Source organism: Paenibacillus sp. YN15 (assembly GCF_003285005.1).
Lineage (GTDB): Bacteria > Bacillota > Bacilli > Paenibacillales > NBRC-103111 > Paenibacillus_AR.
Window position 1 is genome coordinate 1 of record NZ_QMFA01000050.1, and the last position, 50,703, is coordinate 50,703.

Consider the following 50,703-nt stretch of genomic DNA (forward strand, 5'->3'; position numbering starts at 1 on the left):
ATATTTGGTCTATTTGGTTCGGCTATTGAGAACGCCTCTCATGGGACGGTAGATGCAACGCTAGTGATCGTAGGATCGCTATTTGTCCGAATGTGCGCCGAAATGCGTTCAAATAGGCGAATAACGCGATATAGATTCGTTAGATTTTTTATCATGCCCGTTTTCGCGAAATAGCGTGAGAGAGATTCGTTAGCAGATTCTGCTTGTCCTCAGACGTTTGCTTCCGAAGTCCGCTCAGGAATNAGATTCTGCTTGTCCTCAGACGTTTGCTTCCGAAGTCCGCTCAGGAATGTCAGCAGCATCGGCAATAGCAGAGCCGGCTTCAGGCGCATTGGCATAACCGGCGCCTGCTTTGAATCAGCGTTTTTTTGTCCCCACCAGGAGGATGTAGCACAGAACCGCCCCCGACTCGGCCAAGGCGATAATGATGCCCATGGGCATGGCAGTTGTATTTCCGCCCAAGCCCACCAGCGGGCTGACAATGCCGCCGGCGATGAAGGAGATCAGGCCCAGCAGGGCGGAGGCGCTGCCCGCAGCGTGGCCGTATGACTCCATGGCCAGAGAGGTGCCGGAGGTGGAGGCGATGCCGATGCTGGATACGACCAGGAAGAGGCACGGAAGAATCGCCGGGAGTCCGGCCTCCGCCAGAAGCGCCGCCGGAAGTCCGAGACCGCCGGCCAAGCCGATTAAGATGCCGCAGCGGAACAGCGTCTGTTCCTTAACCCGGCCCGCCAGCTTGCCGGCTGTCTGCCCGGCCAGGATGATGCCCAGGCCGTTGGCGGCGAAGACGACGCTGAACATTTGGGGCGACACGCCATACAGCTCCTGGAGCGCGAAGGGGGAGCCGGCGATATAGGCGAACATGGCCGCATACATGAAGCCTTGGGCAAGGGCCAGGCCGATAAAGCGGCGGTCCCGCAGCAGGCTCCGAAAGGCGGCCAGCGTGTGTCCCAGCCCTCCCCGGGCGCGGCGGTCAGGAGGCAGTGTTTCTGGGAGCCACAGCCACACCGAGGCCAGCATAATCCCTCCGATGGCGGCAAGAATCACGAAGACTCCCCGCCAGGAGGTCCATTGGAGCAGCTGTCCGCCCAGAATCGGAGCAAGAATAGGGGCTGCGCCGTTGACCAGCATCAGCATAGCGAAGAAACGGGTGAGCTCGGTGCCGGTGTACATGTCCCGGACCACCGCCCGGCTCAGGACAATGCCCGCTGCTCCGGCCAGGCCCTGAACCAGGCGCAGACCGCAGAAGATCCAGATGTTCGGGCTGTAGGCGCACAGCAGGGAAGCGGTGGCGTACACCGCCAGGCTTGCCAATAGCGGCATACGGCGTCCGCGGACATCGCTTAGGGGGCCGGCCAGCATCTGGCCCAGAGCCAGGCCCAACAGACAGAAGGTCAGGCTGAGCTGCGCCTGGGACGCTCCGGTCCCCAACTCCCCGGCCAAAGCGGGGAGCGAAGGAAGGTACATGTCCAAGGACAAGGGGCCAAAGGCGGACAAGGACCCCAAAATAAGAATCAGCCGGAGCCGGTTTCCCTCAGCCGAAGAGGAAGCGGCCCGGTCCCGCGAAATTGCGCGAGTGTCGTTCATAAGTATAAACCTGCCTTTCTGTTCCTCTCAGGATACATCAGATGAAGGCGGGTGAATAGTGATTTTTGAGAGCAGCCCCCTTGCAATCTGCTCAAAACTCCACACCCCGCACTTTGCTGAAAATCAATGAAGCTATTCCCCCCAGGATACACCAAAGCAGGAAGATTGAACAGAATGGATGTGCGGCGCTCTCTATGGGATAAATCCCCCCCCCTTGACAGCTCCGCAAACCAGTCATACAATTTGGATAACAGTGTTATGTTAAATAATATCGTTATGAAAACCCGCGGGAGAGATGACAGTTGGCAAGAGACGAGCAGAAGCAACGCAGCGACAAGGTCCGCCAAGCCATTCTGGAGACAGCGCTCGGCATGGGCATCCGGGAGGGCTTCGAGGCGCTTTCCGTACGGAAAATCATCCAGGAGATGAACTATTCCACAGGTGTGCTGTACCACCATTTTAAGGATAAGCAGGAGATTATCGACGCCATTGAGGAGCAGGAGACGGTATGGCTTCATGGGGAAATCCGCGGTTTATTGGATGAAAGCCGGGATTTCCTCTGGAACATGCAGCGGGTGTTCGGCAGAATACTGCGGCTGGCCTGGGAAGAGGCGGAGAAATACAATCTCATCGTGCTGCACAAGTACAGCAGACATCAGAGCGACAGCCAGCCGGAGTGGATTGGCTATATTGCAGAGAGGCTGGAGGAGGGGATGCAGAAGGGGCTGATCCGGCAGATGAACCCTGCCCGGACGGCCTTTGCCCTGTGGAGCTCCTTTCTTGGCTTCAATCTGATGATCTCCCGGCGGCAAGGCAGCATGAGCTTCGCGGAAGCGGAGAAGCTGTTCACCGTCCAGATGGACATGGTGCTGAAGGGAATTTTGGCCCGTCCCGGGGAAGCGGGCGGAGAAGAGGAGGAGCCATGATCACACTGCTTGCGGATGAGGGAAAGCACGGCGTGGGCCAAAAGCTTCATAAGGAGCTGCTGGCGAACGGGGCGGACTGCAGGTATATTTCCTTGGATCAGGTGAGGGTAGAGCCATGCCGGAATTGCGGGGGCTGCACCTATCAAAGCTATAACCGCTGCGTGGTGCGGGATGACGGGGACTGGATTTTTCCCCAGGTGCTTCAAGCCGGGCTGCTTATTCTGGTTACGCCGCTGGTGTTCGGCGGTTATTCCTTCAAGGTGAAGCGGGTGCTGGACAAATTCGGGCTGATCATGGACCGGCATTATTTTGTGGAAAAAGGGGAGCTGGTGAAGGGCGGCTTGCCGGACCGACCGTTCCGGCTTATGGCCGTGGGCGTCCGGGAGGGGGGCAGCGGGGCGGAGGCTTCGGCGTTCTCCCGGCTGATCCGGGAGCTGTTGATCATTACCAGAGGCGCAGGCAAGCCTTTCATTGTTGATCCGGGGAAGCCGGCGGAGCTTGAAACGCTGGAGCTTATTGCCAAGGAGGCGCTGGGCGCATGAGGAACATTCTGCTGCTGAACGCAAGTCCCCGGCCCAAAGGAACCAGTGCGCGGCTGGCCGGAATGGCCCAGGAATATTTGGCTCTAAGGGGGCACCATGCCCAGGTCTGGCATCTTTATGCCCACCTGAGCCGCCCCGATAAGCTGCTTGAGGCCGTCCGGCAGGCGGATGCTCTCATCATCTGCGGGCCATGCTACATCAATACGTATCCGGCCGATACAGTGGCATTTCTGGAAATGCTGGCGGAGCGTCCGGAGCTCCTGCATGGGCAGGAGCTCTACGGCATCATCCAGGGCGGCATGCCATACCCCCACACCCATGATTGCGGACTGCGGCTTCTGGAGCTGTTCGGCGCAAGCTGCCGGGTCGCCTACAAGGGCGGCTTCGTCATGGGAATGGGAGCGATTCTCGACGGGAAGCCCGTCAGCACCTTGCCTAACGGGAAAAAGGTGCTCCGCCAGCTGGAGCGGTTCTTCGGCCATGTGGACAAAGGGGAAGCGGCGCCGGCAAGTGTATATGAGGCGGCCCAATTCCGGCTCCCTGGTGTGGTTTGGCGGTTGATGGCCTGGCGGATGAACCGCTCCATCGACAAGGAGCTGCGCGGACGCGGCATTGATCCCCGCCAGCCAAGCCCCTACCTCCGGCCGCCCCTCCAGCTGCCGCCGGACAGGCGCGATGCCTGATAATAAGGATTCCATGTAAAAAAGTTTGCCATAATCCTGTCTCGCCTGTAGACAGGTTTTTCTTTTGGAATTATAATGACTGTATAGTCACTGATTAAGGAGTCGTCCAATGAAAAAGACAACGCGCCAATTGCAGAAGGAACAAACCCGAACGGCTCTGGTGAAGGCCGCCTACGATGTATTCTCCGTCCAGGGCATTCAGGCAACCCGGATGGCCGATATTGCCAAGGCCGCCGGCGTTTCCCACGGGACGGTGTTCCTCCACTTTTCCACTCAGGAAGAGCTGGTTGCGGAGGTGATAGAGACTTATTGCGGGGAGATTGCCCGGCAAACCCATCAGGAAGGGGCAGACTGCCTTACTCTCCGGGAATTTCTTGACGCCCATCTTGCAGGCATCGCCAAGCATGAGCCCTTTTATACCCGGCTGGTTATCGAAAACCGGCTGCTTCCCCAGGAGGCCAGGGATGCCTGGATCGGGCTTCAGTCAGCGGTGTCCCTCCACTTCAGCCAGGCTCTGGAGCGCGGCGGGGAAGGAACGGGCGCGGCGGTTCCATTGAGCATCATGTTCAACATGTGGCTGGGGCTGGTCCATTATTATTTGGGCAACGGGGATTTGTTTGCTCCGGAGGGAAGTGTTCTCCAACGCCATGGGCAGACTTTGGCGGAGAATTATATGAAGCTGATTCAAGAAAGGAGCTGATCCGCCATGCCTGTCCAAAAGCCTCCGGCCATTCCGGCGGTGGCCCACACGCCGCTTAAAGCCAAACCCTGCTACCGGCATCTGGGCGGCGCGTTGGGAGAGCGGCTGTTCGAGGGGATGCTGGAGCTGGGATGGCTTCGGCCGGATGAGGAGAACCCCAGACATTTTTGCCTGACGGAGCTGGGAGTGGAAGGGTTTAAGGAACTTGGTGTTAATCCATATGAGGGGAAGCGGTAACCCATATGGCCTGATTCCATAAGCGTATAAGAGAGGTGGAGGGAATATGAAAACATGCATTGCCTGCGGCATGCCCATGACGAAGCCTGCGGATTATCCCGGAGAAGACGAAACCAGGGACTATTGCAAATTTTGCGCCAGACCTGACGGCACCATGCAGTCCTATTCCGAGCGGCTGGAGGGGATGACGGGCTTTCTCATCCGCACCCAGGGCCTGGACGGGCGGGCCGCCCGTGATGTTGCCGCCCGCACCATGGCCAGGCTTCCGGCCTGGAAAGACGCTGCGCCCGGTTGAAGCCCGACGCGCCCAAAACACAACAAACCCCCGCTCTCCCAAACAGGAGAACGGGGGTTTTTCCACATCCGCAAGGCGCTTACGCTTCCATCTTCTGCGCGGAATACAAGCGGTAATACAGGCCACGGCGGGCGATAAGCTCGTCATGGGAGCCGGCTTCGGCCACACCCTTGTCGGCCACATACATGATCCGGTCGCAGTTCTTCACCGTGGACAGCCGGTGGGCAATAATGAAGGAGGTTCTGCCCTTCAAGAGCTCATTCAGCCCTTCCTGCAGAAGACGCTCGGTTTTGGCGTCAATGGAGGAGGTGGCTTCGTCCAGGATCAGGATGCGCGGGTTGGCCAGCAGGGTCCGGGCAAAGGAGATCAGCTGGCGCTGGCCCTGGGACAGCTTGGAGCCGCGCTCATTCACCTCGGTTTGATAACCAAGCTCAAACTCCTGGATGAAATCATGGGCCCGGACAGCCTTGGCCGCGGCGATAATTTCTTCCTCGGTGGCGTCCAGCCTGCCGTACCGGATATTGTCCATGATGGTCCCCGAGAAAATGAAGCTGTCCTGCAGCATAATGCCCATCTGGCTGCGCAGGGACCGGAGTGTGACCTGGTTGATGTCGTAGCCGTCCACGAGAATCTTCCCGCCGGTAATGTTGTAGAACCGGGAGATCAGGTTTACCACCGTGGTTTTGCCTGCCCCCGTGGGACCCACCAGAGCAATGCTCTCCCCGGCCTTCACCTGAAAGGAGAGATTCTCCAGGATGTTGCGTCCCGGCTCGTAGGCAAAGGTCACGTTGTTAAAGGTGACATCCCCCTTGATAGGCGGCAGCTCCAGGGCGTCGGGAATATCGCTTACCGTCACCGGTTCGTCCAGAGTCTCGAAAATCCGCTCCAGATAGGCCACGGCGTTGATGAAGGCGTTATACAGGTTAGACAGGTTCAATATCGGCTGCCAGAACCGGGCGGCATAGCTGGTCATGGCGATAATGACGCCGAAGGTGACTTCCTCCGGCCCCAGCACCAGAAGGCCCACCAGGTAGATGGAGGTGGCGACGATGGTGGCCAGATTGTCTACCGCAAACGGAACAAAACCGTTGTACAATTGGGCGTGCATCCATGCCTTGCGGAAGTTGCCCGCCAGCCGGGTGAAGGTGCCTTCATTATACTGCTCCCGCGTGAAAATCTGGGTGACGCGGATGCCGCTGATGCTCTCCTGCAGGTAGGCGTTCACGTTGGAGCTTTTGTTGGAGACAGCCTGCCAGGCCCGGCGCTGGCCGTTTTTGATCAGGACCATAATCGCCAGGAAAACCGGAAGTCCCGCCAGAATCAAAAGCGAGAGCTTGGCATTGACCACAAACATAAAAATGGCGATAAACAGCAGGTTCACAATTTCCAGCACAAAGTTAATGATGCCGTTGGACAGCACATCCGAGACCGAGTTGACGTAGTTGACCACGCGGATCAGAATTTTGCCCTGGGGCCGGTCGTCATAATATTGGAACGGCAGCTCCTGCAGATGCTTGAACAGATCTGTACGGATATCGAAGATAATATCCTGGCCCACCCGGGTCATAATCCGGGAGCGGTAGGTAGCCATAATGACGCTGGTCACGATGGTGCAGAGAATCAGGGCCGACCAGCCGACCAAGGGCCATACGGCTTTTTCGGGAATGGTCACATCCACGATATGCTGCATGATCAGCGGAGCGGAAAGGCCGATGGCGGCGGACAGGGCGCTTAACGTAAAGGCCAGAATCATGGGCTTCTTTTGCTTCCGGATATAGATCATGGCCCGCCTGAAGTGATTGATGTCAAACGGCGATTCCAGGTTTTCGTCAATATCGAACTTATTCCTTGCCATTGGCTTTCACCTGCCTTCCAATGCCTTCATTTTGCAGCATAAAGACTTCGTAATAATACCCGCGCTTGGCCAGAAGCTCGGCATGGGTTCCTTCCTCGATAATCCTGCCGTTGTCCAGAATGTAAATCCGGTCGGCGGTGGCGGTGGTGGAGACCCGCTGGGCGATGATGATCTTGGTGCAGGAGAAATCGAGCTCCCGCAGGCTCTTCTGGATATGCTCCTCAGTCTCCAGATCCACGGCGGAGGTGGTATCGTCCAGAATCAGGATGGGGGGCCGCACAGCCAAAGCCCGGGCCAGAGCGATCCGCTGCTTCTGCCCGCCGGACAGTCCGACGCCGCGTTCACCCACAATCGTGTCGTAGCCTTCAGGCATTTTGCTGATAAAATCATGGGCTGCCGCCAGCTCCGCCATCCGCACCACCTCTTCCTCCGGAAGATCGGGGTTGCCGTAGGCGATGTTTCCGTCGATGGTATCGGAGAACAGCAGTACGTCCTGAGTGGCGATGCCCACATTCCAGCGAAGCTCGTCAAGCTCCAGCTTGCGCACATCCCTGCCGTCCACCAGCACCTGCCCCTTGGACACATCGTAAAAGCGGGGGATCAGGTTGATCAGGGAGGTTTTGCCCGAGCCGGTGGAGCCCATGATGGCAATGGTTTCCCCGGGGTCCACCTTCAGGCTGATGTCATCCAGAACGGTAACATTGTCATATTTAAACGTGACATGGTTAAATTCGATACGTCCTTCGTACCGGCGCTTCACCACAGCATTATGTTCGTTTACAATGCGGGGGCTGGCGTAGAAGATGTCGACAATCTTATTGAGGCTGGCGATAAAACGCTGGATGTCGTTGATAATGATGCCGATATTCCGCATCGGGTTGGACAGCCCCCATAAGAGCGAAGAGAAGGCGGCAAACTCGCCGAAGGTAATCCGGCCGTTCATGACGAATATCCCGCCGGCCAGCATCAGAATCACGCTGAAGCCCTGGGCGAAGGTTTCCAGAAACGGGAAGTAGTCCAGCCAAACCAGCGCGGCGGCTTTGTTGGCCTTGGAATAGTTGACGTTCTTCTCGGTGAATTTCTCCACCTCGAATTCCTCCCGGGCGAAGGCCTTTACCACCCGGTTGCCGGCAATATTTTCCTGGGTGGTCGTATTCAGCTGGGAGAGCTTCTCCCGCAGATCCACATACATGGGACGGACTCTTCTGGCAAACAGGAAGGCCGTCATAAAAATTGCCGGAGACAAAATCAGGAGCCACAGGGTCAGTTGGACATCGATGCTGAAAAAATAGATCAGCGCTGCGACAAAGACGGTCAGCGATTCGACGATCATCTTGATAATCCACGACATGGAGTGGCGCACCATTTCCAGATCGCCTGTCATCTTGGTCATCAGGTCTCCGGTTCGGTTGTGGTCGTAGTAGTGCATGTCCTGGCCTTGAATCTTGTTATACAGGAAAATGCGCACCCGGTACATCATGTTCTGGGACGAGCGTTCGTACTGCATATAGGTCAGATAAGCAAGACCTGTGCGCAGAAGCGAAAATCCGATCATGGACAGACACAGCGTAATAAGCAGCGTTTTTTGGGTGCTGAGGTTTTCCAACGCGTCGCTTCCCGAGACGAAGGTGTCCACAATCTGCTGGCCGATGTAAGGGTTTACTACAGTGAGCGAGGCTGTCAGCACGGACAGGCAGAGCGCAATTACATATCTGGCCCGGTCCCCCTTCAAGTTCTGCCACAACCACTTAATTTGAAACATGTCATCACCAGATTTCTTTGTTTTTAAAAGCACCTGTCGATTATACCTAAGATTATACGGCAGGTGGTAGAGAAAGTTTTTATTTATTCTTTTATCTGTCTATAAGAATATGCTATCGGCAATTTTGGACGGCATAGTCCAAGCTGCAGAGGGACAAGGTTCCGGCAATCGCAAGTTTGACAAAGTCAAATGGAGGGGATATGTTTCCAAGTAGCCAGGGTTTTTTTGAATATATTAGGAAAGGAAGTTGAAAATGTGGAGAACGCGGGAATTATCGTAGTCACCGGAATTATGGCGTCCGGCAAGTCCACAGTGTCGCAGCTGCTGGCGGAGCGTTTTGCGAGAGGCGTTCATGTGCGCGGCGATATATACCGGAGGATGGTGGTCTCGGGAAGAGCGGAGATGACCCCTGAGCCCTCGGAGGAGGCCCTGCGCCAGCTTCATCTGCGGTACCGGCTGGCGGCTGCGGCCGCCGAAGCTTATTGCGGGGCCGGGTTTCGGGTGGTGGTGCAGGATAATTACATCGGGAAAGCCTTGATGGATTTTGTCAGCATGATCCGCCACCGTCCGCTTTATGTTGTTGCCCTGTGTCCCCGGGCGGAGGTTGTTGCCGAAAGGGAAGCCAAACGGGGCAAAACCGGCTACGGCGCTTTTTGTGTGGAGGACTTTCACCGGCTGTTTTGGGAGGAGACGCCACAAATCGGATTATGGCTGGACAATTCGGAGCAAACGCCGGAGGAAACGGTCAACGAAATTCTGGCCAGAGTGGAGGCCGAAGGCAGGATTTGACGAATGCTCGCAAGAACCGGAGGCTGGGGGCATTCCCGCGGTCATTACCCGGGAAATACTGACAAAAAGGCCGGAGTCACCGTCATGCGACAGCAATAGCTGTTTACCGGAATAACACGACAGGAAAGCGCTGCCGAAGTTGTGCGGTGCCGAAGTTTTTGTGTATGGAATGATTTGGACAGGGGTATCCTTATCTTACCGCATCAGAATGTTCAAGTTCTTTACAGCGCTAAAGCGCGTAAAGCAAACATTGGGATTGGCGATAAAAACTTCCGCTAAACGCGGTCGCTCATCCTCGAAATACTCCGATAGGAGTTTTTCTCATACGTTGATGAAGGAGAGCTTTGCCATGACGAAATTGTTGCTTTGGGCGGGATTGATTGTCCCCTGGTTTTCGCTGTTTTTTATGAAAAGACAGGATGTCAAACGGTTTATGCCGGCCACCCTTCTGGCCATGCTGATCATGGCTATGATTTCCGAGGCCGCATATACCTTTAACTGGTGGGTGATCCAGGAATATATCGTTCCCTGGGGATATATCACTCTTACTTCCTTGTTGTTCGGCCCGTTTCTCGTCGGCTCCCTCTGGATTTTTCGGCTAAGCTACCACAAGTGGTGGTTGTTTTTCCTGACTAATCTGATTATCGACAGCATCTTCGCCTTTGGACTGAGCCCATGGTTTCTCGACGGGTGGCTGTACACGATGCGCCGTATAAACAATGCAGGCGCCTTTCTGCTGATGTTCGGAACCGCAATTGTGATTTATCTGTACCAGCGTTGGCAGGATGAGGTGATGGTGGGGGCTTCATCGGAAAACCGCGGTTTGGAGTTTACTGTGGGCAACCCGTTCCGCTCCAGGGAAAAAGGGAAATCCTAAGGCTTCGCCCTTGGCGAAGCCCGGAAGAACAGTCCCCGCTTATTGAGGTCCAGACTGCGGGAGCGCAGATGCAGGACAAGCTCCTCAATTGCGGAGAGGACGGACAGAATGCAAACGGGCCATAACCAGCCCAGTCTTTCGGAGGCAATGATGAACGGGGCGAGAAAAAACAGGCCTCCTGTCAGCTTGTTTCCCCATGTATGCACAATGGCGAAGGTACGGTACTTCCACGCGGCAATGAGCAGATTCAGGCCCCGTATGGCGGCGGTGAGAATAATCCAGGGCAAAAAAGGCCCGATATCCGGTCCGATCTCGAGCCAGCACCAGATAAACACCGCAGCAAACATGCATAAGTCGGCTGCGCTGTCGAGCCTGGCCCCCAACTGGCTGTGGGTGCCGGTTCTGCGGGCGATCCAGCCGTCCGCCATATCTGTCGCTCCGCAAATCAGATAAAGCACACAGAACAGCCACACATTTCCGTAGGCAAGGGCCAAAAATGGAAGCAGGGCGATTCTGGACAGGGTGATGGCATTGGCGGCATGTTTGCGCAGCATGGCTTTCCTTCCTTTCAAGGCTGTTCCTGTTTAATTCGCCAATGGGTGGACATGCTCCTTTTGGACCCAGGAACAATGTGGTATAATGGCTTGAATAAAATCAATTTCTACATGGAACAGGATGCGATCAATTGGCAAAGCGTAGCGAAAAAACACCCCTGCCGGAGGGTTATGAAGAGCTGAAGGCGGCTGCAAGCCGCACCTCCAGCTGGAAGGACCGTTTGGATGCGGTCAAGAAGCTGGGACAGCTGAAGCACGAGCAGGTTGTCGATATTTTGAAGCACAGATTGGCGAATGACCCGGTTTATGCTGTGCAGGAGGCGGCTTACCGCTCCTTGAAGCAGCTGGGAGAGAATGTCCAGCTGCCGCCGCGGCGCAAGGGCGAGGTAATCAAGGGAGCGGGCAAGGCCCTGGTCCGCATCAAGAAGAGCCTTCCCGAGGGCCATGCCTACGAGGAGTTCAAGGAGAAGCTGCGGAAAATGCGGCTGGATCTTTATGATGCCTTCGAAGGCGACAAAGGGGATGAATTCGACGCCTGGCTGGAAAGCCAGTGGTCCGGAATTTCTACCCGACGGGATCAATAGAACATGGACAAGACCCCAGGCGGATATGCTTCCATCGATGCGTATATTGCGGACTATCCTCCCGGCATTCAGGAAAAGCTGGAGGCCATGCGCCGGACCATCCGGGAGGCTGCACCGGAGGCCAAGGAAATCATCAGCTACCAAATGCCCACCTTTTATTTGAACGGGAATCTGGTTCACTTCGCCGCGTTTAAGCAGCATATCGGCTTTTATCCTGCGCCCAGCGGAATTGAAGCGTTCCGGGAGGAGCTGGCGGCTTATAAGGGAGCGAAGGGGTCCGTGCAATTCCCGCTGGACCAGCCGCTGCCTTTGGAGCTGGTGCGCCGGATTGTGGCATTCCGCGCAGAAGAAAACCTGGCGAAGGGAAAGAAGAAGACCGCCGCCAAAAATCGGGAGCAGCAGTAAGGCGCAATACATCAACCCAAACAGGACCAGCCAAGCGGCATGGTCCTGTTTGTTGAAGAGGCGAAACGGATAATGATATGATGCCTGTAGAGTCAAATTCAGCCAATTGAGGCAGGAGGGATAACCGATGAAATACCGCAGGCTGGGCAAGACGGAGCTGAAGGTGCCCGTAATCGGAATCGGAACCTGGCAGTACGGCGGGGAATGGGGCAAGGAGTTTACCGTCCGGGAGGTGCAGGAGATTCTGGGCAGAGGTCTGGAGCTGGGCTGCAACCTGATCGACACGGCGGAATGCTACGGAGACCATCTTTCCGAATCGCTGATCGGGGAGGCTACCCGGGGCAACCGTTCGGAATGGATCATCGCCACCAAATTCGGACATCATTTTCACGGCCATCTCAAACGCCAGGATGATTGGAGTCCGGCAGGCGTTGTGAAGCAGCTGGAGGCTTCGCTTGCGGCCCTTCGCACGGATTATGTGGATCTGTACCAGTTCCATTCCGGAAGCGATGCGGCCCTTCTGAACGACGAGCTGTGGGATATGCTCCACAGGCAGCAGGAGGCCGGCAAAATCCGGCATCTGGGCATCTCCATCGGAAGCAATGAAAATGTGGGGCAGGTGGAAGCTGCGCCCCGCCTCAAGGCGGAAGCCATTCAGGTGGTCTACAACCGTCTGGACCGCGCCCCGGAAAAGGAAGTCTTCGCCAGCTGCCTCCGGCATGATCTGGGTGTTCTGGCCCGGGTTCCCTTGGCCAGCGGCTTCTTAAGCGGCAATTACAAGCCAGGGGCCGTATTCGGGCAGGATGACGTGCGCGCCAGCCGTGACCGGGAACTGACAGACCGGCGGCTCCGGGAGGTAGCGGAAATCCGGGAGCGGGAGGTTCCCGAAGGGCTGGATATGGCCCAATGGGCCATTGCCTGGTGCCTTCAGCATGAAGCTGTCAGCACTTGCATTCCCGGGTTCAAAAGCGTCGCCCAGCTGGAGGCCGCTCTGAAGGCCGCCGAGCTGGACATGGTGTCCGACGATCATCCCGCCGCCTGGCGGAAATGAGCTTTCCCTGCAGCGAAGCCCCGCGCGGGTTATGATTGCTATTTTAGAGAAACAGGAAGGAACCTCCAATGGACATTCTATTTATCGGCGGAACAGGCGTAATCAGCTCTGCAGTTTCGGAGCGGGTATTGGCTCAAGGCCATACCCTTTATTTGTTAAATCGCGGTAACCGTACGGATTTCATTCCGGCAGGAGCAAAGCTGCTGCAGGGGGATATCCGGGATGAGGCCGCCATCCGGAAGCTTCTGTCCGGCCGCAAATTTGATGCGGTGGTGAACTGGATCAGCTATGTGCCGGAGCATGTGGAGGCGGATATCCGTCTGTTCTCGGGTATAACCGGCCAATACGTGTTTATCAGCTCCGCATCCGCTTACCAGAAGCCCCCCGCCAGTCCGTTTATTACTGAGGAAACACCCCTTTCCAATCCCTTTTGGGAGTATTCGCGGAACAAAATCGCCTGTGAGGAAATCCTGCTGCGGGAGCATGCCGCAAAAGGCTTCCCGGTGACCATTGTCCGTCCCTCCCACACCTACGGGGTAGACAAGCTCCCTACGGCCTTTAACAGCCGCAAGTACCAGTGGAGCATTCTGGAGCGGATGCGCCTTGGCAAAAAAATCATTGTGCCGGGGGACGGCACCTCCCTGTGGGTGCTGACCCACAACACGGACTTTGCCGTTGCCTTCGCCGGGCTGCTGGGCCGGCCGGAGGCTGTGGGTGAGGCCTACCAGATCACCTCCGACGAGGTGCTGACCTGGGATCAGGTTACCCGCTATTTGGGGGCCGCGGCAGGCTATGAGCCGGATTTGCTGCATCTGTCGGCGGATTTTATCACCGGCTGTCTGCCCGAGCTGTACAGTGAGCTGGTAGGCGACAAGCTGAACAGCGTGTGCTTCGACAATACCAAGATTAAGGCGCTGGTACCGGAATACCGGGCGGTGAAGCTGTTTAAGGACGGCATCCGGGAGTCGGTGGAATGGTACAAGCGTCATCCCGAGCTGCTGCAGCTGGACGGGGAGTGGGATGCCCTCTGCGATCGGCTGGTCAGCGCCCATGAGGCAGGTCTGGCCGCTTTTAGACAATCGGCGCAATAGTTGCCGGAGTACCCCCTTCCCGATGAGGAGGGGGTTTTTCTGTGGGAGAGGTTTTTTGACGCGGGGAAAAGGTTGGAGTTTTACGTGTTGACTTTCTCTCTTGGCAGCAGTATTCTTACTTTATGGAAATAACTTATTAAATGTAAGTAAAAATCGACAATGAGAAAGGTTGGATGAACGATGAGCGAGCTGCTGGAGATTGTACAGGCCAGAAGATCGGCTATGAATTTTGAGGAGGGAGTGAAGATTTCGCCTGCGGAGCTGGAGGAGATCTTCACGCTGACGCGCCTTGCCCCCTCCGCGTATAATTTGCAGCATGCCCATTATGTGGTTGTCAGCAACCCTGAGCTGAAGGAGCAGGTCCGCGCGGCGGCTTATAACCAGTATAAGGTCCATACCGCCTCGGCGGCGATTGTGGTGCTGGGCGATAAGCTGGCGTATGAGAAGGCGCCGGAGATTTATGGCGGCCTGCGCGCCCTTGGCGTTATGTCCCAGCAGGACTACGACGGGCTGATTGGCACCATTACCGGGGCTTACGCGAATAATGAAGCATACCAGCGGGAGGAGGCTATCCGCAACGCCTCCTTGTCCGCTATGCAATTTATGCTGATTGCCAAGGAGAAGGGCTGGGACACCTGCCCCATGATCGGCTTCAATCAGGAAGAAATGATGCGGGTGCTGGACATTCCGGACCGCTACGTTCCGGTGCTGCTCATTACCATCGGCAAATCCGTCAAGGATAATATCCGCCCCCGCGGCTACCGCAAGCCGGTAGGGGAGTTCGTCACCTTCCGCTAAGAGAGCTTAGGGCGCGTATGCAGCCCGCTTGAGGGCAGCTTTTACCGTCTTTTCGCCCCGAGCTATCGTTACTTTCGCTTGACGTACCCCCGGCACGCCTGCCCAAAAGTGCCTTGCCCGGAACGAAAATTTGGGTTTTATCTGCTCCCCTCGGAGTTGGCACACATACCCTAGGCGCGCCAGCCAGCAGGCAGCCCCCCGGTTTTTTGCAACCGGGGGTTTGCTGTGTTGTGAGGGGCAGGAGGGCTGAGGGCGGAGGCTTTAGCGTGTGAAGGGCGGCAAGGGGAAGAGGACAGGCAGGCTGCCCGGGAATGTAAGCGCCATAAAATGTATGCTAAGGCGCAGAATTTTCCGGAACAGCGTCATTAGCATACATAAAATGTTCGCTAACGCCTCCATTTGGCCATCAAACGGGCAGTTTTCGGGGAATAAGGTACATTTCGTGTACGTTATTTCCCGGATTGGCGGCTTTTTTCTCTAATAGCGAACATTTGCTGAGCGCTATCATGCCACACATACGCATCCACAGAGCGTCATTGCTGCCGCACCTCCTTTCCTGTACGACCCGGGAGGAGAGAGATTGACTGCAAACCCCAGTTTGTGGTATAAAAAATAGAGGATTAGCACTCATTGTTAATGAGTGCTAACACAACCTAACGACCGGCATGGAAGGGAGATTTATTCATGGCCAAGAAGCAATTTAAGGCTGAGTCCAAGCGTCTGCTGGAAATGATGATCAACTCCATTTACACGCAAAAGGAAATTTTCCTGAGGGAGCTTATTTCCAACGCCAGCGACGCCATTGACAAAATGTATTACAAGGCGCTCAGCGACGACAAGCTGGAGTTCAACCGGGAAGATTACTATATCAAGATCACCGCCGATAAGGCCGCCCGCACGCTGACCATCACCGACACGGGCATCGGCATGACCAAGGAGGAGCTGGACAATAACCTGGGCGTCATCGCCAAAAGCGGCTCCCTGTCCTTCAAAGCCGAAAACGAAGCCAAGGACGGCCACGAGATTATCGGCCAGTTCGGCGTCGGCTTCTATTCCGCCTTTATGGTGGCGGACGTGGTTACCGTAACCAGCCGCGCATTCGGCAGTGACGAGGCCCACCGCTGGCAGTCCACCGGAGCGGAAGGTTACACCATCGAACCCGCTGAAAAAGCAACCCCCGGCACTGAAATTGTCCTGAAAATCAAGGAAAGCACCGAAGAAGAAAAATACGACGAGTTCCTTGAGGAATACCGCCTGAAGGCCATCGTCAAGAAATATTCCGATTTTATCCGCTATCCCATCAAGATGGAGGTTACCACCCACAAGCCCAAGGAAGGGGAAGACGGGGAGTTCGAGGAGGTCCGCGAGGAGCAGACGGTGAACAGTATGGTTCCCATCTGGCGCAAGAACCGGAGCGAGCTTACGGATGAGGATTACGAGAATTTCTACCGGGACAAGCGCTACGGCTTCGACAAGCCTCTGAAGCATATCCATCTGAGTGTGGACGGGGCGGTGAACTACAATTCCATCCTGTTCATTCCCAGCAGCACTCCCTTCGATTATTACACCAAGGAGTATGAGAAGGGGCTGGAGCTGTATTCCAACGGCGTGCTGATCATGGAAAAATGCGGCGATCTGCTGCCCGATTATTTCAGCTTTGTGAAAGGCATGGTGGATTCCGCCGATCTGTCGCTGAATATCTCCCGGGAGCTGCTCCAACACGACCGCCAGCTGAAGCTCATTGCCAAGAACATCAAAAACCGCATCAAGAGCCAGCTGCAGAAGCTGCAGAAGGACGAGCGGGACAAATACGAAACCTTCTATAAGGCCTTTGGCCGCCAACTCAAGTTCGGCGTATACAGCGACTACGGCATGAACAAGGAGGACCTCCAGGACCTTCTGATGTTCTACTCCTCCAAGGAGAAAAAGCCGGTTACTCTGGACGAATATGTGTCCCGTATGCCGGAAGACCAGAAGTACATCTACTACGCCGCAGGCGAGTCCGTGGAGCGCATCGAAAAGCTGCCGCAAACGGAGCTGGTTGCCGACAAGGGCTATGAGATCCTGTACTTCACCGACGATATCGACGAGTTCGCCGTGAAGATGCTGATGAATTACAAGGAGAAGGAATTCCGCAATGTGTCCGGCGGTGACCTGGGTATTGAGGCGGATGCTAAGGATGAGGCGGAGGAGAACAGCCATAAGGAGCTGTTCGACGCCATGAAGGATGTGCTGGGCGACAAGGTGAAGCTGGTCCGTGCTTCCAAGCGGTTGAAGAGCCATCCGGTCTGCCTGTCCTCCGAGGGCGAGGTTACCATCGAGATGGAAAAAACGCTGAAGGCCATGCCCGGCGGCCAGGATGTAAAGGCGGACAAGGTGCTGGAGATTAACGTCAACCATGACATCTTCAAATCCCTGAACGACGCCTTGTCCCAGGATAAGGAAAAGCTCAGCCTGTACACCAAGCTGCTCTACAACCAGGCGCTGCTTATTGAAGGGCTGCCTGTGGCCGATCCGGTGGATTTCGCCAACGATTTGTGCAAGGTTATGGTGTGATAAAACCAAGAAGCTTCTCCCGTTTCGGGGGAAGCTTCTTTTGTACATATCAGGGCAGAATGTAAATATATTTCGGAGGAAGGAGAGCCCTTCTCATCTTGTTGCGTGTTGCGGAACTCAGCGACTCTTATGGCGGTGAAAGCGGGAGTTTAAATGATTAGCGGAACTAAGAAATCGTTACATCCCTGATACGGCGAAAATAGGGAGGAAATCAGGCTGCGGCGGGGAATAAGGGCTTCTTAGTTCCGTTTCAGGCGGGAATAAGCGGCAAAAGCCGCTATAAGAGTCGCTCAGTTCCGCTACGCTCTTCCGGGTGCAGCGAGCAGGTGGGAGTTCTTGGAAGGCATAATAAGCTTCCGCCGCCTGTCTACAAATAGTCCTCTCCCTCTCCGGTATCCCGATGGACGGCGATCAGCACCAGCGCCGTATCTTCCCCGATATTCTTCACCATGTGCGGCACACAGGCGCTCCAGGCAAAGGAGTCGCCTTCTTCGAATTCCGCGGCATCTTCTCCTTGCTGGGCCCAAATTCGCCCCTTCACCACCAAATGGATCTCTTCTCCCGGATGGGCATGGACTTCTGAGCCGGTAGAGCCTCCGGGCGGAACCTCCACCATCATCATCCGCATGTGGCGGGTGAGCGCCAGATGCTCCACCCGCAGATGCTCCGAGCCGCTGGCGGTCACCTTTCGCTCTTGCTTGCGGATCACGGTCATGCGCTCCTCCTTTTGCAGCAGAAGGTAAGGCAACGGTACGCCCAGAGCCCGGGCGATGCTCTCCAGCGTGGCAATGGAGGGGGAGGTCCGGCCTGTTTCCACCTGGCTCAGGAAGCCCTGGGACAATCCTGTGTCTTCGCATATCCGGGCGATGGTGATGCCTTTTCTTTTGCGGATGGCCCGTATGGAAGCGCCGATATCCATAAATAATTCCCCTTTGACAAAATATTTGCAATACAAAAGTTATATTTATATTAGCAAAGTTTCGTTTGACACGCCAGTTGGGGGAGGAGTAGAATTAATACAAATAAATATTTTATATTGCTAATATTTTTAAAGGGCGATAAACACAATTTTAATGAAGGAGTGAAACAGCTATGATGCCCTCCTACTTTTTTGCCCATGGAGCGCCCACTATTGTTCTGGAGAACCATGCATATAATGAGTTTCTGAAAGGTTTTGCCGCCAGCCATCCGCGACCCAAGGGAATCGTGGTCTTCTCCGCCCACTGGGAGGAGCCGGTCCAGACGGTCAGCGCCGTCGAGGGGAAATATGAGACTATCTATGACTTCGGCGGGTTTCAAAAGGAACTGTATGAAATGACCTATCCGGCCCCGGGGGACCCGGCCTTGAGCCGGAAGGTGTCCGCGTTGTTTGCAGAGCGGGGAATTGTCAGCGTCAAGAATGAAACCCGCGGGCTGGACCACGGCGCATGGGCCGTGCTTAAGCTGCTTTACCCGGAGGCGGATATTCCGGTTGTGGCCCTGTCCGTCAACAGGCATCTGTCCAACGAGCAGCAGTATGAAATCGGGCGGGCGCTGGCGGAGCTGCGGCAGGACGATATTCTGATTATGGGAAGCGGCGGAACGGTCCATAATCTGCGGCAGGTGAACTGGAGAGCGGCGGGAGTGGACAACTGGGCCGCGGAGTTTGATCAGTGGCTGGAGGAGAAGCTGGCGAGCTGGGATTTGCCCGCCCTGTTCCGCTACCGGGAGCTGGCGCCTCAGGCTCAAACGGCGGTGCCCACCAGCGAGCACTTTATCCCGCTTTTGCTGGCTATGGGAGCGGGAGACGTTTCCCGGCAGGCGAAGCTCCTGCACCGGAGCTACCAGTACGGCAATCTCAGCCTGAGCGCCTGGGAGTTTAAGTAATCCCCCAAAAGTGACGCGATGCTCCGAAGCCTATTCCGGGTACTTTTGGGGGAGCCCCCGTAATAATCCCCCAAAAGTGACGTGATGCTCCGAAGCGAAGTCCGGGTACTTTTGACAGTCCCCCCAAAAAAACGAACCCCAAATCCGAAAGATTTAGGGTTCGTTTAGCTGTGCTTATTTTCCTTGTAATCGACGATCGGTTTGATAACCTGGGAGATCAGCCGGATTTTCTCGGCGGAGCATCCCTCCAGCATGGCGATAATTTCATTGCGCATATAATCGCGGGTGCCGTTATTGGCGCCGCTTAGAATATATTCCGGAGTTTCTTCCAGCGTAATGCACAACTCCGAAAGACGGTCCAGATTGATGGGTGTCCGTCCGCGTTCGATTTTGCTGATGTAAGCGTTGGAGACATCCAGCTTTTCGGCCAGCTGTTCCTGCGTCAGTCCCTTGCTTTCCCGGGCCTGGCGTATTCTTTTGCCGATTACAGAGTAGTCAAATGCCATATGATCACCTATCCAAACTATAGCAATCCAGGAAAAAAGGAAACATACATGCAAATTCAACTTGAACCCCTAAGTTCATTGGTATATAATGGTGGGAGGAAAAAATTTCATAACCTGTGTTCCTTAGACAAGAAAGGGTGGCTAATGGATGGCCCTTATTATCGTTATGTTCGGCCTCGGCTTCACGGGAGTTGCGATCATCACAATCCTGGAGGTCTCTTATAGGAAAAGAGTGAAGAAAGAATCCATGAAAGAGTAAGTGTTTTTGCCGGGTGGAACAAGCCAATCGGGCAGGCGGGAGATTTTTGCTTCCGGTTCAAATATGGTATGATGGAGAGGGATTTCACCGCAAACCATATTTTTGGAAAGTTAAGAAATCAGGAGGATTTCACTGTATTATGAAGGAAATATGAAGGAAATGGGGCTCCATTCCGGCGAGGCCTCATTTTTTGTCATTTTTCTTGATAATGTGTGGCCTTTTCTGTATAATCGTGCTTGTTGATTTTCAAACTGCGAATTGGGGGTCAGTGAGTTGGGAAAAGCTCTGATTATTGGCGCCGGCGGCGTTGCAAGTGTTGTTGTGCACAAGTGTTGCCAGAATCCGGACGTTTTCGAGGAAATTTGCATTGCCAGCCGCACGAAAGAGAAGTGCGACGCGCTAAAGGCCAAGCTTGACGGAGGCAAAACAAAGATTCAGACTGCCAAGCTTGATGCTGATAATACGGATGAGGTGATTGCCCTCATCAAGAGCTTTGGCCCGGACGTGGTTATCAACGTGGCTCTCCCCTACCAGGATTTGACCATAATGGACGCATGTCTGGCTACCGGAGTTCACTATGTGGATACGGCCAACTATGAGCCGCCGGAAGTGCCGAAGTTTGAATATAAATGGCAATGGGCCTACCGGGAAAGATTCGAGAAGGCCGGCATTACCGCCCTTTTGGGCAGCGGCTTTGACCCGGGGGTAACCGGCGTATTCTGCGCCTATGCCCAAAAGCATCATTTTGACGAGATTCATACCATCGATATTGTCGATGCCAACGCAGGGGATCACGGCTATCCCTTCGCCACCAATTTCAACCCGGAGATCAATATCCGGGAGATTACCGCCAATGGCCGGTACTGGGAAAATGGCGAATGGATCGAAACGCCGCCTTTGTCCGAGAAGAAAACCTATGACCTGCCGGAGATCGGACCGAAGAACATCTACCTCCTGTACCATGAGGAGCTGGAATCTCTGGCCGTGAACATCAAGGGGCTGAAAAAAATCCGCTTCTGGATGACCTTCTCCGATAATTACCTGAACCATTTGAAGGTGCTGGAGAATGTAGGCATGACCTCCATCGAGCCGATTATGTTTGAAGGCCGGGAGATTATTCCGCTGCACTTCCTGAAGGCGATTCTGCCGGACCCGGCGTCTCTTGGCCCGCGGACCAAGGGCAAGACCAACATCGGCTGCATTATCCAAGGCGTGAAGGACGGCCAGCCGAAGACCTATTATGTCTACAACGTGTGTGTGCATGAGGAATGTTATGCGGAGGTTGGCTCCCAGGCTATCTCATACACCACCGGCGTGCCGGCGATGATCGGCGCCATGATGATCCTGAAGGGCATATGGAAGAAGCCCGGCGTATACAATATTGAAGAATTCGATCCGGACCCGTTCATGGAGGAACTGAACAAGCAAGGTTTGCCGTGGCAGGAGGATTTCTCCCCCACGCTTCTGGACTAAGGGTGTGATAAAAACAATGGATATTGATTTTGGGGCCTTGCCCTCTCCCTGTTATATCGTGGACGAACGGCTTCTGGTGAAGAATCTGGAGATTCTGGACTCGGTGCAGAAGCGGACGGACTGCAATATTCTCCTGGCTTTGAAGGGGTTTGCCATGCATGAGGTGTTCCCGCTGGTGGGGCAATACCTGAAGGGCATCACCGCCAGCTCCCTTCATGAAGCCAGACTGGGCCGCGAAAAGATGGGCAAGGAGGTTCACGCCTACGCCCCCGCTTATGTGGACCGGGAGTTTGACGAGCTGCTTGGTTATGTGGACCACATTGTCTTCAACTCCTTCCACCAATGGAAGAAGTTCAAGAGCAAGGTGCAATCCGTTCCCGGCAAAAAAATCGAGGTGGGCATCCGCATCAATCCGCAATATTCGGAGGGACGCACACCCATTTATGATCCCTGCTACCAATTTTCCCGCCTTGGCGTTACCCTGGACCAGTTCCGGGGAGATGAGCTGGACGGGATAGACGGACTGCACTTCCATACCATGTGCCAGCAAAACTCCGATACCCTGGAGCGCACCGTGGCGGTGGTGGAGGAAAAGTTCGGCGAGCATCTGAAGAAGCTCAAGTGGCTGAACATGGGCGGCGGACACCACATCACCCGTGAGGATTACGATGTGGACCGGCTGGTCCGGGTGATCAACCGCTTGAAGGAAACCTACGGCTTCCAGGTATACCTGGAGCCGGGGGAAGCGGTGGCGCTGAACACCGGATTTATGGTGGCGACGGTGCTGGATATTGTCCACAATGGCATGGATATCGCCATTCTCGACACCTCCGCGGCATGCCATATGCCCGATGTGCTGGAGATGCCGTACCGGCCGGAGATTATCGGGGCCGGTGAAGCCCAGCAATACCCGCATACGTACCGTTTGGGCGGGCTGACCTGCCTGGCCGGAGACGTTATCGGCGATTATTCCTTCCCGAAGCCCCTGGAGCCGGGGGATAAGCTGGTGTTCACGGACATGGCCATCTATTCCATGGTCAAGACCAATATGTTCAACGGCGTGAACCTGCCCGCCATTGCCACCTTCAGCGAAGCCGGCGGCATTAAAGTGGTGCGGGAGTTCGGTTACCAGGACTACGCCTCGCGGCTGTCCTGAGGCTTGGACGGTTGGCGTTGAAGTTGCAGTACGGCTATCGGCCCTTCCGGGATATTCCCGGAGGGGCTTTTGTGCAAGTCTTGCGAAAACTATATATCGGGGAAGCGGCACGTGAATGAAATAAGGGAACGGAATCAACGGATCATTGCGGGAGCAACTACCAAATGGACTCACGATTCGTTATTTCGAGGAAAATCAGTGTTTTTGTATCTGGGCGGACTAAGAATCCGTTATCGGCCTGAATATTGGCGAAATCGGCGCCTGTAGGAGCAAATAGGGTACTGTGTGTCCGCGAAAATGGGGAAAGAGGCAAAACTGGCCAATTAGCGGATGCTCAGTCCGGATAGATTACTGGTTTCACGTCGCTGATTTGACAATGTACCAGATTCATGTGGGCAGCCTTTATGGTGATTCTATTTTTCTATCAGCATGAATTGTGTTAATTATCCCCTTTTATAGGAGCGAAACCAGCATTTTATCCAGCCTGTCTCTTGGCCGCAGTCCGGCAGTACTCCGCAAGAATCGCTGCCAAGCCGCATAACGCTTCTGATTATGGGCCGCTACGCCTCTCATGCGGTGGCAGGTCATGTCCACATACTCCTTGGCGAGAGAGTGAACTTGATTGGGGGAGTTTAATAATTCCTGGAATGCAATAGATCTGGGAGGATTGTTCACTGGTATAGGGATTTGATCCAATGATGTTTCAAACGAGGCAACCCATTGGCGGGCAACATGATCATGTTCGCTGATGTATAACCGGAGGAACTCGTCACAAGTACCGACAAAAGCCTGCTTTCTGCGGTCAATGGCCATAATAACCACCGGAGGAGAAACGGGGCCGGGGGTGTTGCTTGTTTTTCTGGATTGTCCCTTGCGGGTAGGGAGAGGAGTGTATTGATGAACCTCAATAATGCCTTCGAGATTTTCCGAGGGCATTTCCATCAGCTTGTCCAGTATTTTGTGCCGCCAGGCAGTGGATGTGGTTGGACTGATCCCTACTTTGCGCGCACACTCCCGAATGGAGAGGCCTTCCAGCATAAAGCCAAGATAGGCGGGCCACTTCTCGGGAAGATGGCTTCCGTGATGGACACTTCCTGTCCGGTCATTAAAGGTGTGCTTGCATTGCTTGCAGTAGTAACGCCTGCGCTTGTTTCCCGCCATGCTGCCGTAGCAAACGATCTGGTCATGCGGGGCGCAGCAATGAGGACAGTTCGGGCCCCTGTGAAATTTTCTCATCCGTAATTTTTCTTCGTTAAACCCCATCCAGGCGGCAAACTGTTGGATAATCCGGTCTTTTCTTTCTGCGGGCAAGCCTTTTATATGGTTTAAATAGTCCTTGTAGCGGTCCATCTCCATTCCCTGTACCCTCCGTCCCGGTGCAAATTCCTGTTTGTGTTCATCATACACGAACGTACATTTGCCATCAACAGGTATTTGTTACAAAGCAAGCTCGAAGCCTGCCGAAGATTGATGGTTCTGGCAATTCCAATTATAGTAGAAGTCAAAATGTGCTGAAAGGAGCGGGAGAGCCGTGTCGGAGAAACCCGCTATCAGCAGCCATGCGCTGCGCAGCGTCCCGGAGCTTAAGTATGCCAACGCGGACAATGTAGCCCGTTACCGGGCGATCATGCGTTTTTTCTATCAGGAGTATAAGAGATTGCGTTATTGGCTCAGGCCGGAAGAGGTCTATGAAGGTGTGATGGAATGGGGAGTGCTGGAAGGCTACACTCTTGAGCAATGCCTGTCCGACCTGGAGCAGCTTTCCAATTGGCAAAATCTTGCCTCGCGGCATGATGGCGGCCGGGCGGCGACGCTGGAGGAATATATGCGCAAGAAGATGCAGTATCTGTTGCGCCCTTACTCCATCGAGATCGAGCGGCTGCTTGAGAATCTGGAGAAGGTTACCGGGTACGGAGGCTCATTGGAGTCTACCCTGTTCGATACCATTGCCGAGAAAATCTATAAGGTCCGGCTGAAGGCCTTGAATATCGAGCCGCTGGAGCCCGGCGAGGCCCTGGCGCTATGGACAGAGCTGTATAGCTCCTTCGTTCAGCTCCATGAGAATGCAGCCGACTATATTGCCAGCCTGCAGACAGCCAAAGCGGAAGAGATGATGATGACTGAATCGTTCTTGATCTTCAAGGAGAAGCTGACCGGATACCTGCAGAATTTTGTCCAGGCTCTGCAGAAGAGCGCGTACAAAATTGAGGGCAATCTGGTTCAGATCAGCGACCATGTGCGGGATATGTTCCTGGACAGAGTTATAGAAGACGAGGCAGCCAAGCCTCGGCTGGAAGAGGGACCAAGCCGGGAGGACTTGCTCATTGAGCTTACCCAGGGCTGGGATAATTTGCGGAGATGGTTTCTTGGCGACAGCCGGATGGTCAGCGAATTGACCTTGCTTGAACGGGCTACGAAGGATGCTATTGCCCGTATCGTCCGCTGCGTGATTCGCATTCAGGAGCGCAAGCGGTCCGGACTCAGCCGGAAGAAGGAGCTTGAGTATTTGGCCAAATGGTTCGAAGAGCTGGAATCCTTGGAGGAAGCCCATTGTCTTGCAGGATACGCTTACGGGCTGTTCTCCACCCGGCATTTGCAGGGGGAAGACCTGCGCAGCTCGGACCGGGCGGATATGTCCATGTGGAGTGAAACGCCTACGCCCCGGATGCTGCGCTCACGCAGCCGCAAACGCTCGGACAAGTCGGAGACGGAGCCGGTGAAGCGGGAGCAGACGGACAAGATCAATCATGCCCGGGAGGCTTATCTCAAGCAGCAGGAGGAAGAGCGTCAGATGCTGGAAGCTATGCTTGCTGCCGGCCAGATTGCCATGTCGGGACTGGCCATCCCCGTATCCGCCCGTTGGCGCAGACAGCTCCTGTATTGGGTCGGGCGCTGTATTTCCGCCGGCCAGTATCAGTTTCGTACTCCGGAAGGTGTTGTGATCAGACTGCTTAATCCGCGGACGGAAGAGCGGGCAGAGATCGAATGCGAGGACGGAAGCTTGAATTTGCCGAATTACCGCCTGGAGTTCACGCAAACCGGTTTGGGGGCCATTCGCGAGGCTGCTGCCGCTTCTATGCCAAAGGGAGAGGTGACCCATGAATCAACTAACCAAAAATAGACGGTCGCCTGTTGGCAGAACCGGCAAATCGGTGGATCAGGCCGGGGTAGCCGAGCGCCGCAAAGCCTGTGCGGAGGCATTGCTGAACCGGCCGTGGATATTAAAGGAAACAGACTCCGAGATTTATCATGCGATCAAGGACCAGCACCAGGAACTGCGGGAGTGGTTTATGCGGTTTGCGGGAATGTCGCTGGTGGTTACTCGGACCATGGCCAAGCTGGAGAAGGTTCCGGTCACGGCCCATCCGTGGATGGGGTTTGGCGAATTTCGGGAGAAGCGGGATTATGTATTTTTTACGTATGGGTTGTGGTTTCTGGAGGGCAAGACGGAGCTGGACCAGTTCTTACTGACCGACCTGACGGAGCAGGTGCGGGAGCACATGCTTGCTGAAGGGATGGAGGCAGACTGGACCAATTATTATCACCGATTGTCCATGGCCAGAGCCTTGAAACGGTTGAAGACGTTGGGCGCATTGCTGAATGTGGACGGGGATGAGACGGATTGGGCCCAGGATGCGGGGCGGAATGTGCTGTACGAATGCTCTCCCGTCTCCCGTTATATTCTCAGGCGCTTCCCCCAGGATCTGACCGCCTACGATCGCCCGGAGCAGCTGGCTGATCCGGTTGTATATGCGGATACGCCGGACGGGATTGCGGATAAACGGAGGCATCGGGTATACCGCCGGTTTCTGCTGGAACCGGTGGTGTTGGACCGGCAATGGGATGAGGATGATCTCTATTATGTCATCACCCAACGGCGCTCCTTGATCGATCAGCTGGAGAAGATGCTGGGCTGGGAGGGAAGGCGCTACCGGGAGGGGCTGCTGTTTTTCCATCCGGAGCTGACGGGAGAGCCCGAGCTGTTTCCCACTCTGTCGGCCATTTCTGATCTGGCGCTGCTGGTGGCAGGCGAATTGCGCAGAGAATTGAATCTGCCGGATAGCGCAAGCGGACTGTATACGGAGGATGATGGCTCCATCCGGATACGAAGACTTGATCTGGAACGGTTGTTGCTTAAGCTGCGGGAGAGACATAAGGAATATTGGAGCAAGGAACACCGGGAGGCCACCTCGACGGAGCTTGCCGACCAATTGTTCTCGCATTTGGCCCAATGGTCCTTAGGGGAGTGGGCGGACGAAGCGAACGGGATCTTCGTGCTTTATCCCGTGCTTGGCCGGTGGACGGCGGAATATGCTTCGCGGGAATTTGACTTGTAGCTCGGGTTGATACCTGGCTCTAATTGGGAGGGGGAAGGCTGTTATGGCGGAAAACGAACAGCAGCGCTGGAGGATGAACCGCGTCGGAATCTTTAACTTCTGGTATTATCTGGACCAGGAGATTCAACTGGAGGATGGGCGTCTGATTCTGCGCGGAGCCAACGGCTCCGGCAAATCGGTGACGATGCAAAGCTTCCTGCCGCTGGTGCTGGATGGGGACAAGCGGCCCCACCGATTGGACCCTTTTGGCTCCAAGGATCGAAGAATCGAATATTATTTGCTGGGGGAGAACGACAGCGGCAAGCAGGATGTGACGGGGTATCTGTGGATGGAATTCTTCCATCCGGGCAAACAATTGTTCAAGACCATCGGCATCGGATTACGGGCCCGGAGGGGAGCGGCTCAGGTCAGCTTCTGGGGCTTCGTTATCGAGGATGGCCGGCGGATCAACCAAGACTTCTGGCTGTACAACCGTCCCGAATGGGTGGAGATTGGAGCGAAGGTCCCGCTTGGGCGCCGGGAATTAGCCGAGAAGATCGCTTCGGGCGGTCAAGTTGTTCAGGAGCAGGCTGCATACCGGGATATGGTTAATAAAACCCTGTTTGGGTTTGCCGATACGGACGGGTATCAGGATCTGCTGCAGCTGCTTGTGCGGCTGCGCAGCCCCAAGCTGTCCAAGGAATTCAAGCCTACCTCCATGTACGAAATTCTTGCTTCGGCCTTGCCGCCGCTGCAGGATGATGACCTGCGGCCCCTGTCCGAGGTGTTGGAGGATATGGATCAGATCACCGACCGTTTGGAGGAGCTGCGGATTCACCGCAGGGATATGGCCAGGCTTCAGGAGCAATATGACCGCTATAACCAGTTTCAGCTGTATACCGCTTCCGGGCGCGTGCTGGAGAGGGAAGGGATATGTGAGCGGCAGGCAGCCGAGGTTGGCAAGGTGGAGCGGGAGCATCAAGCGGCATGCAGCTCCAAGGCGGAGGCGGAGCAGGCTCTTGCAGCCGTCAAGCAGCGGCAATCCGATGTGGAGACGGAGCTTGGCATTCTGGAGAAGCACGAGGCCATTGAGAAGCAGCGGGAGTACGAGACATCGAGAGGAACGCTGCGGGACAAGGAGAAGCAATTGGAATTCGCTCAAGCCCAAACCCGGCAGACAGGGTCACGGCTGGACCGGGTAAGGCAGGAGGAGGCCGCTTCAGCCACAAAGGCGCAAAAGCAGCTTCAGGAGCAAACCGGTCTGCTGGATGAGCTGGAAGGGCTGGCGCAGGATATGGAGTTTGTCCAGCACGCTGTGTACCACCGCAACTGGAGCGGAGGGGTACCTATGGAGGACCAATGGCGGGAGCCATGGAAGAGGGACATCCGCAGCCATAGGGAGGCGTTGAATCAGGCCCTTGCATTGGCCCGCAAGGAGCGGGAGGCATACCGTCAGGTGCAGGAGATCGAACGGCAGCTGGGGGAAGCGGCCAAGGAGCGGGAAGGGGCCGAGGTGGAACGGGGGAAGATGGAAGCCCGCCTGGAGGATGGCAAGGATGAATACCGGGACCGGATCGTACAATGGCGCTCCGGCCTTGCTCTGCTTCCCTTATCGGATGAGGGAGTGCGCCGGGCTCTGGCCGCCGTCCGTGAATTTGGGCCTGCCTTGCGGGATACGGAGGCTTTCCGGAGACCGGTGCTGGAGGCATGGGAGATGCGCAAGGATGAATTGCTCCGCCAGCGCGGCGAGTGGCTGCAGCGGGAGAAGGCCTGGAAGGAGCAGCAGGAGAAAATAAGCGAAGAGAAACGCTCCTGGGAAACGAACCGGGACCCGGAGCCGGTCCGCACACAAGCGCGGGCCCGGTCACGCGCCGGAAGAGGAGCCGGGCAGGGAGCGCCGTTATATACCGTGTGCGACTTCCAATCCCATCTGTCAGAGGAGGAGAAGGCCCGGCTGGAGGATGCTTTGGAGCAGGCCGGACTGCTGGATGCCTGGATTTATCCGGACGGGCGTATGGGCAAGCGGGGAGAAGCGGAGGAAGAGGCCTGGATCATTCCCGCGCCCCATGAAATCGGGTATACGCTGGCTGATCTGCTGGAGCCGGTTGTCCCCGAGGACAGCGGCCTTAAGCGGTCCATGATCGATGCGGTACTCCGTACCTTTTTGTGGGAAGAGGATGGAGCAGAATTGGCGGGTTTTGCTCTTGCCGGAATCGGCGCCGGAGGCCATTACCGGTTGGGGCCGTTGGCGGGCAAAGCGGCCGGGAAAACGCGCGCGGCCTATATTGGACACGAGACCCGCAAGCGGACCCGTCAATTGGAGATTGCCCGGCTTGAGGCGGAGCTTGAAGCGATTGCGCAAGAGCTGCGCGTATGCGCGGACCAATTGGAGGAGACGGACCGCCGGCTTGCGCAGGTCAAGCAGGAGGCGGCCAGCTTTCCGGATTCCGCCGCGCTGCAGGCTGCATTGGACGGGCTGATCAACGCCGAGGCCTTGCTTAGTCAATTGCTGAAGGTGGAAGAGCGGATGGAGGAGCGGGTTAAAGCCAAAACCTCCGAGTGGCGGCAGCTTCAATTGCAGCTTCATGAGGCTACATCGGAATGGTCCGGATTAAAGCGGGAGGAGCAGCTGCAGCAAGGCTTGTCCTCCGTCGCCGATTATGAGCAGGCGTTGTCCGAATTGCACACCGCCTGGATTCAGCATCGGGAGGCCATGCGCCAGCAGGCTCAGCTGCAGGAACAAGCGGCCGAGCTTCAGGATACGCTGGAAGCCTATCAGGAGATGCAGGATGAATTGAGCGATGATTGCCGTAGGCTGTCTGTGCAGGTGGACAAGCTTCGGCAGCTGATTGAGGAGCTGGGGCTTGCGGAGATTGCCTATCAATTAGAAAGCTTGAAGCAGGAAAAGCTTGGCCTGCAAGAGAAGGAAAAAGGCTTGTATGAGGAACGAAGCCGGGCTGACCGTCAGGAGGCAGCGCTGGAGGAGCGGCTTAAGAGCAGCCGGATAAGCCTGACTCATTATGAGCAGGAGAAGCTGGAGGCCTGGAGTCAGTGGCACAGTGAAATGAAGAGGGGGCTGCTGCGGGACTGGGCTGACAGCTACGGCGAGGCTTCGGCTCCGGCTCAGCTGCGCAAGCTTTGCCGGGAGATTCAGGATCAGTATGCGCCATCCTGCGAGAGCAAGAATCCGGACCGGATGGCAAACTCCCTTCTGGAGGAGTACAACCAGGTGCGGCTTACTCTGGCCGATTATGTGCTGGAGGCGGAGGTTGAGGATACAACCGGCAGGATTGTGCTCTTGTCCATGCGCAACCGCAATCAGCCTCACGCTCCCCGGGTGGTATTGGAGGAGCTGCTCCAGGCTGAGGAGGAACAGTCACAGCTTCTTAGCGAAAGGGACAAGGAGCTGTATGAGGAGATCATTCTGAGAAGCGTCGGCAAGGCGATCCGGCAGAAGATTCACCGGGCGGAGCAATGGGTGAAGCAGATGAACAGGCTGATGGAGGAACGAAATACATCAAGCGGCCTTCGCCTGAAGCTGGAATGGATACCGCGGCCTGCGCAGAACGAGAGCCAATTGGATACGGAACGGCTGGTGGAGCTTATGAAACGGGATTCCCACCGCCTGCATGAGGTGGAGATTGAACAGATCATTACCCATTTCCGCTCCCATATCGGATACGCCAAACACCGGGCGGGAGAAGAACAGGAGTCGCTCCGCAAGCATCTGTATGAGGTGCTGGATTACAGGAACTGGTTTGTCTTCGAATTGAAATATGCCAAAGGAGAACAGACCGCTTACCGTCCATTGACCGATTCCCGCTTCAACGTGCTAAGCGGCGGCGAGAAGGCGATGGCCATGTACATTCCGCTGTTTGCCGCCACCTATTCCCGCTATTCCGACGGCAGGCCTGATGCCCCGCGGATCATTTCGCTGGACGAAGCCTTCGCCGGGGTAGATGAGGAGAACATGAAGGACATGTTCCAGCTGCTGACGGAGATGGATTTTGATTATATGATGACGTCCCAGGTGCTCTGGGGCTGCTATGACACCGTTCCGAAGCTGAGCATCTATGAGGTGCATCGCCCGAAGGATGCGGATTGGGTTACCCTGTTCCACTATAGATGGAACGGCCGGTACAAGGAGTTTGTGCAGGAAGAGGCTGGTTCCGAGGTGGGGGCTTAGAAATGGATATGCAACCGGAAGCAGGCTTCTGTGCGGAAAAGGCCAGGGAATATTTCCGGAGGCCCGGCTTTGAGCGAATCCTTGCGGAAATCTGGAAAAGATACAGTGCGCTGGGCCGGACAGGCGGACATGTAAAAATCTGTGAATTAACGGAAGCCGAATGCGATTGTCTGAACGGATTCTTCGGTTGGAACGAGCAGGTGGGGAACGACAGGGCGATATTCCTGAAGGATTTTGAGGCGGAGCTGGGAAGATGCCCGTTTCCTCCCACTATTGCGCAATTGTACGAAGCTTTGCTGGGACAGCCGCTTCGCACCAAAGAAGAACTGCAGGAGCTCCAAAGCCGGAATTGGAACAGCCTGTTCGAACCCGCTCTGGCATTGTTGCGTGACGCTGCTCCATCTCCCAATGGAGAGGCGTTGCAGGAATGGCTGCGGCAGGTTCAGGAAGGTCGAACCCGGGGATACCGGACGGTGCGGGAACAGTTTCGGACTTCCGCAGTTCAGGCAGAAGCAGCGCTTCTCCAGGCTTGCCGCGGACTAATTCATGTGCTGTCATCTGCCCGGGAACCCATGGAACGGATACGGCTTCCTGTTCTGGCGGGAAGCCTTACCGGAGATTCTCACGCCTTCGATTTGAAGACGACCGCTGGTCGGTTGTTATGGTTTGGTCTGCACGCTGTACGAAGTGAAACGAGTCAGGGATCTGACGTTGCCGATGACCCGGAGCCTGAGCTTGCTTATGCGGAAACGGAGGCAGCGGACTCACTTCTGCTTCCGGACTCCTTGCAGATTCGGGAGGTCTACCGGGCCTGGGGGATTGCCGATGACGATATTTCTTCCTGGGTGCACGTGTACGCCGGAATTCCGGGAAAAGCTGCGATCCCTCAAATGTTTACGCTGCGGCAGGTGGAGGCTGGCAAACTGGAGGCAATACTCCCGGTTCGCCGAATTTATGCTGTAGAGAATCCCTCAGTCTTCTCTACCTTAATGGATATTACGGAGAGGATGGCGCCGCTCAGCGGACTTGAAGCGGAGGAGGCGCCTCCCTTGCTGATTTGTACAAGCGGGCAGCCCAGTCTGGCTTGTCTGCAGCTGATCCACCGGATATTAGGGATGCCTGATAGTGGGTGCAGGCTCTATTATTCTGGTGATTTTGACTTGAAGGGACTGGAGATGGGACAGCAGTTTGCCAGGCGATTCCCTGATTTTTTTGTTCCCTGGAGATTCGATTCCCGAACTTACCTCACCGCCACTCCCAAAGGGCCGTCATTCACAGCGCAGGAGCTTGCCCGACTATCAACCCTACAAATCAGCTGGGATAGCGGGTTAATAGAGCGGCTTCAAATGTCAGGGACAAAGTGCTTCCAGGAAACATTTGTTTCCGGATTGGCGGAAGACTGGATTCAATATATAAGAAGGGGGGATGTGCATGGCAAACATAAGCAAGAAGGAACAGCTATGGAAGGAAGCCAAGGCGAGATGCCGATTAAATGATCAGGAAGTCAAAATGGCAAAGGAAATGGGGCTAAATCCATTAAGCCTGATCAAGAACATTCCCAATAAAAATGAACGCTGAAAAGCTCCTGTTGCGGATTGGGTCCGCGATATATACGAAGAAAGGCAAGAAAGAAGCAAAAACAAAAAAACCACCCGTGAGGGTAGTGAATTGGCCGAAGAGTCACGCCTCCGGATGAAGGAGACAGCAGAACGGTCGTGAAGCATGAGTCACGTTGAAATGAGAATATTTTTTGATGAAAGCGGCAAAAGGCGCTTTTAAGAGAACCCGTAGGAGGGATGGGCTTTAAATAAGCGTTTCTGCGGGTTCTGCATAGGGAAGGAGGAAGAGGAAGGATGAACAATCTGCCGCCGGCCAGAAGCAGACGCTGGCTGGTCTGGTTCGTATGGTACGGGTTTATGATGGCAGGGGTGATGTGGCTGACCCGCTTCGTCATTTGGAAGAATGAATTTGATCCGGGATTGGCCTTGAGGCTGCTGCTGTTCAGCTTGGTGGCCGCCGTCGTTGTGAACGGGCTGGGATGGCTGGGGCTGCGCTGGTTTTGGCTTTTGTCCACCATCGGTCTTGCCCTCGGCCTCGTCGCCATGATCCGGAGCGCTTATCTGGGGATGGACGGCTTCAGGGATCTGGCCGGGTTTCTTTATTTCCTGCTTTTGTCCGCGGCAGGGATTGCATTGGGGCTTTTGGCGGAAATTGTCCGTTATATCCGTATCCGGCTCCGGGAAAAAGGCTGAGCCAACTCCCTCAAACAAAAACAACTCCCGGTTGCCGCCGACATGCGGCAGACGGGAGTTGTTCTTTTCAGAGCAGTCAGGGGGCAAGCCGATCCGCCGGAACAAACCCGCAGATGGTTTGGCTGGTGCCGGCCAGCTTGAATTTAATCATGTACCCGGCAGCGCCTGACTGGTATTGGGACATGTTTTCCAACACCGACTGGATCTTCTGGTTATCCGTAATGGCAATAGGCGTGTTGATCTCGGAGTGGAGGCGGAATTCCTGTTCGGTCGGCCGGCCGTACCGGGTAGCTGCAAGCTCCGTATCGATGAGGACGGCTTGCATATCCGCCACATTCTCCAGGGTGAGCTTGACCTTGGCAGCATAACCCTTGGCTGTCATCCAGGCATCCAATTCCTTGAAGGATTTGCTCCATGCATAGTTGGTCTGGTCGTTTTTGCCGGAGGGAAGCACCTTGACGCTCGCCCAGCTTAACAACCCGCTGGTCATATCCTCATAGCTCATATTCAGAATTTCTTTCTTCAGAAGGTCCTGGAATTCCTTGATTTCCTGCGGGTTGGTAATCACGGCGGCTTTGGGATGCTGCTCAGGTTTGCTGCCCTCCGCGTAATAATTCCCCTCCAGGGTGATCCGGTCAATGCTCCGGTCAAGCAGGTCCAAATCAAAGATGGATTTTTTGTAGCTCTCGTATTCCATCAGCGGCTTCAATTGCTCCTCGATCAGGGGCACCGGGATGGTATTGTACAGCCGGGAAAGAAACGAGCCGTCCTCCAGCCAATAAGCAATGGACACATTCATGGTTTGGATGGGGGTAGGGCTTTCAGGCAAAGGACCTTTGGCGCGGGTGCTCACCAGCTTCTTGTGCAGCTCCCGGATTAAGTTGATGTAGGTTTCGTCTCTCGGGGCGTAAGCTTGGCCGTACACGAAATGAACCCGGCCTTCCAGACTAATGGTGGTTTTCCCCACCTGGGCGGTTTCCGGAACCCGGGTGACAAAACCGCTGATATTGGTTACCGGCACATACAAGATCAAGGCGCATAACACAGTAAAGCCCCCAAACCGGATCAGCGCGGCCCGGTTGAAGATCTGCCAGGATTTTTGCAGCAGCATCTCCACTGCCGCAAATCCGATCACCGCTCCGACAATATACCCGAACCAGGTCCAGCCGGGGTTATTGTTGGACTGGTGAAAGTAGGCTCCCGCCACCATCATGGCGCAGACCATCACCCCGCCGCGGAACAGCGGATTGAAATAGCTGAAGGCGATGGCCTGGGTGGCGGCCTCCGTTTTGCGCCTGCGGTACAGGAAAAAGGCGGCAGCGCCGAAAGCAATGGACAATCCCGCATAGATGAGGATTGCATAGTAGTTGAAATATCCCAAATTTTGCTCGAGAAATTGCACAAGCGGCGACCAATTCGCCCAGTTCATGCTGCCGTTTGCGGTATAGCTGGAATAGCCGTACAGATAGGTCCGAAAATGAAACTGCCACAGCTCGCCCAGAACGGCAGGCAGAAGCAGCAGGATAAAAACCACGGCCGTCTGCAGAATGGACTGCCCGGTGCAAATGCCCACAAATATGGTGAATACGTACAAAAAAACTGTCAGAACCAGCAAGGTGGCCAGCCATTTCAAAAAAATAGGCCAACTGAACGCGTAGGCAAGGCCGGGCATCATCTTCAGAATGGCCACAACGCAAGCATTGATCAGCACAGGCACTGCCAGAAGAAGCAAGCTGCTGGCCAGGTGGGAGAGAAACAGCCGTCCCCGGGGCAAAGGCAGGCTATGCTGGAAGTCTGCAGAGCCTTTTGCCTGCAGATACCGGAATACGAAGATGCCGGCAACCACAGGAAACATCAGAATCAGAAGAGATTGAATATCTCCGCCCCCCTGGGAAAACAGATTATCCAGAACGATTTTGGGAGCGCGCGGTGACCGCTCGGTCATCATGAGCTGAAGAGGAAGAGAAAATAGCAGTCCGATCAGATATAAAATGCCGATCCAGCCATGCTGGCGGAGGTCCTGGCGGATGATGCCCGCATTAAAGAAGAACCGGTTGGACTTCATAGCCCGCATCCCCCATTTCATAAAAGAATATTTCTTCCAGTGTAAGCGGCAGGAGATCCAGCACCAGCGGATTCAGGCGGCGGAAGGACTCCTCAATTTCTCCGCGCCCGCCCTTGACAATGTAAACCCGGACGCTGCCCCGGGATTCCGAATGAAGAATCCGGAGATGGCCGGGAAGCTCCGGCTCCACGTCCCCGTTGCAGAAGGCCGTCTGGACCTTGTGGGTATCCGCCTTCATCACATCCAGGTCCTTGTCGATGATCAGCCTGCCTTGGTGCATCATGCCTACATGATCGCATAAATCCTCGATTTCCCGCAGGTTATGGGAGGAAATGACGGTGGTCATACCCCGTTCGGCGGATTCCTGGAACAGCAGGTTTTTGATCTGGCGGCGCATGATGGGGTCCAAACCGTCAATGGGCTCATCCAGAATGAGCACCTCCGGCATACAGCTTAAGGCCAGCCAAAAGGAGGCTTGCCGCTGCATCCCTTTGGAGAAGCGGTGCAGCTTGCGCTTTTCATCCAATTGGAACACTTGGCCAAGCTGCTTGTACCGCTCCTCGCTCCAGCCGGGATAAACCGACCGGTAATAGTCCGCCATCTGCCGCATGCTGGTTTGGGGAAAAAAGTAGGGGGTGTCGGGAACAAACAGCAAACGTCCCTTGTTCACCGGATTCTCGTAAACCGGCTCCCCCTCCAAAAGAACAATGCCTTCATCGGGCTTCATGATGCCCGCCATCAGCTTCAGCAAGGTGGTTTTGCCTGCGCCGTTGGAGCCCAAAAGGCCAAAAACAGAAGCTTTATGTATGGTCAGGCTAAGCTCCCTGACTGCTTGCTCCCGCAGGAAGCTTTTGCTGATTCCGCTGATCTCGATCATGTGTGGTCACTCCTTACTTTGAGAGAAGTTGCTTGCAGCTTGAACCTTCTGGTACAAGGAAAGAATTTCGTCCTGGGTCATTCCCAGCCGGGCGGCTTCCTCCATCAGCTTGGCAAGCTCCTGGCGAACCTCCGCCAGTCTGCTCAAATCGGCATGGGCCTTGCCGGGGGAGACGAAGCTGCCTTTGCCCGGAAGCGAGTAAATGTAGCCCTCCCGCTCCAGCTCCCGGTATGCCTTCTGCACCGTATTGGGGTTGACAGTGAGCTGGGTGGAGAGGGTCCGGACAGACGGAAGCTGCTCATCCTGCTTCAGCACTCCATACAGGACGGCTTCCTTGATCTTGTCCATCAGTTGTTCATAGATGGGCCTGCGGCTGCGTAAATCCAATTCAAACATGGCCTCGCCCCTTTCTGCCGGTAACGCCCGCGCTGCAGTATGTGAACTAACTGTATTAATAGTAATAGTACAGATACAAAGTGTCAAGGGGGAAAACGACAAACAAGACTGCCGGGATTATCCCGACAGTCTTGTGTTGGCTGGCGCTGCCCTACCGCTCCAGCGCTCCCGGCGGCTTTTCCAGCCATTCGAACTCCACCAGGGTTTTGGTCATGCTTTCCGCCAGCATCCCCACTTGTCCAATCTGCTTCAAGTACAGGCCCGCCAGATCATTGCGCATGGTATAGCCCAAAGCGTTGCCATAAGCCTGGATCAGCGTGCCGTTTAAGCCTGCGGCATGGCAAAGCATCAGCCGCTCCGAAAAAGGGGCTTTAGTGGAGTTGGTCACCTCGGCCGAGCAGGAAACGGGAGCGGGCAAATCGTCCTTTTTCAGGATTTTTTCCATGGCTTCCTTATGATCGGTGGCCAGCTCCTTCATCCGCAGGAACTGCTCCCTGACCTTCTGGTCGGTGGACACCTGGGCGAAGCCGGTGCTGATGGCCTCCATTAACAGCACAAGCTCCATGGAGCTGTACAATCCGCTGATCTCCATGCCGGTCAACGGCCGTTTATCGCCGAAGAAGCCGTTTAAGAAGCTGGTCTTCTGGATGAACTCGGGATGGTCCGGTGTGGTCAATATAGGCGGCCGGAAACACTCTCCCCGGTTCTGCATCAGGGTGAGCACCGAATTTTGCAGCCGTTCTGTGGCTTGCAGACTGTCCGATGCAAAGAAGCGGACATCCTCCCGGCAGGCAACGCCCAGTGCCTGGGAGTAAAAAAGCAGCCCCAGCCGGCTGGCGACAAGCAGGTAGGTGAGATACAGCCGGTCGGAAAAAAGCCTCGGCGCCGACATGAACACATCCTCCTCCGGAATGAAGCCTTTGGGCAAGGGCATTCCCTCCTTGCTCAATATCCGGCTTCTCCGGTTCACCTGCTCCTGCCCAAATTCCGCGGCGGTCTTCATCAGGTCCTTGACCTGGTTGTTTGTGGTCTGGCTGCCGAAGCCGCCCAGGATGGACACCGACATGCTGTCCACCGCATAACCCGCCCACAAATAGCTGATTTCCAATGCACACAACCCGGTATGGGTTTGATTCAAGGTAAGCTCTCCTTTCGTTATACCAGTGATTTTATGCCAAGCCAGGGTCTAAGCAGATAAGAAGCGGCGCGCAGCACATCCATATGCTTCACCGTGAACAGCTTGCGGCCGATGGGCGTTCCCAGCCACTTCACAATGGTATCCAGCTGCTCATTGCCGATTTGCTCCATTGCCTTGCGGAGGACAAGGGAATTGGCATAGCTCCTCCGCAGCGGGCGGGTCAGCTGTTCGTAATCTCCGAGGCCGCAGATATCCCGGGCCGCATATACGCCGGTGCTTAGAGAAACGAATTGCCCGAAGCCCAGAAAAGGCGTAATGCTGCCAAAGTTATTGCCCGTAAAAAAGGTATTCCCGATCCGGGAGTTCCGGGAAATTCCGATGGGATAATGGTTAATCTCGAAGGTGTCAATGACGGACAGAGTCTGCTGGAGATCGGAGCATACCCTGGGGAAGAAGCGGTCCCAGAGTGTATGGATATCCGGATGCCGGAACTGGGGATAGTCCGGGTAAGCGATCACCATGCTGGCTTCCTTCTGGGACATGGGGATCAGATAGCCGTACCCCTTGGGGCAATAATCCTCGTTCAGCCAGGTATATACCGTGTTCAGATCGAAATCGCCTGTCACCGTGCAGCCCTTCATGGATACGCTCAGCGACAGATCATAATTCTTCAGCCGGCGGGCAATGGTTGTCTCCCCCGTAGCCAGCACCACATGGGTATAGTTCTCCAGCAGCTCCTCATACGTAGCCTGGGAGCCGAAGCGGATAGGGGAGCGGAGCTGCTTGTGGAGCTGCTGCTCCAGGGATTTTTCATGCCGTCCCCGGATATTGGAATGCCCCAGCCTGCCTTCCATCACGGCAGTTTCCTGCGGCCCGTGAATGGACATGGCGCGAATCATATAGACGGGATGAAGATAGATGCCCAGCTCGTTGGACAGGTAGGTTACACAATCCTCGGCCGGTTTGGCCGTCAGCCCCAAGAAAATCTCTCCGTTGACAAACCGATCCCCCACCTGGGAACGGGACTCGTAAATATCCGGCGTAATGCCGTGTTTTTCCAGGGTAAGCGCACAAGCCAATCCGGACAGGCCCGCCCCCATAATCGCCACTTTCATGACAACACCACCTTATACTTATAAATTTGGTATATTCAGTAATTTCTATTCATGGGAGCAAAAAGAAAACCACCCGAAAAGGGTGGTTCCGTAAAATGCGTATATCCGGTACCCCCATCGTACGAGGAAGTGCTAGTCCCCACCGGCCTGCCGGCGGAACTCTCCCGGCGTGGAGCCGATCACCCGTTTGAAGACGCGGATGAAGGAGAAGGAGTGAACATACCCCACCGCCAGGGCCACATCCTGCACGGACAGGCTGGTGGTTTCCAACAGCAGCTTGGCTTTTTCCATGCGGATGCGGATCAGGTAATCCACGAATTTTTCCCCCTGAAGCTCCTTGAAGACAGCGCTGAAATGCTGGGGAGTCAGGTGAAAATGCTCGCTGATCTGGTTCAGGGACAGATTGGGGTCCCCTAATCCGGCGTCAATATATGCCTTGAACAGGTCCAGATTGGTATACTGGGGATTCTTCTCCCGCTGTCTGGCCAGCTCGTTGAACATCCGGGACAATCCGGCGAACAGCTTTTCCTCCAGCTCATTCACATTGGAATAACGGACGGTCCATTCCTTCAGCTCGGCATAAAGCGGCGTCCAGGCGGCAACCGCCTCCTCCGACAATTCGCCGATCTCCCCGTGGCAATGAAGAAGCAGATAGTCGGCCAGGTCGGTGATGGTTTTGCGCGGCGGCAGCCCGGTGCGGACTGTGGCAAAAATGCCCCGAAACACGGCTTCCCATTCCTTGCTGCCGGTCCGGAACAAATGGGCCATGGAGTGGATGGCGGGCAGCTGCTCCATCAGGGCAAAGGCAGGTTTGGCGGCCAGGGTTTCATGGGTAATGACTTGGTTGGACCCGGCGGAGGCCTTCACCTCCAGCATTTGCGCGGCGGCCTCGTAGGACTGGGGGATGGAGGCCAGATTTTGCACCGCATCGCCGAATCCGATGGTTACCGTAAATTTCAGGTACTGCTCCACCCAGGCGCGCAGCTCCTCGCACATCCGGAGAGTATCGGGAAGGGCGTCGTAGTTGGCTTCATCGAGAAATACCAGGCTGCCGATCCGGTCCCCGGACAGCCAGTCGATCCAGACGGAGAAGCGGTAAGAGTCGGCCATTTCCTGGACCACGGAGCGCAGGGCAAATTTCAGGAGGAGCCGGTCATGCTCCGAATAGGCGGCTTCAAAGGCGGCATACTCATCCATCTCCACCAGAATCACCAGATAGGAATGGCAGTTTTGGGGAAGCCCCAGCTTTTTCAATTCCTCCTGCCAATCGTTCTGGCTGATATATTGGGTGCCTGTCACCAGATCCCGGAACAGATAGCGTTTCTTTAAGCCCGAATCCCGGGCCGCCTGCTCCTCATGCAGCTGGGAATCATGGATCAGCCGCTCCACCGCCGCTTCGATAAAAGCAAACTGGTCCCCGTCCATGGCAAACTGGTCCTTGCGGATAAAATGGGCAATCCGGTTGGAGATGGCGTCAATGGGCTTGTAATTGCGCCGGAAGACAAGAAACAGCAGAATCAGGGCGGCCAGCACGGTGCCTCCCACAGCCAGCAGCCAAGAATTGCTGAACAGGGAAAGCAGGCTCCCCACCTTGGCATCCTTGACCCCGGAATGAAGCGCCCAGCCTGTTTTCTCCGAAACCAGAACAGCCGCATCCCGGCGGCTGTCTTTTTCCGTTTTGTCGAAGGGAAGGCCGCCGGAGGAGGCGAGATAGGCGTAATGGATATCCGATTGGGCGATGCTCTGCAGCATATCCTGTATGGAATACAAGGGAATATTAAGCACAATCAGCCCCTGTGCGGCGGTATTGAAGGGAATGCCCATGACCAAAGAAACCACGGTCTGTGCAGCGCTGCTGGAGCCGGCTTTATAATTGCGGGGCGCAAACCAGGAAACTTGGCCCGGGTTATCCGTCATATAGGAATTGATGAAGGCGCTGTCGGGAAATTCGTTTAGGCTCATCATATGGGAATCCGACAGAATGCGGAGGTCGGAGGTCCGGTACAAATAGAAGGAATCGATGCTGTTGACCGTGGACAGCAGCTCCCGCAGCCGGGAATAGAGCAGATAGCTGGAGTAGGTTTCATCCGTGTGGTCACCGCCGAAAAACTGCTGCAGCTGCACATTGGTCAGAGTTTCCCGGATTACGGTCTGTTCGATTCCCGCCAGCCAGCTGTCGAAGGTTTTGATCACATTGCGGGCGTATACCTGATTGGCGTTCTGCGCCTCCCGTCCCGCGTTCCGGCCGATCACGGCAAGGAAGATCACCGACAAGGAAGCGGACAAAAACAGAAAAACGGACAGATAGGACAAAAATAACCGCAGCCAGGGGTTTCGTCTCATGGCACACTCCAGGATGATGGATTGGTTGTTGCAGGCATTCATTATAACACGGGCAGAGGCCCTCTTCATGATTGCCACAAAGAGAGCCCGCTGCACGGAAGGTTATTTCTTGAGGAAATCGTAGTAGTCCTTGGTCAGGAGAATTTTATCCTTATTGGCGGCAAACCATTCCTTGTACCAGGCATCCACCTTGGCTCCGTTGGAGGTTTCCCAGGCGGCTTTGGCGTCCTTTATCGCCTGCGCCGCGCTGTAGCTTGGGGTAATCGCGCCCTTGGCCAGGATGTCGTTGACGGTTTTGTAGCCGTTGGTCTGGTTGATCTGCAGGTCCTGGGGCAAGGCAGGCAGGGAACCGCTGGAAATGACGCCGATCATCGGCTTGGCCGGGTCCTGATAAGCGTCAAAAGCGCTTTGGTACACTTGGGCAAATTCCTTGCTCAGCTCATAGGCAGCCAGGGTTTCAGGAGTTTCCACCGCAGGTTTGACCGGATTCAGCACAATATTCACGCTGGAGCATTTGTCCGTAATGGCGTTGTTAATCATCGTGAAGTCCGTGTTGTAGCTTTTTTCAATTTTGTTCTTCTCGGCGTCGATGACCTCCGGGCAGCCGCTGACACCGATTTTGTAATGCTCGCCTTCAATGCCGTAAACGAAGGTTTTGGTGGCTTTTTCCGACATCATAAAGTCCACATACTTGATAATGGCCTCCGGGTCCTTGGCCTTGGCGTTGACTACGGTGGTCAGATTGACGGGGGTGCTGAGCAGCGGACTGAAGGTGCCGTAGGGTCCGGCAGGCAAGGGCAGGGCGGCGATGGTGGCCGCGGGATTATTCTTCTTCAGCGTCTTGAAGGTTTCTATTTCACTGCCGTTGGCTCCGTAGATGCCCAGCTTGCCGTTGACGAAATCCTGCTTGGCCTTGTCGCCCTTGCCGTCCGTCAGATAATCCTTGTCCACAATCCCCGCTTCATACAGCTTCTTCTTGAACTCCAGCGCCGATTGGATGCGGTCCCAGCCGAATACAAGCTCTCCTTTGTCATTCAGCACCCATGGGTTTTTATCGATGGAATTAAACACGATGCCGAAAATATCGTCCACCGCCATGCCGCCCACAAAGCTGAGGCTCACCCCGTAGGTGTCCTTTTTGCCGTTGCCGTCCGGGTCCTTCTCGGCGAAGGCCTGAGCCACCTGGAAGAATTCGTCCACGGTCTTGGGCATGGACAGGTTCAGCTTGGCCAGCCAGTCCGTGCGGATATAGACGTTATGCTGGGGAACGATGTTTTCCACTCTGCCGATCTCATAGATTTTCCCGTCATCCTTGCGGCTGAGCTTCTCCAGAATCGGGTATTTCTTCAGAATATCCTTGTAGGTGGTGCTGTACTTCTCGATGGCGTCGTCCAGAGGCATCAGCAGCTTCTGGTTGTACAGCTGGTTCTTGATGGCCATATCATACTCCATAATCACGTCGGGAGCGGAGCCGGAGGCGAACAGGGTGTTCAGCTTCTGGGCCGATTCCCAGCGGGGCACGGCCACGAAGGTGACATCCGTGGGACCGTTCTCGTTGATCCAGCGGGTCCACCGGTTCTCCGTTTTGGTTCCTTCCTCCGGCGCTACGCCGCCGCGCTCGTAGATGGTGGAAGTGATCTTGCCGCGGGGAGCGGGAGTGGCCCCTGCTGTAGCGGCTGCGGATTGGCCCGGCTTGGCGGAAGCGGCGGGTTCGGCTTCGTCGCTGCCGCAGCCTGCCAGAACGGTGATGCCTGCCAGTACGGATGCCGCCAGGGCAATGCGGTACTTGGCGTTTTTCTGTGAGAATTTCATGTTTTGTCCCCTCCAATTGATATTATACCTGTTGCATTATCCTTTCACGGCTCCAATCATCGCGCCCTTTACAAAATATTTCTGGATAAAGGGGTAGACGAGAAGAAGCGGGATAATCATGACCATTACTCCGGCGGACTTGACTCCCTCCGGGGTGGCTTGCTGGACCTCATCCGGACGCAGGGCGAAATCCTGGGTCAGGGACTGGCTTTTGATCATTTGCTGCACCAGCACGGACATGTTGAATTTCTCAACGTCGTTGATATAGATCAGCACATTCATGAAGCTGTTCCACAGCCCCACGCCGTAGAACAGGGCCAGGGTGGCCACCATGGGCAGGGACAGGGGCAGCACCACCCGGACGATGTAAGTCCATTCCCCCGCGCCGTCCATCCGCGCCGCCTCCTCCAGCTCCTCCGGCAGGCTTTCAAAGTAATTTTTCATAATGAGCATGTTGTAGGCGCTGATCAGCCCCAGGCACCAGATGGACCAGTAGCTGTTGATCAGCCCCAGGGATTTCACCAGGAGATATTGGGGAATGACGCCGCTGCTGAAAATCATCGTGAACACAATCGCCAGGGTAAAGGGCCTGCGGCCGTAGAAGCCTCTGCGGGACAGGGGGTACGCCGCCAGGAAGGTGAACAGAAGGCACAGCAGGGTGCCTGTCAGGGTAATGATGAGACTGTTGCGGAAGGAAGTCAGAATGGGCGTGCCCTTGAGCAAAATGTCGTAGGATTGGGTGGTGATATCCACCGGCCAGAGATACACCTTGCCGGAGATGATGGCTTCATTGCCGCTTACGGAAACGGCGGCAATATTCACCAGCGGATACAGGCAGGACAGGGCAGCCAGGGTCAAAAGCAGATAGTTGACGGCATAGAACAGCCGGTCTCCTTTGGATAAGCGCATAGGTCAGACTCCTTTCACCAGAGGCCCTGGTCGAATTTGCGGGCGATGGCATTGGTGGTGATGACGAGAACCAGGCCGATTACTGCCTCGAACAGGCCCATGGCCGAGGTCAGGCTGAACTGTCCGCCCTGCAGGCCCATCCGGTAGATGTAGGTGGAGATCACCTCGGAAACGTCGGAAACGATGGAATTTTGCAGGTTGTACACCTGGTCGAAGCCTACATCCATAATCCGGCCCATGGCCAGAATCAGCATCAGCACGATGACCGAGCGGATGCCGGGCAGGGTTACATGCCAGATCTGCTTCAGCTTGCCGGCTCCGTCCAGGCTGGCGGCCTCATACAGGCTGGGGTCGATGTTGGAGAGAGCGGCCAGATAGATGATGGCGCCGAAGCCGGCTTCCTTCCAGGCCCCTGCTCCCAGGAACACGGCTATCCAGGAGGCGGGTTTGTAGAGGAAGGGATACACGTCTCCTGTCAGCTGCCGCAGAAGGTGGTTGACGGTGCCGGATTCCTGGGCGAACAGATTGATCACCAGACCGCCGATAATGACCCATGACAGAAAATGGGGGAGATACAGAAGGGTCTGCACCGTTTTTTTGAACCACATCTTCCGCACCTCGTTGAACATCAGCGCCAGCAGCACCGGGAACGGAAAGTTTACCAGAATGGACAGGACGGCGATGACGAAGGTGTTGCGGATGGTCTTGAAGGCCAACGGATCGGTGAACAGCAGCTGGAAGTTGTGGAAGCCCACCCAGGGGCTGCCCCATAACCCGTCGTTGAAATTGTAATTTTTGAAGGCGATGATGTTGCCGCCCATGGGGATATATTTGAACACGATGTAATACACGATTACCGGTAAAAACATCAGCATCCACGGCACATTCTGCTTCAAACGCCGCTTCCTTCTTAAGGCCCGGGCATCCGGAGCATGAACCTGCTGCTGGGCGGGAAGAGCGCGGGCTAGAGAATCTTTCATTGAGGGTTCACATCCTTATTGGGTCTGGTTGATCAACATTGCATCTGGTTTGCGACTGGCCCGGTTTGGTTCTGCGCCTTGGCCGGGAGGTTGGCAGTGGGGGCAGCGGCGGCGGCTTTCCTGCTGCCAATATACCTGCCGGGGAAGCGCAGCGTCCATAAACAAGAAATCCGGGGTGCACAATTCTTACGGTGGCAGGCTTGATCTTAAATAAGGTGCATCGGGGGAAATCATGTTTATTGCGCGCGGCAGACCGGTGGCTTACCCTTGAGCAAGCAGGCGGGAGGCAGAGGGCAAGCGTTGGCGGATGGAGGGCAGGATCAGCGGAGGTCCAGTAGGAGCCCAGCGGAAGTCCAGTGGAAACCCAGTGGAAGCCCAGTAGGAGCCCAGCGGAAGTCCAGTGGAAGTCCAGTGGAAGTCCAGTGGAAGTCCAGTGGAAGTCCAGTGGAAACCCAGTGGAAGTCCAGCGGAAGCCCAGCGGAAGTCCAGTGGAAGCCCAGCGGAAGTCCAGTGGAAACCCAGTGGAAGTCCAGCGGAGTGGCCGGGTTTGCCGGCCGGATACCGCCAGATAAATTTTTAACGGCGGCCACAGCCGTTATTTCCGCAAAATGGCGGGGTTCCTTCATCTAACGGCGGCCAGCGCCGTTATTAAGGACTTTTTGCCGGGTAGCGGCTCCAATCGGGGCAAATAACGGCTGCTGCTTCCGTTAGATTTTGGGAGGTGCCCATTTGACCGAAATAGTGGCGCTCACCGCCGTTAGAAGGCTGGGGCTATTTTTACAGATAAGGAGTGAGGCTCAATATGGAGTACGGCTATTTTCTGAATGATGGGCGGGATTACGCGGTGACTACCCCGCATACCCCTGTGCCCTGGCATAATTACCTGTTTAACCCGGAGCACCATGTGAAGGTGTCCCAGCTTCTCCAGGGGGAGGCGGCCTGCCTGGTCCCCTTCGAGCGGAACTACACCCGCGGCGTGCGGATGTTCTATGTGCGGGACGATGCCACGGGAGAGGTTTGGTCGCCGAATTTCGCCGACGGAGGCTGTTGGCCGGAGAGCGGGGATGGGCAGAGCCAGCCGTCTGCCGGAGCGGCCGACAGAGAAGCAGCGGGAAGGGCCGTACAGAGTACGGCAGCTTCCGGCTTCAACGAAGGAGAGCTGCCGGAGGGGTTCGCCTGCATCCACGGGTTAAGCGCCACCCGGCTTGTAAACGGGAATGGCTGGTGCCGGGCGGAGGTGGCGGTGACGGTGCCTTTGGAAGGCAGCCTGGAGCTGTGGCAGGTGAAGCTTGTCAATACGTCGGCGGTAAAAAGAGAGCTGTCGCTGTTTTCCGCCTTTCTTCCCGAGACGGGGGGGATGGGGGTCAAATGCGCGGTGGATGCGGAGGCGGGGATTCTCTACAGCCACACTTTCCCCTACCATGTGCGGTATGAGGATAAGGAGAAGTACGACGCCTGCCGCAATTACGTGTTTATGTTTGCGGACCGGACGCCGGATTCGTGGGAATGCAGCGAACGCCGTTTCCGCGGCGCCGAGGGGCTGGGCCCCGTTCCCGCCGCCGTGCGGAAGGGAGCTTTAAGCGGGCTTCCCTGCGAGGGAGAGAATCCTGTGGGGGCGATGCAGCACCGCTTCCTGCTGGAGCCGGGCGAGGCGGCGGAGGTGCTGATTTCCGCAGGCTGCGTGAGCGATCCCGGCGAGGCGGTCCGATTGAAGGCGCTGTGGACCGACAGGGAGCGGGCCCGGGCGGAGCTGCTGCGGCTGGAGGACTATTGGCAAGACCGCTTGGCATCCTACCGGATCAGCACGCCGGATACCCATTTGGATCATTTCATCAATTACTGGCTGAAGAAGCAGGTGGCGGCCATGACGGAGACCCACCGGATGAGCAACCTGTCCTGTGTGCGCAATGAGCTGCAGGATGCCATTGGCTTCAGTATGCTGAACCCGGAGGAAGGGGCCCGGTATCTGCTGAAGACGGCCCGGGGCCAGGAGCGGAGCGGCTATATCCGCCAGTACCGGATGCTGGACCCCGTCCAAAGCCCCGCCGGTCTGGCGCTGCTGAACCACAAGGACGCAGACGCCTGGCTGCTGCTGTGCGCCTGCGCCATCGTTCACCAAACCGGGAGCCTGGAGCTTTTGGACAGGCAGGTTGGATTTGTCGACGGCGGAGCGGAAGCGTCTCTCTACGAGCATCTGCTGCTGGCCGTGGATTATATGGAGCAAGACCGGGGCAGCCACGGCCTGTGCCTGATGGGAGACGGGGACTGGACCGACCCCATTAACGGCGCAGGCAGGTTGGGGAGGGGGGAATCCGCCTGGACCACCATGGCTTTTCTCTATGGGGTGAAGGAGCTGATTCCGCTGGCTGCGGCCAGGGGGGACGCTCCGGTGGTTGCCCGCTTGGAGCGGCTGGCGGAGGAGCTGGATACGGTCATCAACCGGGAATGCTGGGACGGTGAATGGTATCTGGCCGGTTATGACGATGAGGGCATTCCTTTCGGCACCGCCGGGGATAAAGAGGGGAGGATTTTTCTCAACGCTCAGACCTGGGCGGTTATGAGCGGCGCTGCCCGAGGTGGGCGGCTGGCGGCCTGCCTCCGGGCGGTGGACCGGCTGGATACCTCCAGCGGGCCTGTGGTGATTTGGCCTTCGTATGCGGATTGGGACGGACGGATCGGCAAGATCAGCATCAAGCGCCAGGGCACCACGGAGAATGGCTCCGTCTATTGCCACGCGGCCCTGTTCAAGGCCTGCGCCGATCTGATGGCCGGGCGGCCGGAGGAGGGTTTCGGGACGATTATGAAGACCCTGCCGGGCAGCACCCTGAATCCGATTGAGCGGAATTTGCAGCCGCCGCTGTGGGTGCCGAATTTCTATTTTGGCCTGACGGATTCCCCCAATTTCGGCAAGTCCAGCCTGAATCACTCCACGGGAACCGCCGCATGGGTGGCTTGGACGGTGCTGGAGCGGCTGTTGGGCGTGCGGGCTACGGTGAACGGCCTGAAGGTAAGCCCCAACCCGCCCCGGGAGTGGCAGGAGTACCGGGTGGAGCGGATGTTCAAGGGCAGCCGTTATACAATCGAATTCCGCAGGCTGGAGGGCGATGGAGCGGCTCCCGGCATTCTGGTGGACGGCTCGCCGCTTGCGGGCGCGCTTTTGCCCTGGGAGCCGGGCAAGGAGTACCGGGTGCAGGTTTGGCTGGCGGCAGTTGTTGGCAAGCACACAGAGGAGGCAGGGATATGACAAGCTTGAACAGAGGAGTAGAAGGCATGACAAGCTTGATTCAGCAGGAAGCCCAGCTGTTTGATTACGAAGGCCAGCAGCTGCGCCGCAAGCGCATTTTTGGGGCCTTCGCGGCGGGCCACGGGGTCATGTTTAGCCCGGAAGGAGAGTATACCGGGCCTAATCTGGGCCATACCCCCCGGCCCAATGATCTGATGGGCCACTGCGTCAATTATTTGGGCAGCGGCAACCCGGATGCGGTTAGGACTGCCAATGCGGTGCTGCGGCGGCTGCCCATGATCGAATGCCACTTTTTGCCCAACCGTTCCCTGTGGCTATTGCGCACCTGCCCCCATCTGCTGGAGGAGGATGTGCGGAAGAAGCTGGATGACTACAGCTGCTCCCATCTGGACGGATTCGCCGGGGAGGATCAGGATTTTGTCGGGGTCAATGACAATTTCCCCTGTGTCAGCGCCTATACCCTGATGGCCGGGGGCCTGCGCTTCGGACGGCCGGAGCTGTATGAACGGGGCTGCGTCCGGCTCCGCCAGTTGAAGGAAATGCTGACCCGCCGGGGGGCGGCTTCCGAATACGCCAGCCCCACCTACTCCCTGCTCCAGCTCCACGCCCTGGCGCAGCTGGGGGAGCTGACGGCGGAGACGGACCCGGAGATGCACCGGCTGGTGCTGGACTGCGAGGCGCGGATCTGGGCGGATTACCTGGCCCATTATTACCTGCCCGCCGACCGTCTGGCTGGCCCTTATTCCCGCAGCTATACCAGCACGCTGGTGGAGTGGACCACGCACCCGGCGGCACTGTACCTGCTGTTCGGGGACAGCGTGCCGGGAGGGCTGCCGGAGGAGGAGCGGGAGGCGCTGATGGTGCGCCATAACCACCATATTCTCGCGGCGGATTTCCACTGCCCGCCCCTGCTGCGGGAATGGCTAGCCGGGCGGCAATACCCCTTCTCCTATGAAGCGACCACAGAGTTCCATGCCTCCTCGGATGAGGTGATCGGGGTGCAAAAGCTGTGGTCCGACCCGGATGCGGGCCCGGGGGATGAGGGAGCCGTGCTGGAGGAGTATGCCTCCGGCTCGGGCCGGGTCTCCACCTATATGACGGAGGCCTACTCCCTGGGCGTGGCCTCCCGGGAATGGCATTGCGGCAGCCAGACGGATACCTTTCTGGCGCTGTACACCACCCGCGCTCCCATCCGCGGGCGGCGGGATGTGCGGACCGTATTCGCCCGGTATTCGGTGAATGACCGGCTGCCCGGGCAGACCAACGCCTACCCGGAGCTGGGCACGGTGAACGGGCCCATGCTCTTCTGGGACCAGGGCCGCAAGCTGGGGGTGCACCACAAGAACACGGCCATGATGCTCTACAAGCCGCGGCTGTATGCCCGCAAGCAGGTCAGGAGCCTGCGCCTGATGGTGCTGATGCCCCTGTCCGACGGCCGTCCCGAGGAGATCTGGTTGGGCGGACGGCGGCTGGAGGGGACGGAGGGCGAGCATACCGGGCTGGTGCCTGTGTGCCTGAAGGACGGCCGCACCTATATGGCTTTCCATCCATTGGTGCCGGTGGACCACGGCCGCAAACAGGCTGTCCGGGTAGAGGAGGCCAACGGCTACCTGATCCTTTCCTTTTACAACTATGAAGGGGAGGAGCGGGATTTCAGGGCTGCGGAGTTTGCCCTGACAGGCAACGGCTTTGTGTGTGAGCTGGGTTCGGAAGCAGAGGACGGCTCCTTCTCCGCATTCCGGGAGCGGATCGGCCAGGGGCAGGTACAGGTGGAGGATCGGTACCTGAGCAATGTCCACATGCGGGGCGCGATGATTCGCAAAAGCGTCTACTCCCGGCCGGGGGTCCAGCTGGCCTGCGAGTACAGCCCCGTAAGCGAAGGCATCCGCTACATGACGGTCAATGGGCGGCAGATCGGGGAAACCCGGCTGCTGGCGGACGGGCTGGATGCGGCGCAGCTGCCTTTTCTGGGTGAGGAGGACGGTGAGGGAGGTGATGGTGCTGCCGGATAAGCGGCGGCCGGCGGGGCGCTTGGCGTCTTCGGGCTTGCGGTGGAGCAGGGTCCATGGAAACGTGGGGTAAAGGAGCAGGGGGTGGTTGAGGACACGGCTGCGGGGATCGATGGGATAGAGCCTCCGCAGGGCTGAGGGGATGGATGGGATAGAGCTGCTGCACGGCTGAGTGGTCGAGGCGGAAGAGCAGAGGCGTAAAGGGGAGGTCAGCGCAATTGAAGAGGATAGGCAGCGCAACATGCAGAGGGGGTAGAAATTACTCCAGGTAACTATCCGGCTTCAGCGCAAAATGATAGCGGGCATCAAATGTCCGCTATCAGGGCTTTTCCTGAGTTTGAGTTCTTATAACGACATAAAATGTCTGCTAAGAGCCGCTTTTTCGACTTCCAGCCTGGGTTTGGAGGGAATAGCAAACATTTTTTGTCGCTATTTTGTCTATTACAACGTCTCGTAAATTCGTTCCCCATTAAACCACTCTGTTGCGTTATGGTCTTTTTCGGGTAAAA

40 protein-coding genes are annotated in these 50,703 nt (G+C 56.2%); 24 read left to right on the forward strand and 16 right to left on the reverse strand.

All coding sequences use genetic code 11. The features are described 5' to 3' along the window. Positions 1-357: 357 nt before the first annotated feature. Entirely contained in the window at positions 358-1,587 is a 1,230-nt protein-coding gene (locus DQG13_RS26700) for a multidrug effflux MFS transporter (protein ID WP_113023236.1), read from the reverse strand. A gap of 302 nt (positions 1,588-1,889) precedes the next feature. Here DQG13_RS26700 and DQG13_RS26705 point away from each other — a divergent pair, with 302 nt between their 5' ends. The 6 genes from DQG13_RS26705 (at position 1,890) to DQG13_RS26730 (ending at position 4,970) form a co-directional block, all read left to right on the forward strand. Further along, positions 1,890-2,513 (forward strand): TetR/AcrR family transcriptional regulator, encoded by a 624-nt coding sequence (locus DQG13_RS26705; RefSeq protein ID WP_113023237.1) that lies wholly within the window; start codon positions 1,890-1,892, stop codon positions 2,511-2,513. Then, complete coding sequence (locus DQG13_RS26710; RefSeq protein WP_113023238.1) at positions 2,510-3,055, forward strand: NAD(P)H-dependent oxidoreductase; 546 nt, start codon at positions 2,510-2,512, stop codon at positions 3,053-3,055. The genes DQG13_RS26705 and DQG13_RS26710 overlap by 4 nt, the downstream gene beginning before the upstream one ends. Then, positions 3,052-3,738 carry an NAD(P)H-dependent oxidoreductase gene (locus DQG13_RS26715; RefSeq protein WP_113023239.1) on the forward strand — a complete coding sequence of 229 codons (687 nt, stop codon included), beginning with the start codon at positions 3,052-3,054 and terminating at the stop codon, positions 3,736-3,738. Before DQG13_RS26710 ends, DQG13_RS26715 begins: the two co-directional genes overlap by 4 nt. Before the next feature lie 109 nt (positions 3,739-3,847). Next, positions 3,848-4,438 (forward strand): TetR/AcrR family transcriptional regulator, encoded by a 591-nt coding sequence (locus tag DQG13_RS26720; protein WP_113023240.1) that lies wholly within the window; start codon positions 3,848-3,850, stop codon positions 4,436-4,438. Between the two features lie 6 nt (positions 4,439-4,444). Continuing rightward, positions 4,445-4,675, forward strand: coding sequence for a hypothetical protein (locus DQG13_RS26725; protein WP_113023241.1), 231 nt, complete (start codon positions 4,445-4,447; stop codon positions 4,673-4,675). A gap of 46 nt (positions 4,676-4,721) precedes the next feature. Continuing rightward, positions 4,722-4,970, forward strand: a complete 249-nt coding sequence (locus DQG13_RS26730) for a zinc ribbon domain-containing protein (RefSeq protein WP_113023242.1) — start codon at positions 4,722-4,724, stop codon at positions 4,968-4,970. A gap of 79 nt (positions 4,971-5,049) precedes the next feature. On the opposite strand, the gene DQG13_RS26735 is transcribed toward DQG13_RS26730, so the two are convergent. Together DQG13_RS26735 and DQG13_RS26740 are read right to left on the reverse strand one after the other, a co-directional pair. Continuing rightward, positions 5,050-6,825: an ABC transporter ATP-binding protein gene (locus tag DQG13_RS26735; protein WP_113023243.1), complete on the reverse strand. Its 1,776-nt coding sequence runs from the start codon at positions 6,823-6,825 to the stop codon at positions 5,050-5,052. Then, positions 6,812-8,587, reverse strand: coding sequence for an ABC transporter ATP-binding protein (locus DQG13_RS26740; protein ID WP_113023244.1), 1,776 nt, complete (start codon positions 8,585-8,587; stop codon positions 6,812-6,814). Before DQG13_RS26740 ends, DQG13_RS26735 begins: the two co-directional genes overlap by 14 nt. 255 nt (positions 8,588-8,842) lie before the next feature. Between DQG13_RS26740 and DQG13_RS26745 the strand changes: the two genes are divergently transcribed. Together DQG13_RS26745 and DQG13_RS26750 are read left to right on the forward strand one after the other, a co-directional pair. Continuing rightward, complete coding sequence (locus DQG13_RS26745; RefSeq protein ID WP_258525883.1) at positions 8,843-9,376, forward strand: AAA family ATPase; 534 nt, start codon at positions 8,843-8,845, stop codon at positions 9,374-9,376. A 349-nt stretch (positions 9,377-9,725) separates the two neighbouring features. Continuing rightward, complete coding sequence (locus DQG13_RS26750) at positions 9,726-10,253, forward strand: hypothetical protein (RefSeq protein WP_113023246.1); 528 nt, start codon at positions 9,726-9,728, stop codon at positions 10,251-10,253. On the opposite strand, the gene DQG13_RS26755 is transcribed toward DQG13_RS26750, so the two are convergent. Then, complete coding sequence (locus DQG13_RS26755; RefSeq protein ID WP_113023247.1) at positions 10,250-10,807, reverse strand: CDP-alcohol phosphatidyltransferase family protein; 558 nt, start codon at positions 10,805-10,807, stop codon at positions 10,250-10,252. The two genes, DQG13_RS26750 and DQG13_RS26755, sit on opposite strands and share 4 nt — an antisense overlap. Positions 10,808-10,938: 131 nt before the next feature. Here DQG13_RS26755 and DQG13_RS26760 point away from each other — a divergent pair, with 131 nt between their 5' ends. The 6 genes from DQG13_RS26760 to htpG all read left to right on the forward strand — a co-directional run bounded on the left by DQG13_RS26760 (position 10,939) and on the right by htpG (position 17,292). After that, entirely contained in the window at positions 10,939-11,391 is a 453-nt protein-coding gene (locus DQG13_RS26760) for a HEAT repeat domain-containing protein (RefSeq protein WP_113023248.1), read from the forward strand. A 3-nt stretch (positions 11,392-11,394) separates the two neighbouring features. Next, positions 11,395-11,796, forward strand: a complete 402-nt coding sequence (locus DQG13_RS26765; RefSeq protein WP_113023249.1) for an iron chaperone — start codon at positions 11,395-11,397, stop codon at positions 11,794-11,796. Positions 11,797-11,923: 127 nt separating this feature from the next. Continuing rightward, the gene (locus tag DQG13_RS26770; RefSeq protein ID WP_113023250.1) at positions 11,924-12,847 is read left to right on the forward strand and encodes an aldo/keto reductase; all 924 of its coding nucleotides are present in this window, start codon (positions 11,924-11,926) and stop codon (positions 12,845-12,847) included. A gap of 68 nt (positions 12,848-12,915) precedes the next feature. Continuing rightward, entirely contained in the window at positions 12,916-13,938 is a 1,023-nt protein-coding gene (locus DQG13_RS26775; protein WP_113023251.1) for an SDR family oxidoreductase, read from the forward strand. A 180-nt stretch (positions 13,939-14,118) separates the two neighbouring features. Next, positions 14,119-14,736 (forward strand): nitroreductase family protein, encoded by a 618-nt coding sequence (locus DQG13_RS26780; protein WP_113023252.1) that lies wholly within the window; start codon positions 14,119-14,121, stop codon positions 14,734-14,736. 684 nt (positions 14,737-15,420) lie between these two features. Continuing rightward, entirely contained in the window at positions 15,421-17,292 is a 1,872-nt protein-coding gene (gene htpG, locus DQG13_RS26790) for a molecular chaperone HtpG (RefSeq protein WP_113023254.1), read from the forward strand. A 367-nt stretch (positions 17,293-17,659) separates the two neighbouring features. On the opposite strand, the gene DQG13_RS26795 is transcribed toward htpG, so the two are convergent. Further along, positions 17,660-18,211, reverse strand: coding sequence for a helix-turn-helix domain-containing protein (locus DQG13_RS26795; RefSeq protein WP_113023255.1), 552 nt, complete (start codon positions 18,209-18,211; stop codon positions 17,660-17,662). 173 nt (positions 18,212-18,384) lie between these two features. On the opposite strand from DQG13_RS26795, the gene DQG13_RS26800 reads away from it, so the two are divergent. Beyond that, a complete protein-coding gene (locus DQG13_RS26800) occupies positions 18,385-19,158 on the forward strand; it encodes a DODA-type extradiol aromatic ring-opening family dioxygenase (protein WP_113023256.1) in 774 nt (257 codons plus the stop codon). 164 nt (positions 19,159-19,322) lie between these two features. Here DQG13_RS26800 and DQG13_RS26805 read toward each other — a convergent pair whose 3' ends face one another. Next, positions 19,323-19,664: a helix-turn-helix domain-containing protein gene (locus tag DQG13_RS26805; protein ID WP_113023257.1), complete on the reverse strand. Its 342-nt coding sequence runs from the start codon at positions 19,662-19,664 to the stop codon at positions 19,323-19,325. A 532-nt stretch (positions 19,665-20,196) separates the two neighbouring features. Here DQG13_RS26805 and DQG13_RS26810 point away from each other — a divergent pair. Beyond that, entirely contained in the window at positions 20,197-21,396 is a 1,200-nt protein-coding gene (locus tag DQG13_RS26810; RefSeq protein ID WP_113023258.1) for a saccharopine dehydrogenase family protein, read from the forward strand. Between the two features lie 16 nt (positions 21,397-21,412). Beyond that, positions 21,413-22,552 (forward strand): carboxynorspermidine decarboxylase, encoded by a 1,140-nt coding sequence (nspC, locus tag DQG13_RS26815; protein WP_113023276.1) that lies wholly within the window; start codon positions 21,413-21,415, stop codon positions 22,550-22,552. A 453-nt stretch (positions 22,553-23,005) separates the two neighbouring features. On the opposite strand, the gene DQG13_RS26820 is transcribed toward nspC, so the two are convergent. Continuing rightward, complete coding sequence (locus DQG13_RS26820; RefSeq protein ID WP_113023259.1) at positions 23,006-23,908, reverse strand: IS1 family transposase; 903 nt, start codon at positions 23,906-23,908, stop codon at positions 23,006-23,008. A gap of 175 nt (positions 23,909-24,083) precedes the next feature. Here DQG13_RS26820 and DQG13_RS26825 point away from each other — a divergent pair, with 175 nt between their 5' ends. The 5 genes from DQG13_RS26825 (at position 24,084) to DQG13_RS26850 (ending at position 33,306) form a co-directional block, all read left to right on the forward strand. After that, positions 24,084-25,673, forward strand: a complete 1,590-nt coding sequence (locus DQG13_RS26825) for a TIGR02677 family protein (RefSeq protein ID WP_258525884.1) — start codon at positions 24,084-24,086, stop codon at positions 25,671-25,673. Then, entirely contained in the window at positions 25,651-26,889 is a 1,239-nt protein-coding gene (locus DQG13_RS26830; protein ID WP_113023260.1) for a TIGR02678 family protein, read from the forward strand. The genes DQG13_RS26825 and DQG13_RS26830 overlap by 23 nt, the downstream gene beginning before the upstream one ends. Positions 26,890-26,932: 43 nt before the next feature. Continuing rightward, the gene (locus DQG13_RS26835; RefSeq protein ID WP_113023261.1) at positions 26,933-31,054 is read left to right on the forward strand and encodes a TIGR02680 family protein; all 4,122 of its coding nucleotides are present in this window, start codon (positions 26,933-26,935) and stop codon (positions 31,052-31,054) included. A 2-nt stretch (positions 31,055-31,056) separates the two neighbouring features. After that, entirely contained in the window at positions 31,057-32,550 is a 1,494-nt protein-coding gene (locus tag DQG13_RS26840; protein WP_181593016.1) for a TIGR02679 domain-containing protein, read from the forward strand. 357 nt (positions 32,551-32,907) lie between these two features. Next, a complete protein-coding gene (locus DQG13_RS26850) occupies positions 32,908-33,306 on the forward strand; it encodes a hypothetical protein (RefSeq protein WP_113023263.1) in 399 nt (132 codons plus the stop codon). 76 nt (positions 33,307-33,382) lie between these two features. Here DQG13_RS26850 and DQG13_RS26855 read toward each other — a convergent pair whose 3' ends face one another. The 9 genes from DQG13_RS26855 to DQG13_RS26895 all read right to left on the reverse strand — a co-directional run bounded on the left by DQG13_RS26855 (position 33,383) and on the right by DQG13_RS26895 (position 44,941). Further along, positions 33,383-35,371 carry a hypothetical protein gene (locus DQG13_RS26855; RefSeq protein WP_113023264.1) on the reverse strand — a complete coding sequence of 663 codons (1,989 nt, stop codon included), beginning with the start codon at positions 35,369-35,371 and terminating at the stop codon, positions 33,383-33,385. After that, entirely contained in the window at positions 35,346-36,248 is a 903-nt protein-coding gene (locus tag DQG13_RS26860) for an ABC transporter ATP-binding protein (RefSeq protein ID WP_113023265.1), read from the reverse strand. Before DQG13_RS26860 ends, DQG13_RS26855 begins: the two co-directional genes overlap by 26 nt. Before the next feature lie 6 nt (positions 36,249-36,254). Continuing rightward, entirely contained in the window at positions 36,255-36,644 is a 390-nt protein-coding gene (locus DQG13_RS26865) for a GntR family transcriptional regulator (RefSeq protein ID WP_113023266.1), read from the reverse strand. A gap of 151 nt (positions 36,645-36,795) precedes the next feature. Next, a complete protein-coding gene (locus DQG13_RS26870; RefSeq protein WP_113023267.1) occupies positions 36,796-37,782 on the reverse strand; it encodes a DUF3231 family protein in 987 nt (328 codons plus the stop codon). A gap of 17 nt (positions 37,783-37,799) precedes the next feature. Further along, positions 37,800-38,897, reverse strand: coding sequence for an NAD(P)-binding protein (locus tag DQG13_RS26875; RefSeq protein ID WP_113023268.1), 1,098 nt, complete (start codon positions 38,895-38,897; stop codon positions 37,800-37,802). A gap of 132 nt (positions 38,898-39,029) precedes the next feature. Beyond that, positions 39,030-41,240, reverse strand: coding sequence for a helix-turn-helix domain-containing protein (locus DQG13_RS26880; protein WP_181593017.1), 2,211 nt, complete (start codon positions 41,238-41,240; stop codon positions 39,030-39,032). A 102-nt stretch (positions 41,241-41,342) separates the two neighbouring features. Then, entirely contained in the window at positions 41,343-43,052 is a 1,710-nt protein-coding gene (locus tag DQG13_RS26885; RefSeq protein ID WP_113023270.1) for an extracellular solute-binding protein, read from the reverse strand. Between the two features lie 36 nt (positions 43,053-43,088). Then, positions 43,089-43,961, reverse strand: a complete 873-nt coding sequence (locus DQG13_RS26890; RefSeq protein WP_113023271.1) for a carbohydrate ABC transporter permease — start codon at positions 43,959-43,961, stop codon at positions 43,089-43,091. A 14-nt stretch (positions 43,962-43,975) separates the two neighbouring features. Next, positions 43,976-44,941, reverse strand: a complete 966-nt coding sequence (locus DQG13_RS26895) for an ABC transporter permease (protein ID WP_113023272.1) — start codon at positions 44,939-44,941, stop codon at positions 43,976-43,978. 802 nt (positions 44,942-45,743) lie between these two features. Between DQG13_RS26895 and DQG13_RS26905 the strand changes: the two genes are divergently transcribed. After that, positions 45,744-48,185 carry a GH36-type glycosyl hydrolase domain-containing protein gene (locus tag DQG13_RS26905; RefSeq protein WP_113023274.1) on the forward strand — a complete coding sequence of 814 codons (2,442 nt, stop codon included), beginning with the start codon at positions 45,744-45,746 and terminating at the stop codon, positions 48,183-48,185. 26 nt (positions 48,186-48,211) lie between these two features. Further along, complete coding sequence (locus DQG13_RS26910; RefSeq protein WP_146767211.1) at positions 48,212-50,197, forward strand: hypothetical protein; 1,986 nt, start codon at positions 48,212-48,214, stop codon at positions 50,195-50,197. Positions 50,198-50,703: the final 506 nt, after the last annotated feature.

Excerpts from the sequence above, each read along its gene's own strand:
- DQG13_RS26725 (WP_113023241.1), top strand. The coding sequence starts at position 4,445 with ATGCCTGTCCAAAAGCCTCCGGCCATTCCGGCGGTGGCCCACACGCCG.
- DQG13_RS26730 (WP_113023242.1), top strand. The coding sequence starts at position 4,722 with ATGAAAACATGCATTGCCTGCGGCATGCCCATGACGAAGCCTGCGGAT.
- DQG13_RS26755 (WP_113023247.1), bottom strand. The coding sequence starts at position 10,807 with ATGCTGCGCAAACATGCCGCCAATGCCATCACCCTGTCCAGAATCGCC.
- DQG13_RS26710 (WP_113023238.1), top strand. The coding sequence starts at position 2,510 with ATGATCACACTGCTTGCGGATGAGGGAAAGCACGGCGTGGGCCAAAAG.
- DQG13_RS26800 (WP_113023256.1), top strand. The coding sequence starts at position 18,385 with ATGATGCCCTCCTACTTTTTTGCCCATGGAGCGCCCACTATTGTTCTG.
- DQG13_RS26765 (WP_113023249.1), top strand. The coding sequence starts at position 11,395 with ATGGACAAGACCCCAGGCGGATATGCTTCCATCGATGCGTATATTGCG.
- DQG13_RS26880 (WP_181593017.1), bottom strand. The coding sequence starts at position 41,240 with ATGAGACGAAACCCCTGGCTGCGGTTATTTTTGTCCTATCTGTCCGTT.
- DQG13_RS26905 (WP_113023274.1), top strand. The coding sequence starts at position 45,744 with ATGGAGTACGGCTATTTTCTGAATGATGGGCGGGATTACGCGGTGACT.
- DQG13_RS26830 (WP_113023260.1), top strand. The coding sequence starts at position 25,651 with ATGAATCAACTAACCAAAAATAGACGGTCGCCTGTTGGCAGAACCGGC.
- DQG13_RS26720 (WP_113023240.1), top strand. The coding sequence starts at position 3,848 with ATGAAAAAGACAACGCGCCAATTGCAGAAGGAACAAACCCGAACGGCT.
- DQG13_RS26895 (WP_113023272.1), bottom strand. The coding sequence starts at position 44,941 with ATGAAAGATTCTCTAGCCCGCGCTCTTCCCGCCCAGCAGCAGGTTCAT.
- DQG13_RS26865 (WP_113023266.1), bottom strand. The coding sequence starts at position 36,644 with ATGTTTGAATTGGATTTACGCAGCCGCAGGCCCATCTATGAACAACTG.
- DQG13_RS26840 (WP_181593016.1), top strand. The coding sequence starts at position 31,057 with ATGGATATGCAACCGGAAGCAGGCTTCTGTGCGGAAAAGGCCAGGGAA.
- DQG13_RS26795 (WP_113023255.1), bottom strand. The coding sequence starts at position 18,211 with ATGGATATCGGCGCTTCCATACGGGCCATCCGCAAAAGAAAAGGCATC.
- DQG13_RS26890 (WP_113023271.1), bottom strand. The coding sequence starts at position 43,961 with ATGCGCTTATCCAAAGGAGACCGGCTGTTCTATGCCGTCAACTATCTG.
- DQG13_RS26700 (WP_113023236.1), bottom strand. The coding sequence starts at position 1,587 with ATGAACGACACTCGCGCAATTTCGCGGGACCGGGCCGCTTCCTCTTCG.
- DQG13_RS26835 (WP_113023261.1), top strand. The coding sequence starts at position 26,933 with ATGGCGGAAAACGAACAGCAGCGCTGGAGGATGAACCGCGTCGGAATC.
- DQG13_RS26735 (WP_113023243.1), bottom strand. The coding sequence starts at position 6,825 with ATGGCAAGGAATAAGTTCGATATTGACGAAAACCTGGAATCGCCGTTT.
- DQG13_RS26775 (WP_113023251.1), top strand. The coding sequence starts at position 12,916 with ATGGACATTCTATTTATCGGCGGAACAGGCGTAATCAGCTCTGCAGTT.
- DQG13_RS26750 (WP_113023246.1), top strand. The coding sequence starts at position 9,726 with ATGACGAAATTGTTGCTTTGGGCGGGATTGATTGTCCCCTGGTTTTCG.
- DQG13_RS26805 (WP_113023257.1), bottom strand. The coding sequence starts at position 19,664 with ATGGCATTTGACTACTCTGTAATCGGCAAAAGAATACGCCAGGCCCGG.
- DQG13_RS26860 (WP_113023265.1), bottom strand. The coding sequence starts at position 36,248 with ATGATCGAGATCAGCGGAATCAGCAAAAGCTTCCTGCGGGAGCAAGCA.
- DQG13_RS26740 (WP_113023244.1), bottom strand. The coding sequence starts at position 8,587 with ATGTTTCAAATTAAGTGGTTGTGGCAGAACTTGAAGGGGGACCGGGCC.
- nspC (WP_113023276.1), top strand. The coding sequence starts at position 21,413 with ATGGATATTGATTTTGGGGCCTTGCCCTCTCCCTGTTATATCGTGGAC.
- DQG13_RS26770 (WP_113023250.1), top strand. The coding sequence starts at position 11,924 with ATGAAATACCGCAGGCTGGGCAAGACGGAGCTGAAGGTGCCCGTAATC.
- DQG13_RS26855 (WP_113023264.1), bottom strand. The coding sequence starts at position 35,371 with ATGAAGTCCAACCGGTTCTTCTTTAATGCGGGCATCATCCGCCAGGAC.
- DQG13_RS26715 (WP_113023239.1), top strand. The coding sequence starts at position 3,052 with ATGAGGAACATTCTGCTGCTGAACGCAAGTCCCCGGCCCAAAGGAACC.
- DQG13_RS26875 (WP_113023268.1), bottom strand. The coding sequence starts at position 38,897 with ATGAAAGTGGCGATTATGGGGGCGGGCCTGTCCGGATTGGCTTGTGCG.
- DQG13_RS26850 (WP_113023263.1), top strand. The coding sequence starts at position 32,908 with ATGAACAATCTGCCGCCGGCCAGAAGCAGACGCTGGCTGGTCTGGTTC.
- DQG13_RS26910 (WP_146767211.1), top strand. The coding sequence starts at position 48,212 with ATGACAAGCTTGATTCAGCAGGAAGCCCAGCTGTTTGATTACGAAGGC.
- htpG (WP_113023254.1), top strand. The coding sequence starts at position 15,421 with ATGGCCAAGAAGCAATTTAAGGCTGAGTCCAAGCGTCTGCTGGAAATG.
- DQG13_RS26820 (WP_113023259.1), bottom strand. The coding sequence starts at position 23,908 with ATGGAGATGGACCGCTACAAGGACTATTTAAACCATATAAAAGGCTTG.
- DQG13_RS26885 (WP_113023270.1), bottom strand. The coding sequence starts at position 43,052 with ATGAAATTCTCACAGAAAAACGCCAAGTACCGCATTGCCCTGGCGGCA.
- DQG13_RS26780 (WP_113023252.1), top strand. The coding sequence starts at position 14,119 with ATGAGCGAGCTGCTGGAGATTGTACAGGCCAGAAGATCGGCTATGAAT.